Source organism: Streptomyces sp. NPDC001902 (genome assembly GCF_042891295.1).
GTDB lineage: Bacteria > Actinomycetota > Actinomycetes > Streptomycetales > Streptomycetaceae > Actinacidiphila.
Map to the genome: position 1 here is coordinate 63,378 of NZ_JBIATA010000034.1, position 43,351 is coordinate 106,728.

The 43,351-nt window shown below is 72.8% G+C and carries 36 protein-coding genes and 1 pseudogene (1 of these 37 running past the window's edge); 26 read left to right on the forward strand and 11 right to left on the reverse strand.

Annotation, left to right across the window (positions count from 1 at the left end):
- The 5 genes from ACFYYN_RS37630 to ACFYYN_RS37650 form a co-directional block, all read right to left on the reverse strand.
- A protein-coding gene (locus tag ACFYYN_RS37630; RefSeq protein ID WP_500365778.1) for an FAD-dependent monooxygenase crosses the window boundary here: on the reverse strand, positions 1 to 459 show its start. It extends 1,197 nt beyond the left edge of the window; 459 of the gene's 1,656 nt are visible here — the first part of the coding sequence; the start codon lies at positions 457 to 459; its stop codon lies beyond the left edge, outside the window.
- A gap of 105 nt (positions 460 to 564) precedes the next feature.
- Positions 565 to 1,413, reverse strand: coding sequence for an amino acid ABC transporter permease (locus ACFYYN_RS37635; RefSeq protein ID WP_500549328.1), 849 nt, complete (start codon positions 1,411 to 1,413; stop codon positions 565 to 567).
- Complete coding sequence (locus ACFYYN_RS37640; protein WP_500549329.1) at positions 1,410 to 2,057, reverse strand: amino acid ABC transporter permease; 648 nt, start codon at positions 2,055 to 2,057, stop codon at positions 1,410 to 1,412. The genes ACFYYN_RS37635 and ACFYYN_RS37640 overlap by 4 nt, the downstream gene beginning before the upstream one ends.
- Before the next feature lie 110 nt (positions 2,058 to 2,167).
- Positions 2,168 to 3,088 (reverse strand): glutamate ABC transporter substrate-binding protein, encoded by a 921-nt coding sequence (locus ACFYYN_RS37645; protein WP_500549330.1) that lies wholly within the window; start codon positions 3,086 to 3,088, stop codon positions 2,168 to 2,170.
- A gap of 39 nt (positions 3,089 to 3,127) precedes the next feature.
- The gene (locus ACFYYN_RS37650; RefSeq protein WP_500549331.1) at positions 3,128 to 3,904 is read right to left on the reverse strand and encodes an amino acid ABC transporter ATP-binding protein; all 777 of its coding nucleotides are present in this window, start codon (positions 3,902 to 3,904) and stop codon (positions 3,128 to 3,130) included.
- A 291-nt stretch (positions 3,905 to 4,195) separates the two neighbouring features.
- Here ACFYYN_RS37650 and ACFYYN_RS37655 point away from each other — a divergent pair, with 291 nt between their 5' ends.
- Both ACFYYN_RS37655 and ACFYYN_RS37660 read left to right on the forward strand, forming a co-directional pair.
- The gene (locus tag ACFYYN_RS37655; protein ID WP_500539130.1) at positions 4,196 to 4,906 is read left to right on the forward strand and encodes a response regulator transcription factor; all 711 of its coding nucleotides are present in this window, start codon (positions 4,196 to 4,198) and stop codon (positions 4,904 to 4,906) included.
- A 14-nt stretch (positions 4,907 to 4,920) separates the two neighbouring features.
- Positions 4,921 to 6,309 (forward strand): sensor histidine kinase, encoded by a 1,389-nt coding sequence (locus ACFYYN_RS37660; RefSeq protein ID WP_500549332.1) that lies wholly within the window; start codon positions 4,921 to 4,923, stop codon positions 6,307 to 6,309.
- Here the strand turns inward: ACFYYN_RS37660 and ACFYYN_RS37665 are convergent.
- Complete coding sequence (locus ACFYYN_RS37665) at positions 6,284 to 7,051, reverse strand: GntR family transcriptional regulator (protein WP_499514398.1); 768 nt, start codon at positions 7,049 to 7,051, stop codon at positions 6,284 to 6,286. The two genes, ACFYYN_RS37660 and ACFYYN_RS37665, sit on opposite strands and share 26 nt — an antisense overlap.
- A 278-nt stretch (positions 7,052 to 7,329) precedes the next feature.
- Between ACFYYN_RS37665 and ACFYYN_RS37670 the strand changes: the two genes are divergently transcribed.
- The 5 genes from ACFYYN_RS37670 to ACFYYN_RS37690 are packed head-to-tail and all read left to right on the forward strand — an operon-like array spanning position 7,330 to position 13,149.
- Positions 7,330 to 8,490, forward strand: coding sequence for an ABC transporter substrate-binding protein (locus ACFYYN_RS37670; protein WP_500329050.1), 1,161 nt, complete (start codon positions 7,330 to 7,332; stop codon positions 8,488 to 8,490).
- Positions 8,487 to 9,395 (forward strand): ABC transporter permease, encoded by a 909-nt coding sequence (locus ACFYYN_RS37675; RefSeq protein WP_500549333.1) that lies wholly within the window; start codon positions 8,487 to 8,489, stop codon positions 9,393 to 9,395. The genes ACFYYN_RS37670 and ACFYYN_RS37675 overlap by 4 nt, the downstream gene beginning before the upstream one ends.
- On the forward strand, positions 9,383 to 10,219 hold the full coding sequence (locus ACFYYN_RS37680) for an ABC transporter permease (protein ID WP_500549334.1): 837 nt from the start codon (positions 9,383 to 9,385) through the stop codon (positions 10,217 to 10,219). Before ACFYYN_RS37675 ends, ACFYYN_RS37680 begins: the two co-directional genes overlap by 13 nt.
- Positions 10,220 to 10,226: 7 nt before the next feature.
- Complete coding sequence (locus ACFYYN_RS37685) at positions 10,227 to 11,318, forward strand: ABC transporter ATP-binding protein (RefSeq protein ID WP_500549335.1); 1,092 nt, start codon at positions 10,227 to 10,229, stop codon at positions 11,316 to 11,318.
- A 49-nt stretch (positions 11,319 to 11,367) separates the two neighbouring features.
- Complete coding sequence (locus ACFYYN_RS37690; RefSeq protein WP_500549336.1) at positions 11,368 to 13,149, forward strand: HAD-IA family hydrolase; 1,782 nt, start codon at positions 11,368 to 11,370, stop codon at positions 13,147 to 13,149.
- A 36-nt stretch (positions 13,150 to 13,185) separates the two neighbouring features.
- On the opposite strand, the gene ACFYYN_RS37695 is transcribed toward ACFYYN_RS37690, so the two are convergent.
- Together ACFYYN_RS37695 and ACFYYN_RS37700 are read right to left on the reverse strand one after the other, a co-directional pair.
- Complete coding sequence (locus tag ACFYYN_RS37695) at positions 13,186 to 15,024, reverse strand: bifunctional serine/threonine-protein kinase/glutamate ABC transporter substrate-binding protein (protein WP_500549337.1); 1,839 nt, start codon at positions 15,022 to 15,024, stop codon at positions 13,186 to 13,188.
- A gap of 125 nt (positions 15,025 to 15,149) precedes the next feature.
- Entirely contained in the window at positions 15,150 to 16,133 is a 984-nt protein-coding gene (locus tag ACFYYN_RS37700) for a TAXI family TRAP transporter solute-binding subunit (RefSeq protein WP_500549338.1), read from the reverse strand.
- A gap of 131 nt (positions 16,134 to 16,264) precedes the next feature.
- On the opposite strand from ACFYYN_RS37700, the gene ACFYYN_RS37705 reads away from it, so the two are divergent.
- The 4 genes from ACFYYN_RS37705 to ACFYYN_RS37720 all read left to right on the forward strand — a co-directional run bounded on the left by ACFYYN_RS37705 (position 16,265) and on the right by ACFYYN_RS37720 (position 19,850).
- Positions 16,265 to 17,152, forward strand: coding sequence for an MBL fold metallo-hydrolase (locus ACFYYN_RS37705; protein ID WP_500549339.1), 888 nt, complete (start codon positions 16,265 to 16,267; stop codon positions 17,150 to 17,152).
- Between the two features lie 112 nt (positions 17,153 to 17,264).
- Positions 17,265 to 18,755, forward strand: coding sequence for a tRNA (N6-isopentenyl adenosine(37)-C2)-methylthiotransferase MiaB (miaB, locus tag ACFYYN_RS37710; protein WP_500549350.1), 1,491 nt, complete (start codon positions 17,265 to 17,267; stop codon positions 18,753 to 18,755).
- Between the two features lie 44 nt (positions 18,756 to 18,799).
- The gene (locus ACFYYN_RS37715) at positions 18,800 to 19,129 is read left to right on the forward strand and encodes a hypothetical protein (protein WP_499514407.1); all 330 of its coding nucleotides are present in this window, start codon (positions 18,800 to 18,802) and stop codon (positions 19,127 to 19,129) included.
- Positions 19,130 to 19,154: 25 nt separating this feature from the next.
- On the forward strand, positions 19,155 to 19,850 hold the full coding sequence (locus tag ACFYYN_RS37720) for a class III extradiol ring-cleavage dioxygenase family protein (protein WP_500549340.1): 696 nt from the start codon (positions 19,155 to 19,157) through the stop codon (positions 19,848 to 19,850).
- A gap of 32 nt (positions 19,851 to 19,882) precedes the next feature.
- On the opposite strand, the gene ACFYYN_RS37725 is transcribed toward ACFYYN_RS37720, so the two are convergent.
- On the reverse strand, positions 19,883 to 20,122 hold the full coding sequence (locus ACFYYN_RS37725; protein WP_499514409.1) for an antitoxin: 240 nt from the start codon (positions 20,120 to 20,122) through the stop codon (positions 19,883 to 19,885).
- Between the two features lie 108 nt (positions 20,123 to 20,230).
- On the opposite strand from ACFYYN_RS37725, the gene miaA reads away from it, so the two are divergent.
- The 6 genes from miaA (at position 20,231) to hflX (ending at position 28,130) form a co-directional block, all read left to right on the forward strand.
- Complete coding sequence (gene miaA, locus ACFYYN_RS37730) at positions 20,231 to 21,172, forward strand: tRNA (adenosine(37)-N6)-dimethylallyltransferase MiaA (protein WP_500549341.1); 942 nt, start codon at positions 20,231 to 20,233, stop codon at positions 21,170 to 21,172.
- A 99-nt stretch (positions 21,173 to 21,271) separates the two neighbouring features.
- The gene (locus tag ACFYYN_RS37735) at positions 21,272 to 21,748 is read left to right on the forward strand and encodes a hypothetical protein (RefSeq protein WP_499516967.1); all 477 of its coding nucleotides are present in this window, start codon (positions 21,272 to 21,274) and stop codon (positions 21,746 to 21,748) included.
- Between the two features lie 16 nt (positions 21,749 to 21,764).
- Positions 21,765 to 22,643: a diaminopimelate epimerase gene (dapF, locus tag ACFYYN_RS37740; RefSeq protein ID WP_500549342.1), complete on the forward strand. Its 879-nt coding sequence runs from the start codon at positions 21,765 to 21,767 to the stop codon at positions 22,641 to 22,643.
- A 152-nt stretch (positions 22,644 to 22,795) separates the two neighbouring features.
- On the forward strand, positions 22,796 to 24,928 hold the full coding sequence (locus ACFYYN_RS37745) for a RelA/SpoT family protein (protein WP_500329040.1): 2,133 nt from the start codon (positions 22,796 to 22,798) through the stop codon (positions 24,926 to 24,928).
- A gap of 72 nt (positions 24,929 to 25,000) precedes the next feature.
- Positions 25,001 to 26,485, forward strand: coding sequence for a M1 family metallopeptidase (locus tag ACFYYN_RS37750; protein ID WP_500549343.1), 1,485 nt, complete (start codon positions 25,001 to 25,003; stop codon positions 26,483 to 26,485).
- A 145-nt stretch (positions 26,486 to 26,630) separates the two neighbouring features.
- A complete protein-coding gene (hflX, locus tag ACFYYN_RS37755; protein ID WP_500329038.1) occupies positions 26,631 to 28,130 on the forward strand; it encodes a GTPase HflX in 1,500 nt (499 codons plus the stop codon).
- Between the two features lie 69 nt (positions 28,131 to 28,199).
- On the opposite strand, the gene ACFYYN_RS37760 is transcribed toward hflX, so the two are convergent.
- Positions 28,200 to 29,375, reverse strand: coding sequence for a trypsin-like serine peptidase (locus ACFYYN_RS37760; protein WP_500549344.1), 1,176 nt, complete (start codon positions 29,373 to 29,375; stop codon positions 28,200 to 28,202).
- 203 nt (positions 29,376 to 29,578) lie between these two features.
- On the opposite strand from ACFYYN_RS37760, the gene ACFYYN_RS37765 reads away from it, so the two are divergent.
- From ACFYYN_RS37765 to ACFYYN_RS37780, 4 genes are all read left to right on the forward strand, one after another.
- Positions 29,579 to 30,961, forward strand: coding sequence for a diaminobutyrate--2-oxoglutarate transaminase family protein (locus tag ACFYYN_RS37765; RefSeq protein ID WP_500549351.1), 1,383 nt, complete (start codon positions 29,579 to 29,581; stop codon positions 30,959 to 30,961).
- 67 nt (positions 30,962 to 31,028) lie between these two features.
- Positions 31,029 to 32,894: an IucA/IucC family protein gene (locus ACFYYN_RS37770; RefSeq protein WP_500549345.1), complete on the forward strand. Its 1,866-nt coding sequence runs from the start codon at positions 31,029 to 31,031 to the stop codon at positions 32,892 to 32,894.
- A gap of 21 nt (positions 32,895 to 32,915) precedes the next feature.
- Complete coding sequence (locus tag ACFYYN_RS37775; protein WP_500549346.1) at positions 32,916 to 33,665, forward strand: GNAT family N-acetyltransferase; 750 nt, start codon at positions 32,916 to 32,918, stop codon at positions 33,663 to 33,665.
- Positions 33,666 to 33,744: 79 nt separating this feature from the next.
- The gene (locus ACFYYN_RS37780; protein WP_499514418.1) at positions 33,745 to 35,733 is read left to right on the forward strand and encodes an ATP-dependent DNA helicase; all 1,989 of its coding nucleotides are present in this window, start codon (positions 33,745 to 33,747) and stop codon (positions 35,731 to 35,733) included.
- Between the two features lie 105 nt (positions 35,734 to 35,838).
- Here ACFYYN_RS37780 and lexA read toward each other — a convergent pair whose 3' ends face one another.
- Positions 35,839 to 36,609, reverse strand: a complete 771-nt coding sequence (gene lexA / locus ACFYYN_RS37785) for a LexA family protein (RefSeq protein ID WP_499514419.1) — start codon at positions 36,607 to 36,609, stop codon at positions 35,839 to 35,841.
- A gap of 535 nt (positions 36,610 to 37,144) precedes the next feature.
- On the opposite strand from lexA, the gene nrdR reads away from it, so the two are divergent.
- The 5 genes and pseudogenes from nrdR to ACFYYN_RS37810 all read left to right on the forward strand — a co-directional run.
- A complete protein-coding gene (gene nrdR / locus ACFYYN_RS37790; RefSeq protein ID WP_499514420.1) occupies positions 37,145 to 37,657 on the forward strand; it encodes a transcriptional regulator NrdR in 513 nt (170 codons plus the stop codon).
- Between the two features lie 126 nt (positions 37,658 to 37,783).
- Positions 37,784 to 40,693, forward strand: a complete 2,910-nt coding sequence (locus ACFYYN_RS37795; RefSeq protein ID WP_500549347.1) for a vitamin B12-dependent ribonucleotide reductase — start codon at positions 37,784 to 37,786, stop codon at positions 40,691 to 40,693.
- A gap of 409 nt (positions 40,694 to 41,102) precedes the next feature.
- Entirely contained in the window at positions 41,103 to 42,470 is a 1,368-nt protein-coding gene (locus ACFYYN_RS37800) for a dipeptidase (protein ID WP_500549348.1), read from the forward strand.
- A gap of 174 nt (positions 42,471 to 42,644) precedes the next feature.
- The gene (locus ACFYYN_RS37805) at positions 42,645 to 43,127 is read left to right on the forward strand and encodes a hypothetical protein (protein WP_500549349.1); all 483 of its coding nucleotides are present in this window, start codon (positions 42,645 to 42,647) and stop codon (positions 43,125 to 43,127) included.
- A gap of 51 nt (positions 43,128 to 43,178) precedes the next feature.
- Positions 43,179 to 43,351, forward strand: a pseudogene (locus ACFYYN_RS37810) (serine/threonine protein kinase); the annotation flags it as partial.

Below are 43,351 nucleotides of genomic sequence, written 5' to 3' on the forward strand. Positions count from 1 at the left end.
TCCGCGCCACCAGGTGGCGTTGGCACCCTTGGTGCGGACGCTGACACCGCGGTCGTCCTGCTCGACGGAGTCGACGCGCGCCCCCGGGACGATCCGCACCAGCGCCTGCTCGGCGAGGGCCCCGCGCAACCCGTGCTCCAGGCGCTCCTGCCCGATGTGCAGCGGGGAGGGCCCCTGCCCGCCGGACGCGCGGTCGCCGAACTCCACCCGGACGGTCTCCTGCCGTCGGCGCAGCGTCCGCCACGCCTCCCAGGTGGCGCCGGACTCGTAGAGCCGGCGGTGGCCGAGCCGCACCAGCAGCCCGGCGGTCTCGGGACTGAGGACGGCCGTGCGTTCCGCGGGGAGCGAGGGCGCGTGGTCGTGCTCGTCCAGCACGATGCTCGGCACGTCGTGCCGGGCCAGGCAGAGCGCGAGGGCGAGCCCGACCGGACCCGCCCCCGCGATGATCACCGGGTCCACTGCGTGGTCCCCGGAAGTTGTGCAGTCACATTGCGTATGCAACCTACTGCGCGTGCGTGCGTCAAGTGACCACACCTGCCGCGCGGTGGTGCGCCTGGCGCACCGTCACTCCGCGGCGGCCTCCACCGCCTTGATGTCGCCCGCCTTCGGCGGCGCGCCCTTGCGGCTGCGGCGGCCGCGACGCTCGATCCAGTTGGCCAGCGCGCTGAGCGCCATGCACATCAGGATGTAGATCGGCGCCACGATGATGATCATCGGGATGAAGGGGAAGCCCGCGCTGTTCTTCGCGATGAGGTTGCCGGTGTACAGCAGCTCCTCGTACGTGATGATGTAGCCGAGCGAGGTGTCCTTCAAGGTGACCACCAGCTGGCTGATGATCGAGGGCAGCATCGCCCGGACCGCCTGCGGGATCAGCACGAAGACCATGACCTGCGTCTTGCGCAGGCCGATCGCGTACGCGGCCTCGCGCTGGCCCTTGGGTACGGCGTTGATGCCGGCCCGGAAGATCTCGGCCTGCACCGAGCCGTTGTAGAGGGTCAGGCCGATCACCAGCGCCCACAGCGGGGCCGAGGTGAAGACGCCCACGTACAGCGCGAAGATCATGATCAGCAGCGGCATCGCGCGGAAGAACTCCACGACGACCGTCGCCACCCACCGCACCGGGGCGTGGTCCGACAGCCGACCCGCCGCCAGCGCCGCGCCCAGCACCAGCGAGAAGACGGCGGCCAGCGCGAAGGCCTTCAGCGTGGCGAGCAGACCGTCCACGATGCGCTGCTGGATGTCGGTGTACTGGAAGGGCTCCCAGAGGTACGAGACGAACTGCCCCGACTCGTCGAGCCGCCGGTAGACGAACCACAGCAGTGCGAGGATCGCCAGGGCGGCGGCCGCGCCGACGACCCGGTTGCGGATCCTGGCCCGGGGGCCGGGCGCGTCGAAGAGGACGTTCGCGCTCATCGGGCCACCGCCAGCCGGTTCTCGAGCAGTCGGAAGACCGCGCTGATGAGGAGGGTGAGGACCAGGTAGGCGATCGCCACCCAGACGAAGGTCGCGAAGACGCTGTAGCCCTTCTCACCGAGCGCCTTCTGCACGCTGAACAGCTCGGTGACGCTGAACCCACCGGCGATCGCGGAGTTCTTGGTGAGCGCGATCAGCAGGCTGCCGATGGGCGGCAGCACGGTCCGGGTGGCCTGCGGCAGGATGATCAGCCGCAGCGTCTGGGTGAAGGTCATCCCCAGGCTCCGGGCGGCCTCGGCCTGCCCGAGCGGGACGGTGTTGATGCCCGAGCGCACGGCCTCGCAGATGAACGTCGAGGTGTAGCAGCTCAGGGCGAGCACGGCGAGCCGGAAGAAGCTCCAGGTGTTCAACCCCAGCCGGGGCAGCACCAGCACCGCGATGAAGAACAGCAGGGTCAGCGGGGTGTTGCGCAGCAGCGTCACCCAGGCCGTGCCGAAGGCGCGCAGCGGCGGCACCGGGGACACCCGGAAGGCGGCCATGACCACCCCGAGCACCAGGGCGATGGCCCCGCTGAGCGCGGTCAGCTCCACCGTGCCGAGGAACCCCTCGCGGAAGAGCGCGAAGTTGTCCAGCAGTACGTTCATCGATTCTCCGAAAGGGGTGCGCCGACGGCCGCTCCTGGCCGCCGGCGCATCAGGCTCGGGCTGTGCCGGGGAGGGGGACGGGACCCGGGTCAGGCCGGGTCCCGCCCGCTTCAGGACTGGAGCTGCGGGATCTCGGCGCTGACGCCGGACTTGCCGAGCGTGGCGTCGTAGGCCTTCTTCCAGTCGCCGTTGTCCTCGTGGTTCTTCAGCGCGTTGGTGATCGCCTCCTGCAGGACCTTGTCGTCCTTGAGCAGGCCCACGCCGTAGGGCTCCTCGGAGAACGGCTTGCCGACGACCTCGAGGTTGGCCGGGTCCTGGGCCGCGTAGCCCTTGAGGATGGCGTCGTCGGTGGTCACCGCGTCGACCTGGCCGGAGGCGAGGTTCTGCACGCACAGCGAGTAGGAGTCGTACTCGACGGGCTCGGCGCCGTAGTTGCCATCCTTGATGCGCTGGATGGAGGTCGAACCGGTCGCGGAGCAGACCTTCTTGCCCTTGAGGTCGTCCGTGCTCTTGATGCCGCTGCCCTTCTTGACCAGGAGGTCCTGACCCGCGACGAAGTACGGGCCGGCGAAGGAGACGGACTTCTTGCGCTCGTCGTTGATGGTGTACGTGCCGACGTAGTAGTCGACCTGGCCGCCGGAGAGGGCGGTCTCGCGGTTGGCCGACTGGATCGTCTTGTACTCGATTTTGCTCTCGTCGAAGCCGAGGTCGGCGGCGATCATCTTGGCGATCTCGATGTCGAAGCCCGAGTACTTCTTGCTGCCGGGGTCCTGGTAGCCCAGGTTCGGCTGGTCGGCCTTGACGCCGATGACGAGCTTGCCGTTCTTCTTGATCCGGTCCCAGGTCTTGGAGCCGGCCAGGTCCACACCGGTCTTGACGGTGTAGGTGGGCAGTTCGGCGGCGGCCGCGCTGCTGGAGCCCTTGTCAGGGGTGCTGGAGGAGGAGGGCGAGCCCTCCTTGCCGCACGCGGTCGCGGTGGCGGTCAGCGCCAGGACGGCCAGAGCGGCGGCGGCAGTGGTACGGAAGCTCATCGTGATCATCCTTAGGTCGGCGAACCGTCGGTGTCGCTCTCAGTGGTGAAGGATCTTCGAAAGGAAGTCCTTGGCCCGGTCGCTCCGGGGATTGCTGAAGAACTGGTCGGGCGTCGCCTGCTCGACGATCCGCCCGTCCGCCATGAAGACCACGCGGTTGGCGGCGGACCGGGCGAAGCCCATCTCATGGGTGACGACTACCATCGTCATCCCGTCGCGTGCGAGCTGCTGCATGACCTCCAGCACCTCGTTGATCATCTCCGGGTCGAGCGCCGAGGTCGGCTCGTCGAAGAGCATGACCTTCGGCTCCATCGCCAGCGCCCGGGCGATCGCCACGCGCTGCTGCTGGCCCCCGGACAGCTGCGCCGGGTACTTGTCCGCCTGGCTGCCCACGCCCACCCGGTCCAGCAGGGCGCGGGCCCGCTCCTCGGCGGCCTTCTTGCCGGTCCTGCGCACCTTGACCTGGCCGAGCGTGACGTTCTCCAGGACCGTCTTGTGCGCGAAGAGGTTGAACGACTGGAAGACCATGCCGACGTCGGCGCGCAGCCGGGCCAGCTCCCTGCCCTCCTGGGGCAGCGGCTTCCCGTCGATCGTGATCGCGCCCGAATCGATCGTCTCCAGGCGGTTGACGGCCCGGCACAGCGTCGACTTGCCCGACCCCGAGGGGCCGATGACGACCACGACCTCGCCGCGGCCGATGCTGAGGTTGATGTCCTGGAGCACGTGCAGCGCGCCGAAGTGCTTGTTCACGTCCTTCAGTACGACCAGGTCGTCGGGCGCCGGAACGGCGTCCTCGGTCACCGGCACTTCGGTCATCGGCGTGTGCTCCATCCTCGTCGGTTGACCAGACCTTGGCGATCACCCTATTGACGCTTGGCGAACCGAGTCAGCACATCTGAGGGGAACTTGAGCATCACGATCCGGTCACTGGCTGGCACAAATCCGGCACTGTGGGTGAGCTCGGCCGGTTGTGCAGCGTACCGGCTCCGTAACAGTCGCCCCGCAGGACCGGGCTGCGCTTGACGCGCACGTGGCCCATCGGCGTGTATTCGGTGGTGGAGCATGATTGCGGGGGGCGCGAAGGGCCGGACCGCGGGAGGTGAACGGATGAGACTGCTGCTCGTGGAGGACGACCACCGGGTCGCCGCCGCGCTGTCGGCCGTGCTGGCCAAGCACGGGCTGCAGGTCACCCACGCCCGCAGCGGCGAGGAGGCGCTGCACGCGCTGCTGCCCGACCACGGGCCCGGCTTCGACGTGGTCCTGCTCGACCTCGGCCTGCCCGACCAGGACGGCTTCGAGGTGTGCAGCCGCATCCGGCTGCGCACCGCCATCCCCGTGATCATGGTGACCGCGCGAGCCGACGTGCGGTCCCGCATCCACGGCCTCAACCTCGGAGCCGACGACTACGTGGTGAAGCCGTACGACACCGGTGAGCTGCTCGCCCGCATCCACGCCGTCTGCCGCCGCAAGGCGCAGGAGGCGCCGGCCGGCCCCGAGACGGAGGGCGCGGAGGCCGCGGGCGGCGTCATCGGGCTCGGCCCGGTCCGTGTGGAGCTGGAGACCCGCAAGGTCACCGTCGGCGACGAGCCGGTCGCGCTCACCCGCAAGGAGTTCGACCTGCTCGCGATGCTCGCGCAGCGGCCCGGTGTGGTCTTCCGCCGTGAACAGATCATCAGCGAGGTGTGGCGGACGAGCTGGGAGGGGACCGGGCGCACCCTTGAGGTGCATGTGGCGTCCCTGCGGTCCAAGCTCCGCCTGCCCTCCCTGATCGAGACCGTGCGCGGGGTCGGCTACCGCCTCGTCGTGCCCTCCGGCTAGGAGGCCGTTCCACCGTGCGCACCCGGCTGCTGCCGCTGCTCATCGTGCTGATGGCCGGTGTGCTGCTGGCCCTCGGCTTCCCGCTCGCCGCCAGCCTGGCCGCCGCCCAGCAGCAGCGCGTCGTCGTCGACCGCATCGACGACACCGCGCGCTTCGCCGCGCTCGCCCAGTACGTCAGCACCGACGGCAGCGGCGAACGGGTGGAGACGCTGCGGGCGGAGCTGTTGCAGTACCACTACGTGTACGGGATCCGGGCCGGCGTCTTCGACCGCGACGGCGAGCCGATCGCCTCGGCCCCGAAGGGCTGGACGCTGCCCACCGGTGGTGAGGCCTTCACCGCGTACAGCGAGGCCCTGGCCGGGCGGCGCAGCCACGACCCCAAGCAGATCTGGCCCTGGCAGCACCGCTCCCTGTCGGTCGCCTCCCCGGTCGTCCGGGACGGCGACGTCGTCGCGGTCGTGCTCACCGACTCGCCGACCGGCGCGATGCGCTCGCGCATCCTGCGCGGCTGGCTGCTGCTCGCGGCCGGTGAGCTGGCCGCCATGATCGTGGCCGTCATGGCCGCCTTCCGGCTCACCGGCTGGGTGCTGCGCCCGGTCCGGGTGCTGGACCGGGTCACCCACGACATCGCCACCGGCCGGATGAAGTCCCGCGTGGCGGTGTCCGGTGGGCCGCCGGAACTGCGGCGCCTGGCACGCTCGTTCAACGAGATGGCCGACAACGTCGAGGAGGTCCTCGACCAGCAGCGGGCCTTCGTCGCCGACGCCTCCCACCAGTTGCGCAACCCGCTGTCCGCGCTGCTGCTGCGGATCGAGCTGCTGGGCCTGGAACTGCCCGACGGGCACGAGGAGATCGCCTCGGTCCGGGAGGAGGGCAAGCGCCTCGCCTCGGTCCTGGACGACCTGCTGGGCCTGGCCACCGCCGAGCACGCGGAGGCCAACCTCGCCCTCACCGACATCGCCGCCCTCGCCGCGGAACGCGTGGAGGCGTGGCGGCCGGTCGCCGAGCGCGACGGCGTGGAGCTCTCCTACGGGGGCGCCGCCGCCGTGACCGGCTGGGCCGACCCGGTGGCGCTGTCCAGCGCCCTCGACGCCGTGATCGACAACGCCGTGAAGTTCACCCCGGACGGTGAACGCGTGCGGGTCACCACCGAACTGCGCGGCCGCCCCGGCGCGATCGACGTGACCGTCGCCGACGGCGGCCCGGGCCTCACCGAGGACGAACTCGCCCGCATCGGCGACCGTTTCTGGCGCAGCCCGCGTCACCAGAACGTCGACGGCTCGGGCCTCGGCCTGTCCATCGCACGGGTGCTGCTGGCGCAGGGCGGCGGCAGCATCTCGTACGCGCCGAACGAGCCGCACGGACTGGTGGTGACCCTCACGGTGCCGCGTACGGCTCCCTGAGCCCGGGGCCGGCCTGGCGGGCCAGCGGGTTGGAGCCGATCGAGTTGTGGATGCTGAAGTTGACGGCGTCCGAGCGGTAGCGGTCGTCCGACCACTCCACCGGGCGGCCCTTCTGCGTGGTGGTGACCCGGCGCACCCGCAGCAGCGGGCTGCCGCGCCGCACGCCCAGCAGTTCGCTGTCCCGGGTGCCGGCCGCGACCGCGTCGATCAGGTGCTCCCCGTAGGCGAAGACCAGGCCCGTGTCGTCGTACAGCCGCTGGGTGACCGACTCGCAGTCCGGCTCTATGCGCAGCACCGCGGGGGCGATCCAGTCGGCGTAGACCGTGCGCTCCACCAGCACGTGCTCACCGTCCAGTCCGCGCACCCGCAGCACGTACAGCACGTCCGCGCCCGTGCGCAGGTGCAGGCGCGTGGCGTCCTCCGCGGTGGCCGGACGGGTCTCGGTGCGGACCACGGTGCCCGAGGCGGCGCGCCCCATGGCCCGCGCCCACTGGGCGAAACTGCGCAGCTCCGCGAAGCTCTGGCTGCGCCGGCTGGCCAGCACGACGCGGCGGGCGCCCTGACGGGAGCCGATCAGCCCCTCCGCGGTCAGCGCGGCCACGGCCTGGCGCACCGTGCCGCGGGAGACGCCGTACCGGGCGGCCAGTTCGGTCTCCGGGGGGAGCAGGGCACCGACGGTGTACTCCTCGTCGTCGATGGCCCGCCGGAGCTCCTCGGCGATCTCCTCGTGCCGCGCCGCCACCGCGCCCCCTTCCGTTCATTCACCGTCTGCGCACAACATCGCTCAGCGTAGACGAGCCGCGCGCCGATCGCGCGCAGGGGTTCCCGGCGTCCGGGGCCGCTCCCGGGGTCCTTGGCTGAAACGGGACGACTGCCCTCTGCAGGCTTGCCGAGGTTTTCCCGCCGTTTACGGAAAGGCCATTGACGCACGGCCTACTGAAGGCCAACTTGTTCGGACAAGTTGAACCCGCCCCGACCTCCCTGGCCCTCAGGACCCGACTTCCCCTCCAGGAGACTTCCGTGCCCGCGTCCCTTCCGAAGGCGGCCGTACTCGCCGCCGGCCTCGCCGTGACCGCGCTGGCGCTCAGCGCCTGCGGCTCGGCCCCCACCACCCAGACCGCCGCCGACGGCAAGAACGGCAAGAGCGCGGCCACCGCGACCTCCGCCGAGGAGTTCGGCGGCATGGACGCCCTGGTCGCCGCCGCCAAGAAGGAGGGCACGCTCAACGCGATCGCCCTGCCCCGCGACTGGGCGAACTACGGCGCGCTGATCGACGGCTTCACCAAGAAGTACGGCATCAAGATCCAGAACGAGACCCCGGACGCCGCCAGCCAGGACGAGATCAACGCCGTCACTTCCCGCAAGGGCCAGGACCGCGCCCCCGACGTCCTCGACCTCGGCGCGTCCTTCGCGATCAGCGGCGCCCAGCAGGGCCTGTTCGCCCCCTACAAGGTCGCCTCCTACGACGACATCCCGGCCGCCCAGAAGGACGCCCAGGCCCGCTGGTACAACGACTACGGCGGCTACGTCTCCATCGGCTGCGACGCCAAGCGCGTCAAGAACTGCCCGACCACCTTCGCCGACCTGCTCAAGCCCGAGTACAAGGGCCAGGTCGCCCTCAACGGCAACCCGACCAAGTCCGGCTCGGCCTTCGGCGGCGTCTACGCGGCGGCGCTGGCCAACGGCGGCTCCTTCGACGACATCCAGCCCGGCATCGACTTCTTCGGCAAGCTGAAGAAGAACGGCAACTACAACCCCGTCGAGTCCACCCCGGCCACCGTCGAGAAGGGTGAGACCCCGATCAGCATCGACTGGGACTACCTCAACGCCGGCTACGCCGAGGAGTTCGCCAGCAAGGGCGTGGACTGGAAGGTCTCCGTCCCGAGCGACGGCGAGTACGCCCAGTACTACGCGCAGGCGATCAACAAGGACGCCCCGCACCCGGCGGCCGCCCGCCTGTGGCAGGAGTACCTGTACAGCGCCGAGGGCCAGAACCTGTGGCTCGCCGGCTTCGCCCGCCCCGTCCTGATGCCCGCCATGGACACGGCCGGCACCCTCGACAAGACCGCCGCCGGCAAGCTCCCCGCGGTCAGCGGCACCCCGTCCTTCCCGACCGACGCCCAGCAGAACAAGGCCAAGGAAGTGCTGGCCCAGGGCTGGGGCAAGGCCGTCTCCGGATGACCGACCCGATGACCGCCACCGCGGCGCCCGTCGCCGCCGCTGCCGGGGCCACCGCCCCGGCGCGGCGGCGTTCGGCCGGCTGGCTCGCGGTGGTCCCGCTGCTCGTCTTCGTGGCGATCAGTTTCGGGGCCCCCGCGGTCGCCATGCTCAACGGCGCCTTCACCGTCAAGGACCCCGCGACCGGGGCCACCTCGTACACCACGGCCAACCTGACCACCTCCCTGCAGGGCGCCTACCTGACCGCCCTCTGGGGCAGCGTGAAGCTGTGCGGGCTCTCCGCCGCCATCGGCGCGGTGTTCGGGCTGCTGCTCGCCCAGGCCGTGGTGACCTCGCGCTTCCGCGCGCTGCGTGAGGCCGTGCTGACCGCCTCCGGCGTGCTCGCCAACTTCGGCGGGGTGCCGCTGGCCTTCGCCTTCGTGGCGACCCTGGGCAACGCCGGCGTCCTCACCCGCCACCTGGGTCTCGCCGACCACGGCTGGAGCCTCTACAGCTTCTGGGGCCTGGTCATCGTCTACCTCTACTTCCTCATCCCGCTCATGGTGCTCACCGTGACCCCGGCGCTGGAGGGGCTGCGCGTCCAGTGGCGCGAGGCGGCCCAGAACAACGGCGCCACCAACGGGCAGTACTGGCGGCACGTCGCCCTGCCCGTGCTGGCCCCCTCGCTCCTCGGCGGCCTGGTCCTGCTCTTCGGAAGCGCCTTCGCCGCCTACGCCACCGCCGCGGCGATGGTCGGCAGCTCCGTGCCGCTGATCACCCTGCAGATCGCCGACGCCATCTCCGGCAACGTCCTGGTCGGGCAGGAGAACGTCGCCCTCGCCCTCAGCCTGGACATGGTCGTCGTCGCCGGCCTGGTCATGGCGGTCTACCTGCCCCTGCAACGACGGAGCGCGCGATGGCTGGTCTGACGAGCACCCGGATCCGGCCCTGGCGCGGCATCGTCCTCGCCGGTGCCGGCCTCTACTTCCTGGTGCCGCTGGCCGCCTCGGTGATCTTCACCGTGGACGTCCCCGGCCAGGGCATCACCTTCGACGCGTACGGGCAGATCCTGGGCGCCGAGGGCTTCACCTCCAGCCTGCTGCTCTCCCTGGAGCTCGCGGCCGCCACCATCGCCGTCGTCCTGCTGCTGATGGTGCCGGCCATGGTCGCGCTGCGGCTGTCCGCGCCCCGGCTGCGCCCGGTGGTCGAGGTCATCTGCTCGCTGCCGCTGGTCGTGCCGCCGATCGCGCTGGTCGCCGGGGTGAGCAACGTGCTGCGCTGGGGCCCCGAGCACCTGGCCACCACGCCGCTCTTCCAGACCTTCGTGGCCATCCAGAACCCGTCCTTCCCGGTCGTCCTGGTGCTCACGTACGTCGTGATGGCGCTGCCCTTCGTGTACCGGGCCCTGGACGCCGGACTGCGGGCGGTGGACGTCCGCACCCTGGTCGAGGCCGCCCGCTCCTGCGGCGCCGACTGGCCGCGCGCGCTGGTCCGGGTCGTGCTGCCCAACCTGCGCGGGGCGCTGCTCAACGCATCCTTCCTCACCCTCGCCCTGGTGCTCGGCGAGTTCACCGTCGCCCAGCTGCTGGGCTTCCAGCCCTTCGCGGTGTGGATCGTCACGGTCAGCGGCTCGCAGGCCCAGCTGTCCGTGGCCGTCTCGGTGCTCAGCCTGCTGGTCACCTGGGTGCTGCTGCTCGTCCTGGCCGCCGTCGGCGGACGCCGCCCGACCTCACGTACCGCCTCCCGGAAGTGACCGAGACATGACCGACACCGTCCCCGCCCCGGCCGACGCCGCGCCGACCGTGCCCGGCGGCGCCACCGTCGAGTTCCGGGCGCTGCGCCGCGCCTTCGGGCCCACCGTCGCCCTCGACGGACTGGACCTGACCGTCCGGCCCGGAGAACTCCTCGCCCTGCTCGGCCCCTCCGGCTGCGGGAAGACCACCGCGCTGCGGATGCTCGCCGGCTTCGAGCACCCCGACTCCGGTCAGGTGCTGGTCGACGGCAAGGACATCACCAAGATCCCCGCGCACCGCCGCGACGCGGGCATGGTCTTCCAGTCCTACAGCCTCTTCCCGCACCTGAGCGCCGCCGACAACGTCGCCTTCGGGCTGCGCATGCGCAAGGTCGGCGCCGCCGAACGGCGCGCCCGCGCCGCGGAACTGCTGGAACTCGTCGGCCTGCCGGACCACGGGGACCGCTACCCCCACCAGCTCTCCGGCGGCCAGCAGCAGCGCGTGGCCCTCGCCCGCGCCCTGGCGCTGCGGCCGCGCGTCCTGCTCCTGGACGAGCCGCTGAGCGCGCTGGACGCCAAGGTGCGCACCAACCTGCGCGAGGAGATCCGCCGCCTCCAGCTCGAACTCGGCATCACCACGCTGTTCGTGACGCACGACCAGGAGGAGGCGCTGTCCATGGCGGACCGCGTCGCCGTCATGAACGCCGGGCGGATGGAGCAGTGCGCCGCCCCCGCCGAGCTGTACGACCGCCCCGCCACCGCCTTCGTCGCCGAGTTCGTGGGCACCAACAGCCGCCTGCCGGGCCGGCTGACCGACGGCGGCACCGTCGAGGTCCTCGGCCGGCGGCTCCCCGCCCAGGGCGAGGTGCCCGCGGGCACCGAAGTGGACGTCCTCGTCCGTCCCGAGGCGGTGCACCTGACCGCCGACCCCACCGGCGATGCGCGCGTCATGGCGACCGCCTTCCTCGGCGCCGTCACCCGGGTGACCGTGCAACTGGCCGACGGCGCCTTCGTCAAGGCCGACGTGGCCGGCTCCGACGCCGCCGCCCTCCCGCCGGGGGTGACCGTCACCGTCTCCCTGCCCGACCGGCCCGTCCTGGTCACCGCGCGCACCGCCTGACCCCGATCGCACCTCCCATCCCCCCACACCCCCGAGGAAAGAGAGCCCCGTGACCCACCCACCGCACCACCCGCTCCAGGCCGTCCTGTTCGACATGGACGGCACGCTCGTCGACACCGAGGAGCTGTGGTGGGAGGCGGTCGCCGAGGTGGCCGCCGGGCTGGGGCACGTGCTCGGCGACGCGGACGTGGCCGAGGTCCTCGGCCGCGCCGTCGAGCACACCGCCGCCCACCTGGCGACCACGAGCGGGACGGCGGCCGGCGCCGACGAACTGGCCGCCCTCCTGCACCGGGAGTTCGCCGAGCGGGTCCGTGCCCGCACCGTGCCCCGCCCCGGCGCGCTGGAGCTGCTGGACGAACTGGCCCGGCACGAGATCCCCATCGCCCTGGTCTCGGCGTCCCCGCGCGAGGTCGTGGACATCGTGCTGGCGGTGCTGGGCCGCGAGCGCTTCGCGGTCTCCCTGACCGCCGACGACACCCCCCGCACCAAGCCCGCCCCCGACCCCTACCTCGCCGCCGCCCACGCCCTCGGCGTGGACCCCGGCGCGTGCGTGGCCGTGGAGGACACCCCGACCGGTGTGGCCTCCGCCGAGGCCGCCGGCTGCCGCGTCCTGGCCGTGCCCTCCCTGGCGCCCATCGCCCCCGGCGCCGGACGCGCGGTGCTCGGCAGCCTGGAACGGGCCGACGTCTCCGTGCTGCGGGCCCTGGTCGCGCGGCCCCCGTCCTTCCTCGTGCCCGCCTTCACCAGCCGGCGCGCCCGCGTCGGCGAGCCGTTCCGCGCCACGGTCGCCGGGCTCCTGCGCGGCGCCCCCGTCACGTACGCCGGGACCGCGGGCCCCGACTGGGCGCGGGTCTCCGCCGACGGCACCGTCACCGGCACCCCCGACGCACCCGGCGACGCGGAGGTCGCCGTCACCGCCACGGACGCCGACGGCCGCTCCGTCACCGTCACCGTCCGTGTGCCGGTCGTCGCGGCGGGTGAAACCGTCGTGCGCGAGCTGCGCGTCATGAGCTGGAACCTGTGGCTCGGCGGCACCCGCGTCGACGACCACCGGGACAAGCAGCTGCGCGTGCTGCTGGAAGCCGACGTGGACGTCGTCGGCCTGCAGGAGACGCGGACGCACTCCGCCAAGGAACTGGCCGAGGCGCTGGGCTGGGACCACCACCAGGCGGGCGACAACCTCGGCGTCATCAGCCGCTACCCGATCGTCTCCCGCCACGGCCTGCCCGCGAGCCCGTTCTACGGTGGCCTCGGTGCCACCGTCCGGCTCGACGAGGGCCACGACGTCACCCTGTGGAGCGCGCACCTGAACTACACCCCGTACGGCCCCTACGACGCCCTCCACGACCGGCAGCCGGTCGAGGTGCTCGTCGAGCACGAGGCGGCCTCGGGACGCGTGGACCAGATCCGGGACATCCTGCACGACATGGCCGGCGACCTCGCCGCCCGCGACACCACCCCGGTCGTCCTCGTCGGCGACTTCAACGTCCCCTCCCACCTGGACTGGACCGCCGAGGCGGCGCCCCTGCACGGCGGGTACGGACCCGTGCCCTGGCCGGTCACCCTCGCCGCCGAGGCCGCGGGACTGCGCGACTCCTACCGCGAGGCCCACCCGGACCCCGTGCGCGAGCCCGGCACCACCTGGTCTCCCGTCACCCCCGAGCCCGAGCCGCAGGACCGGATCGACTACGTCCTGTACGCCGGGCGGGGCCTGCGGGTGCTGGACTCCACCACCCTGGTCACCGGGGAGCCCCGCCCCGAACCGGACGTGGCGGGCAACGCCTGGCCCTCCGACCACGCCGCCGTGGTCACCACGTTCGCCCTGTCCTGAACGGGCGGGCCCGCGCGACCGGCCGGTCGCGCGGGCTCAGTCGCACTCGCTCATCTCGTCCAGCCGCGGCCGCTGGTCCGCCACCTCCTGGGAGGCCAGCGGCTTGAGGTGCTTGACGTACGAGGTGCGCCACGCCCCGGAGGAGATCTCGTCCTTGATGGCGTCGCATATGGCGTGCTTCAGTTCGGGCTCGTTCTGGGCCAGCCCCACGCCGTACTCCTCGGTCCCGAAGGGGACGCCCAGCAGCCGCAGTTGCCCGGTGTGCTGCGCGCGGTAGCCGGCCAGGATGATGTCGTCGGTGGAGACGGCGTCGACCTTCCCCGCCAGCAGCTGGCCGACGCACAGCCCGTACGAGGTCTGCTGCTCGGTCCGTATCTGCGGGTACTCCTTGCGGAGCCGCTCGGCCGGCGTCGAGTCGGTGACGGTGCAGACGTGACGGCCGAAGAGGTCCTGCACGCTGTGGACGGGGGCGTCCTCGCGGACGAGGAAGTCCTGGCCGGCCTGGTAGTAGGGGCCCGCGAAGTCGACGGACTTCTTGCGTTCCTCCGTGATGGAGTAGCTCGCCACTATGAAGTCGACGTACCCGGCGCGCAGGAAGTACTCGCGCGACTGGGTGTCCACGACCGTGAACTGCACCTTGTCGAAGCCCAGATGCCTGGCGATGGCCCTCGCGAGGTCGATGTCGAACCCCTCGTAGCCGTCCTTGGCGGTGCTGGAGGCCTCGCTGAGGCCCGGCTGGTCCTTCTTGACGCCGACCACGAGGTAGCCGCGGTCGCGCGCCGTCCGGTAGGTCGGCGAGGAGGAGAGGTCGGGGCCGTCGTCCCCCAGCCGGTCGACGGCGAACCACCCGGCCGCGGCCAGGATCGCGAGCGCGACCCCGCCCGCCGCCAGCGAGTACCAGCGTCGCCGGGAGGGGCGCGGTCGCGGGGGCTGCGGATCCTGCGGCGGGGTCACGGAGTCGGGAACCTGCTGTGCGGTGCCGCCGGACCCGTCCGTCCGCGTGGCGTCCGGGTCGTAGTCCGGGTAGACGCCGACCGGGAACTGCGGGGTCTCCTGCGCCACGTGCTGCAGCAACTGCTCGGTGCGCTCCGCCGACAGCCGCGCCCCCGGCTCCTTGACCAGCAGCCCGTCGATCAGCGGGCGCAGCGGTCCCGCGTGCGCCGTCGGCGGCACCTCGGCCGTGCGGACGGCCTCCAGCACCTCGTACGGCGTCGGGCCGCGGAAGGGGGCCCGGCCCTCGACCATCTCGTAGAGCGTGACGCCCAGCGACCACAGGTCGGCGGCGGGCGTGGGCGGCAGCCGGTTGGCCAGTTCCGGTGCCAGGTACTGCGGGGTGCCGACGGTCTCGTGCACCCGCGTCACCTGGGCCGCGCCCTCGAAGGTCGCGATCCCGAAGTCCATGAGCACCGCCCGCCCGTCCCGGCGGAACAGGATGTTGTGCGGCTTCACGTCGCGGTGCAGCACCCCGGCCGCGTGCACCGCGCGCAGCCCGCGCAGCACCTCCAGGCCGATCCGCGCCGCCTGCAGCGCCGGGATCCGGCCCTGCTCGCGCAACTGGTCCGCCAGGGAGTGCGGGTTGACCTGCTCCATGACGATCCAGACCTGGCCGTCGGCCTCGATCACGTCATGCACGGCGACCACGTGCTCGTGCCCGATCCGGGCGATGGCCTGCGCCTCCCGGCGTGCCCGCTCCACCCACTGCGCCTGCGTCTCCGGGTCCAGCGCGCCCCGGAACAGCAGCTCCTTGACGGCGACCTGACGGCCGAGCCGGTTGTCGTAGGCCTCCCACACCACGCCCATGCCACCGCGCCCCAACTGCCGGCGCAGCTCGTAGCGGCCGTCGACGAGGGTGTGCGGCATCCCCCCAGAACTCATGCGTGTGCCCCCATCGGTACGTGGTCCGCTACAGGTTAGGGGGCTCTGACGGGGATGAACATCGTCCCCGGGGCGGGGAACGATCACATGTCGGGCGGAACGGTCCGTACCGGTCCTGGGATCCCCTAGGGCTTGACGGACCGGTAGTAGCGCTCGGCGCCGGCGTGCAGCCGCAACGGGTCGGTGAAGACCGCCGTCCGCAGGTCCATCAGCTGGGCGGCGTGCACCTCCTGACCGATCCGGTCACGGCTGTCGATCACCGTGCGGGTGAGACGGTCCACCAGCCCGGTGTCCGTCCGGTCCGTGGTGATCAGCAGGTTGGCCACGGCGATGGTCTGCACCGCGCGGCCGCCCTGGACCATGGGGTACGCGTCCGCCGGCATGACCGCCTGCCGGTAGTACGTCGACTCGTCGCCCTCGGCGTGCAGCCTGGCCACCAGGTCGCCGAGCTGCACCAGCTTCACGTCGGTGGTCTCCGCCAGGTTCGCGATGGTCTTGGTCGGCAGTCCGCCCGACCAGAAGAACGCGTCCAGCTCCCCCTGGCGCAGCATCTCCGGCGCCCGGTCGATGCCGACCGTCCGGCGCTGCACGTCGCCCGGCTCCCCGAGGCCGGCCGCCTCGAGCAGCCGCTGCGCTATCAGGTTCACCCCGGAGCTGGGCTGGCCGATCCCCACCCGCAGCCCGCGCAGGTCCTTCGCCGACCTCACGGGCGAGTCGGCGGGCACCACGAGCTGCATGTAGTCGTCGTACAGCCGGGCGCAGGCACGCAGCCGCCGCGCGCCCGGGCCGTCGTAGTCGGCGACGGCGTCGGCCGCGGCGATCGCGAAATCGGCCTTGCCGGTCGCGACCCGCCGGACGTTGTCCACGGACCCCTCGGACCGCACCAGGCGCACCGGCACCCCGGGCAGGTCGGTGTGCAGGTAGGGCTGGAGCCGCTTCCCGTACGTGTCGTACACGCCGTTGCGCACACCGGTGGCGAAGTCGACCCGGTCCTTCGGGTACGACGGCCCGTCGGAGGGCAGCACCCACCACAGCAGCAGCGCGACCGCCGCCGCCACCGCCAGCACGGCCTGCACGGCCCTGCGTCTGCCGATACGGGGGAACTCCATCCCCGCGATAGTGCCAGGCCCGGCGGCGCGGCGGCCAGCGCCGTCCTGCCGCGTCCGGATCCCGGACGTGACGGCCCGCCCCACGGGGAACACTCGTCCCAGGGCGCACCCCGTACGAAGGGAGGCCCGGCATGGGACGCACGGTGAGCTGGAACGTGGGCGACCTCGTCGTGCACCGCGTCGACGAGACCACGCTGCCCGCGGCGACCGGACGGCGGCTGCTGCCCGCCGCGACTCCGCAGGTGGTGGCGGCGGCGCCGTGGCTGCGGCCGGACTTCGCCGCCCCCGACGGCACGCTCCGGCTGGCCACCCACACCTTCGCCGTGGTGGCCGGCGGCCTGCGCGTCCTGGTGGACACCGGGATCGGCAACGGCAAGACCCGGTCCGACCCCGCGTGGCACCGGCTCGCCACCGACTACCCGCGGCGGCTGGCGGAGGCGGGCTTCCCGCCGCACGCCGTGGACCTGGTGATCCTCACCCACCTGCACACCGACCACGTCGGCTGGAACACCCGTGACGACGGCGGCACCTGGGTGCCCGCCTTCCCCCGCGCCCGTTACCTGGTCTCCCGTGCCGAATGGGACCACTGGGCGGGCACGGACCTGGACGACGACCACCGGCAGGTCTTCCGCGACTCGGTGCTGCCGGTCCGCGACGCCGGACTGCTCGACCTGGCCGACGTCACCGACGCCCCCGTGGAGGCCGCCCCCGGCATCCGTCTCCTGGCGGTGCCCGGGCACACCCCGGGGCAGGTCGCGGTGGAGCTGCACGGTGCCGGGCGGTCCGCGCTGGTCACCGGCGACAGCTTCCACCACCCCGTGCAGATCGCCGACCCCGCGATCACCAGCACCGCCGACTCCGACGCGGCCCTGGCCGTGCGCACCCGCCGCGCGCTGCTCGCCGCGTACGCGGGTACGGACACCCTGCTGCTCGGCACCCACTTCCCGCCGCCCACCGCGGGAACCGTCGTCCCGGGGGCGGGCGGCCACCGCCTCCTCGCCGAGCCACCCGGCACCTGATGCGGCGGGTGCCGCCCGGTGCCGCCCGGCGCCGTCCGCGCGGGGGCGGGCGCGGGCACGAGCGCGCGCGGCGCGCCCTTACCCTGGATGGGTGCAGCGTGAAGAGCAGGATGTGAAGAGCTACGAGATCCGCACCTACGGGTGCCAGATGAACGTCCACGACTCCGAGCGGCTGGCAGGCCTCCTGGAGGCGGCCGGCTACGTCCGCGCGCCCAAGGACGAGGACGGCACGGTGTCCGCAGATGTCGTCGTCTTCAACACCTGCGCGGTCCGGGAGAACGCCGACAACCGCCTGTACGGCAACCTCGGCCGCCTGGCGCCGCAGAAGGCCGCCCGGCCGGGCATGCAGATCGCCGTCGGCGGCTGCCTGGCGCAGAAGGACCGGGACACGATCGTCAAGAAGGCCCCCTGGGTCGACGTCGTCTTCGGCACCCACAACATCGGCAGCCTCCCCGTGCTGCTGGAGCGCGCCAGGATCGCCGAAGAGGCGCAGGTCGAGATCGCCGAGTCGCTGGAGACCTTCCCGTCCACGCTCCCGACGCGGCGCGAGTCGGCCTACGCGGCGTGGGTGTCGATCTCGGTCGGCTGCAACAACACCTGCACCTTCTGCATCGTCCCCGCGCTGCGCGGCAAGGAGAAGGACCGCCGCCCCGGCGACATCCTCGCCGAGGTCGAGGCGCTGGTCGCCGAGGGCGTCACCGAGGTCACCCTGCTCGGCCAGAACGTCAACGCCTACGGCTCCGACATCGGCGACCGCGAGGCATTCAGCAAGCTGCTGCGCGCCTGCGGGAAGATCGACGGCCTGGAGCGGGTCCGCTTCACCTCGCCCCACCCGCGCGACTTCACCGACGACGTGATCGCGGCCATGGCCGAGACCCCGAACGTGATGCACCAGCTGCACATGCCGCTGCAGTCCGGCTCCGACGCCGTGCTGCGCGCGATGCGCCGCTCGTACCGGCAGGACCGCTACCTCGGCATCATCGAGAAGGTGCGCGCGGCCATGCCGGACGCCGCCATCTCCACCGACATCATCGTGGGCTTCCCCGGCGAAACCGAGGAGGACTTCGAGCAGACGCTGCACGTGGTCCGCGAGGCGCGCTTCGCGCAGGCCTTCACCTTCCAGTACTCCAAGCGCCCGGGCACGCCCGCCGCCGAGATGGAGGGGCAGGTGCCGAAGGCGGTCGTCCAGGAGCGCTACGAGCGGCTGGTCGCGCTGCAGGAGGAGATCTCCTGGGCCGAGAACAAGAAGCAGGTCGGCCGCGTCCTGGAGGTGCTGGTCGCCGAGGGCGAGGGCCGCAAGGACGACGCCACGCACCGCCTGTCCGGCCGCGCCCCCGACAACCGCCTGGTGCACTTCGCGCCGCCCGCCGAGCCGGTCCGCCCCGGGGACATGGTCATGGCGGAGATCACCTACGCCGCGCCGCACCACCTCCTCGCCGAGAGCCCGGCCTTCGGCGTCCGCCGCACTGCGGCGGGCGACGCCTGGGAGCGGCGTACCTCGGCCGCGGCGGCCAAGCCCGCGGGTGTCATGCTGGGCCTGCCGACGATCGGCGCGCCCGTTCCCGCAGCGGCGGCGGCCGCGCCGGGCTGCGGCTGCGACTGACGGAGCGGGGTCCGCGAGGACCGCGGAGACGAGGGGGGACACGGATGGCTCGTTGGGGGCTCTTCGCCGAGGAGACCGTGGGCAGCGGCGACGCCAGGCGCTGGGAGTTCGAGCTCCTCGGCCACGCCGAGGGCACGCGCGAGGAGGCGCTGGGCAAGCTGGAGGAGGCGGCGCTGGCCTACCGGCCCAGCAAGCCGTTCAGCGTGCGGCGCAGCTGGCTGTACCGCTCGGGGGAGGGGTTCGTCCAGGTCAACGAGGGTGTGACCACGACCTACATCTGCCGTTTCACGGTCGCCGAGCTGGTCCGCGACAGCAAGGACCCGAAGGTCGCCGCCACGGCCGAGCCCTGGGACCGCGTGCCCGAGGGCTTCTGAGACGGCGGACGGTAGGGTTCCGATCATGCTGGTCGCCGCCGCCGTCTGCCCCTGTCCGCCGCTGCTCGTGCCCGACGTCGCGTCGGGCGCGGCGCCGGAACTGGACCCGCTGCGCGCCGCCTGCGCCGACGCGTTGGCCGTGCTGGCCGCCGCGCGTGCCGATCTGCTGGTCGTGGTGGGTGCCGCGGACTCCGCGCACGTCTGGGAGGGCGGCGGTACGGGCTCGCTGCGCCCGTACGGCGTCAACCTGACGGTGCGGCTAGGCGACGGCAGCGACCCCGAGCCCCTGGCTCCGTCGCTGACGCTCGCGGCCTGGCTCCTGACGCAGGCGGGCTCCGTGGCGCCCCTGCACGCCTGCGCCGTGCCCGCGCACGCGCCGGCGGCCAGGATGCTGGAGCTGGGACAGGGACTGGCGGGGCTGGCCGACCGGGTGACGCTGCTGGTCATGGGCGACGGCACCACGTCCCGCACGCTCAAGGCTCCCGGCTACCTCGACGAGCGGGCCGAGCCCTTCGACGCGTCCGTGGCGCGCGCCCTCGGTGCCGCCGACACCGGGGCGCTGGCGGCCCTGGACGCACGGCTCGCCACCGACCTGGGGGCGGCAGGCCGCGCCCCCTGGCAGGTCCTGGCCGGCGCCGCGGACGGCGCCGGGCTGGGTGGCCAACTGCTGTACGACCAGGCGCCCTACGGCGTCGGCTACTTCGTGGCGGCCTGGTCGTAGACCGGCCGGTCCCCCGGGGTCCGGGACCGTCCTCAGGGCGTGCCCTTGGAGCCGCCCTCCTTGAGGTGCTCCATGGCGTCCTTCGTCTTGTCCACGCCCTTGTGGATCTTCCCGCTGTACTTGTGCTTGGTCTTCTCGTCGACCGTGCGCGCGACCTTGTCCAGGCGGGAGCCGATCGACTCGCCGTGGTGCTCCATGAAGTCGCCGGCCTTCGCGCCGGCCCTGGCCTTGGCGTGCTCGGCCTTGGCCTTCAGCGTGTCCTTGAAGCTCATGCGTCACCGTCTCCCGTGGATGCCTTTGCCGGAAATGACCCCTTTCCCGTAAAGATCTTACTCGTCCACCGGTGAATCCGCGCCGCCGGAATTTGCGAAACTGTGCACGTGAGAATCGACGTCCCCCACGTGATCGCCGTCGTCGGCCCCACCGCGGCCGGCAAGTCCGACCTCGGAGTCGCCCTTGCGCAGGCCCTCGACGGCGAGGTGGTCAACGCGGATTCCATGCAGCTCTACCGCGGCATGGACATCGGCACCGCCAAGCTCACCGAGGACGAGCGGCAGGGCGTGCCGCACCACCTGCTCGACATCTGGGACGTCACCCAGGCCGCCAGCGTCGCCGAGTACCAGCGCCTCGCCCGCGCCGAGATCGACCGGCTGCTGGCCGCCGGTCGCACCCCCGTGCTCGTCGGCGGCTCGGGGCTCTACGTGCGCGCCGCCATCGACGCCCTGGAGTTCCCCGGCACCGACCCGCAGGTGCGCGCCCGGCTGGAGGCCGAGCTTGACACGCTCGGCTCCGGCCCGCTGCACGCCCGCCTGGCCGCCGTGGACCCGGAGGCGGCCCGCGCGATCCTGCCCGGCAACGGCCGGCGGATCGTCCGCGCGCTGGAGGTCGTGGAGATCACCGGCCGCCCCTTCACCGCGAACCTGCCCGGGCACGACTCCGTGTACGACACCGTCCAGATCGGCGTCGACGTCCCCCGCCCGGAGCTCGACGAACGCATCACGCTGCGGGTCGACCGCATGTGGGAGGCCGGACTGGTCGGCGAGGTGGCCGCCCTGGAGACGGCCGGCCTGCGCGAGGGGCGCACCGCCTCCCGGGCGCTCGGCTACCAGCAGGTGCTGGCCGCGCTGGCCGGGGAGTGCACGGACGCGGAGGCGCGCGCCGAGACCGTCCGCGCCACCAAACGCTTCGCGCGCCGGCAGGACTCGTGGTTCCGCCGGGACGGCCGGGTGCACTGGCTGGCGGGCCGTGGACAGGAACTGGTCGGCCAGGCGCTCGCCCTGCTCGGCCCCGCCCGGTCGGGCGGTCACAGCCTGATCACGTGATGGCATCGGGACGCCCCAGCGGCACTTGACGCCTCTTCGAGCGTGCCATCATCGAGCATCGGAGCTACGGTGTCGGACTTCTTGGGAGGGCGCGTGGCGATGGAAGCCGGCCCTCGCAACGGACCGCAGCCGGAACACACCGAGCGCACCTCTGGCGAGGAGCTCGAGCCGCGCGACCGGCTCGTGGTGGACGGCCCCCTGGAGGACCCGCTGGACGGGCAGACCCTCGCGGAGGAGGAGCAGTCCTTCCGCGAGCTGCGTCCCGAGCGGCGCCTGCGCGCGTGGCAGCTCGCCCCGATCGTCGCCCTCGGCGTGCTCGGCTCGCTCATGTTCGCCTTCCCGCTGGCCTTCGAGACCGGCGACGGCGGTGCCGTCGTCGCGATGCTCGGCCTCCTGCTGGGCTGCTGCTCCGCGGGCTGGGGGATCATGGCCGCACGGCGGGTCGGCTACACCTGGCCGGGGCTGCCGGCCCGCGGCTCCGGCCGCCGCCCGGACTGGCGCTTCGTGGCGCTGTACGCGGCGATCACGGTGGTGCTGACGCTGCTCGCCTTCTGGCGGGTCGCCCGTCTGCGCTGACCCGTAGACTCGGCGCATGACCAGCGCAGCACCGCAGGGCCTGCCCTTCCTCAAGGGGCACGGCACGGAGAACGACTTCGTGATCATCCCCGACCCCGACGGGGCCCTCGACCTGACCGCGGGGACCGTCGCACGCCTGTGCGACCGCCGCGCCGGGATCGGCGGCGACGGGGTGCTGCGGGTCGTGCGGTCGGCGAAGCACCCGGAGGCCGCGGCCATGGCCGCCGAGGCCGAGTGGTTCATGGACTACCGCAACAGCGACGGCAGCATCGCGGAGATGTGCGGCAACGGCGTGCGGGTCTTCGCCCACTACCTCCGGCGCGCCGGTCTCACCGGAGCCGGGGACGTCGCCGTGGCGACCCGCGCCGGCGTGCGCCGGGTGCACATCGACAAGGACGGCGACATCACCGTCGACATGGGCCGCGCCGCGCTCCCCGCCGGCGAGGTCGAGGTGGCGGTCGGCGGGCGCAGCTGGCCCGCCCGCAACGTGAACATGGGCAACCCGCACGCCGTCGCCTTCGTCGACGACCTCGCCGACGCCGGCAAGCTGCTGGACCCCCCGGCCCACACGCCTGCCGCGGCCTACCCGGACGGTGTGAACGTGGAGTTCGTCGTCGACCGGGGGGAGCGCCACGTCGCCATGCGGGTCCACGAGCGCGGCTCCGGCGAGACCCGTTCCTGCGGCACCGGGGCCTGCGCCGTCATGGTCGCCGCGGCCCGGCGCGACGGCCGCGACCCGGCCGTCACCGGCCGTCCCGAGACGTACCGCGTCGACCTGCCGGGCGGCACCCTGGTGATCACCGAACGTCCCGACGGCACCGTCGAGATGACCGGTCCCGCCGTGATCGTCGCCGAGGGCGTCATCGATCCGGCCTGGCTCGGCGACGGCGGCTGAGAATACCCGCTCCGAGGGCCCGGTATTCGCTCGAACGGGTGATGCCGATCACGCTGGGCGAGAGCGTGGCAGCGGCACGTGATGGGCTCGGTAGCATCAAGCACCGGCACGGAAGCCATCCCGCCGGTGGGTGACGCTGCCGGAGGTGCCGCATGAGACCGGACAACGCAGTGGAGACCGCCCCGGGCGCCGCAGGACGCAGGCGCATCCCCCGGGCCGCGGACCTGCGCCGGCTGGGACGCGCCGCCCTGCTGGGCCCCGGCGGCCGCGCCGGCCGGCTGCCGGAGTCCATCGAGCACATCGCCAAGGTGCACCGCGCCCGACATCCCGGCGCGGACCTCGCCATCCTGCACACGGCGTACGTGCTCGCCGAGTCCTCGCACCGCGGCCAGATGCGCAAGAGCGGGGAGCCGTACATCACGCACCCGCTCGCCGTGACCCTGATCCTCGCCGAACTCGGGGCGGAGACCACGACGTTGACCGCGTCGCTGCTCCACGACACCGTCGAGGACACCGATGTGACGCTCGATCAGGTACGGGAGGAGTTCGGCGAGGAGGTCCGCTTCCTCGTCGACGGCGTCACCAAGCTGGAGAAGGTGGACTACGGCGCCGCCGCCGAGCCCGAGACCTTCCGCAAGATGCTCGTCGCCACCGGCAACGACGTCCGCGTCATGTCCATCAAGCTCGCCGACCGGCTGCACAACATGCGCACCCTCGGCGTCATGCGCCCCGAGAAACAGGCCCGCATCGCGAAGGTCACCCGGGACGTGCTGATCCCGCTCGCCGAACGCCTCGGCGTCCAGGCGCTGAAGACCGAACTGGAGGACCTGGTCTTCGCCATCCTCCACCCCGAGGACTACCTCCGCACCACCGAACTCATCCTGGAGCACGCCGCCCTGCCCGATCCGCTGGGCGCCGTCGCCGAGGACGTCCGCAAGGTGCTCCGCGAGGCCGGCATCAGCTCCGAGGTCGAGGTGCGGCCCCGGCACGTGGTGTCCGTGCACCGGGTGCGGCTCAAGCGCGGCGGCGCGCAGCCCGGCGGCAGCGACTTCGGGCGGGTGCTGATCCAGGTCGCCGAGGACGCCGACTGCTACGCCGTCCTCGGTGAACTGCACACCTGCTTCACCCCCGTCATCGCGGAGTTCAAGGACTTCATCGCGGCGCCCAAGTTCAACCTGTACCAGTCGCTGCACACCGCCATCCGCGACGGCGAGGGCCGCATCGCCGAAGTCCTCATCCGCACACGGCAGATGCACCACACCGCCGAGGCCGGGGTCATCGCGCTCGGCAACCCGTACGCCACCGCCGAGGCGGCGGACTCCGACGAGGGCGAGCGCGTCGACCCCACGCGCCCCGGCTGGCTGGCCCGGTTGCTGGAGTGGCAGCGCGAGGCGCCCGACCCGGACTTCTTCTGGAGCACCCTGCGCGACGAGCTCGCCCAGGACCGCGAGATCACCGTCTTCTCCGCCGACGGCGGCACCGTGGGCCTGCCCGACGGCGCCACCTGTACCGACGCCGCGTACGCACTGCACGGTGAGGGCGCCCACTCCTGCGTCGGGGTGCGCGTCAACGGGCGGCTCGCGCCGCTCGGCACGGTCCTGCGGGACGGCGACACCGTCCAGCTCCTGATGGCCGAGGCCACCGACGGGGACGGGGACGGGTACGGGCCGTCGCCCGAGTGGCTGGAGCATGCCCGCACCCCGGCCGCCCGGATCGCCATCGCCCGCTGGCTGGAGGCCCACCCGGCGGCCACCGCCGAGGAGGAGCCTGCCGCCCCCGCCGTCCGCGCCGCCGCGACGGCCGCCCGCAGGGCCGCCGAACCGCTCGCGGACACCGACCCTCCCGGGACCGCCGTCCGCATGGCCCGCTGCTGCACGCCCGTGCCGCCCGACGGGATCACCGGCTTCCCCATCCGCGGCGGCACCGTCGCCGTGCACCGCAGCGAGTGTCCCGTCGCCGCGCGCATGGCCGCCTCGGGCCGCGCCAGGGTCGCCGTCCACTGGCGCTCCGACGCCCCCGTCACCGGCCACCGGGCCACCCTCTACGCCGAGGCGCTCGGCCGGCCCCGGCTGCTCGCCGACCTCACCGAGGTGATCGCCACCCAGGGCGTCGCCATCGTCTACGCGGCCGTGGAGCCGCCGCAGGAGCACCGCGTACGCCACACCTACACCGTCGAACTGCCCGACCCGGAAGCGCTGCCCGCCCTCATGCGCGCCATGCGCGCCGTCCCCGGTGTGTACGACGTGTACCGCGCCCAGGAGGCCGTGGCCGCCGCGCAGCCGTAGGGGAGTACCCGATCGGGTGGGGTGCTGACGTGCCGCCGTCGGGCGGGCACGGTGCGCTGATACCGGTATCCCATGATCGGATCCTTTGCGCGCCGTGCCACCGTCACCGCGGCGGCCGTGGTGGCGCTCACCGCGGCCGGACTGCCCGGCGACGCGACGCCCGCGGGGCTCGGTGACCGGCTCTACCCCGAACTCGGCAACCCCGGGTACGACGTCTACGACTACGACATCTCGTTCACCTACCGCGGCAACGACCGGCCCCTGGACACGGTGACCCGGGTCGACGCGCTCGCCACGGACACCCTCGACCGCTTCCACCTCGACTTCCGCGGCGACGTCCGTTCCGTGCAGGTCAACGGCCGCCGGGCGGCGTTCAGCACCTGGCGCGAGGAACTGGTCGTCACCCCCGCCGTCCCGGTACCGCGCGGCGACCGCCTGCGGGTGACCGTCGTCCACACCAGCGACCCCGCGGTCAAGGGCGACACCGGCTGGATCCGCACCAAGGACGGCCTGGCCATGGCCAACCAGGCAGCCGCCGCCCACACCGTCTTCCCCTGCAACGACCACCCCTCGGACAAGGCCCGCTTCGCCTTCCACGTCACCGCGCCGAACGACCTCACCGTCGTCGCCAACGGCCTGCCCGAGACGGCCGTCCGCAAGGGCCCCGTGACGACCTGGAACTACCGCACCGTCCACGTGATGGCCACCGAGCTCGCCCAGGTCTCCATCGGCCGCTCCGCGGTGCTGCGCCGCACCGGCCCCGGCGGCCTCCCGCTGCGCGACGTCGTCGGCTCCGCCGACCCCGACCGGGCCAAGCTGGAGAAGCGCCTGGCGATGACCGCCGGGCAGATCGCGTGGATGGAGCAGCAGGTCGGCCCGTACCCCTTCGAGACGTACGGCATCCTCAGCGCCGACACCGTCACCGGCTTCGAGCTGGAGACCCAGACCCTTTCGCTCTTCGAGCGGCGGGTGCTGCTGGCCCGGGAGGCCGACGCGGCGCCGGTGATGGTGCACGAACTGGCCCACCAGTGGTTCGGCGACAGCGTCTCGCCCGCGACCTGGTCCGACCTGTGGCTCAACGAGGGGCACGCCACCTGGTACCAGTGGCGCTACGCCGCCGAGCACTACCACGAGCTCACCCTGGAGCAGCTCGCCAAGGCCGCCTACGGCGCCGACGCGCGTCTGCGCCGCGACGGCGGCCCGGCCGCCGCCCCCAAGCCGCCCGGCGCCGACGGCAAGCTCGGCATCTTCCGCGGCAACGTCTACTACGGCGGAGCGCTCGTGCTGTACGCGCTGCGCCAGGAGATGGGCGCCGACGCCTTCCAGCGGCTGGAGCGGGCCTGGGTCGCCCGCCACCGCGACGGGGTCGCCTCCACCCGGGACTTCATCGCCCTCGCCTCCGAGGTCGCCGGCCGCGACCTGGGCGGTTTTCTGGGCGCCTGGCTCTACGGCCCGACCACGCCCCCGATGCCGGGCCACCCCGACTGGAGGCGCTCCGTGCCCGCCAAACCGGTGCACGGTCCCGCGCACCGGCGCAAGGCGGGGAAAGTCGCGTGACCCGGCGGCGACGACCGTGCGACCATCTAGGTGCGGCGACGGCGGCGTGCCCGGGCCGGGGGAATCCTCCGGGTCCGTGCGGCGTTGTCTCCGTACGAGGGGCGAGAGCCCCCCCGTCCCGCCGATCTTCCGAGCAAAGGATCCAATGACCTCCTCTTCCTCCTCTTCTTCTGCCCGCAGCCGCCAGCGCCTCCCCGAGAGCCTTCGGGCCGACGCCCTGATGGAAGAGGACGTCGCCTGGAGTCACGAGATCGACGGAGAGCGTGACGGCGACCAGTTCGACCGCTCCGAGCGGGCGTCGCTGCGCCGCGTCGCGGGCCTCTCCACCGAGCTCGAGGACATCACCGAGGTCGAGTACCGCCAGCTCCGCCTGGAGCGGGTCGTGCTCGTCGGGGTCTGGACGGACGGCACGGTGCAGGACGCCGAGAACTCCCTCGCGGAACTCGCCGCCCTCGCCGAGACCGCCGGCGCCCTCGTCCTGGACGGTGTCATCCAGCGCCGTGACAAGCCGGACCCGGCCACCTACATCGGTTCCGGCAAGGCCCAGGAGCTGCGCGACATCGTCATGGAGAGCGGTGCGGACACCGTGGTCTGCGACGGTGAGCTCAGCCCCGGCCAGCTCATCCACCTCGAGGACGTCGTCAAGGTCAAGGTCGTCGACCGCACCGCACTGATCCTCGACATCTTCGCCCAGCACGCCAAGAGCCGTGAGGGCAAGGCCCAGGTCTCGCTCGCGCAGATGCAGTACATGCTGCCGCGGCTGCGAGGCTGGGGCCAGTCGCTGTCCCGGCAGATGGGTGGCGGTGGCGCCGGCTCCTCGGGCGGCGGCATGGCGACCCGTGGTCCCGGTGAGACCAAGATCGAGACCGACCGGCGGCGCATCCGCGAGAAGATGGCCAAGATGCGCCGGGAGATCGCGGAGATGAAGACCAGCCGCGACCTCAAGCGCCAGGAGCGCAAGCGCCACAAGGTGCCCTCGGTGGCGATCGCCGGCTACACCAACGCCGGCAAGTCCTCGCTGCTCAACCGGCTCACCGGCGCGGGCGTCCTGGTGGAGAACGCGCTGTTCGCCACCCTGGACCCGACCGTGCGCCGGGCGGAGACCCCGAGCGGCCGGCTCTACACCCTGGCCGACACCGTCGGTTTTGTGCGGCACCTGCCGCACCACCTGGTCGAGGCGTTCCGCTCCACCATGGAGGAGGTCGCCGAGGCCGACCTCATCCTGCACGTGGTGGACGGCTCGCACCCCAACCCGGACGAGCAGCTCGCCGCCGTGCGCGAGGTCTTCCGCGACGTCGGCGCGCTGGACGTGCCGGAGATCGTGGTGATCAACAAGGCGGACGCCGCCGACCCGGTGCTGCTGCAGTCCCTGCTGCGCCGTGAGAAGCACGCGATCGCCGTATCCGCCCGCACCGGGCGGGGCATCGCGGAGCTGCTCGCCATGGTGGACGACGAGCTGCCGCGGCCCGCCGTCGAGATCGAGGCCCTGGTGCCGTACACGCGCGGTGCGCTCGTCGCCCGCGTGCACGCGGACGGCGAGGTGCTCTCCGAGGAGCACACCGGCGAGGGCACCCTGCTCAAGGCGCGGGTGCACGACGAGCTCGCGGCGGAGCTCGAACCGTTCGCGCTGGTCGCGCGCCGCTAGGCGGCACGCACGTACGAGGAGGGCCCGCCCCCGGCCGGGGGCGGGCCCTCCTCGTGTCCGGCGGCGGTGTCAGCCGCGGATCGCGTCGAAGACCTCCTCGGCCTCGGAGCCCAGGTGCGGTCCGGCCAGCCAGCGAGGACTGTCCTGCGGACCGATGGAGGTGTTGCTGACCAGGGCCGGCTTCCCGCCGGGCCCCCGGGCGAACCAGCCGCCGCCGGAGGAGCCCGCCGTCATGGTGCAGCCGAGCCAGTGCATGGTCGGTGCCCCCGGGTCCAGGGCGAGGCGGACCGGGTCGCCCGAGCAGTGGTACTGCTGGTAGCCGAAGCCGTCGAAGGGGGCCGCGGCGGGGTAGCCGCGGATGTCCATGGAGTCGATGCCGGCCGAGGTGGGCGCGTCGAACCAGACCGGCACCGACGCCCCGACGGTCTCCTCCAGCGACGTGCCGGAGTCCGGGTTGGTCACCTTCAGCACCGCGAAGTCGTAGGGGTAGGCGGAACTCGTCTCCGAGGACTCCCCGCCCCCGTCGATCCACTGCTGGGAGGTCCCCGCCTCCGTCGCCCACCACGTGCCGTAGGGGGCGAGCTGCTCCTTGGTGGCGCTCCGCAGCGCGGCGCCGCTCAGGCCCGTGTCGTTGAAGGACGGCACGAAGACGATGTTGCGGTACCAGCCGCCCTGGGCGCCCGCGTGCACGCAGTGCCCCGCCGTCCACACCAGGTTGCTGCGGCCCGGGTTGGCCGGGTCGCCGACCACGGTCGCCGAGCAGACCGCCTGGCCGTCGGGCATGTCGAAGAGCAGCTTGCCCGTCGCCGGGGAGGCCTCGTGGTACGGGGTCGAAAGGCGCTGCGCCCGGATCGCGGCGGGCTCGCGGTCGGTGGTGCCGTCGTCCACCCGCCCCAGGTCGGGCCGTTGCTCGTCGTCCGGGGTCCCGTCGGCGTTGCGGAGCCGGTCGGCGTCCCAGAGGTCCTTGATGACGGGATTGATGAAGTCGGCCGCGTCGCGCAGCCACTTGTCCTTGTCCCAGTCCTTCCAGCCGCCGTTCTTCAGCGCGTCGGCCCACTGGTCCAGGTCGTCGAGGCTGGTCGGGAGGGCCGTCGGCAGCTGGAGGCCGCCGTCACCGGCCGTGGCGCTGGGTGTCGGGCTCGGCTTGGCGTCGGCGTTGTCGTCGGACGGGCCGCAGGCGGTCGCGGTCACGGCGAGCAGCGCCGCGGCGACGGCGGCCACGGCCAACCGGCTTATCGGTGCCATGGGTTGTGGTCCCCCTGTTGTGAGCATGTCGTCTGCCCGCTCAAGGGCAACGCCTCACCGTGCCCTCGAAGGGAGGACGGCGGGCGCCGCACCCGCGGTTCCTCGCCAGGATCTCGGCCCGAGACAGTTGCCGGTAAGCGCGCGCGTCGTTGGTAGCTCCGGGGACGGAGCAGACGACACCGAGGAGTGAGCACGTGGCCGCCATGCCGAGCGCCAGGAGCCGACCGGCGGTGCACGAGGTCGAGTTCGACGACACCGAGGGCATCCTGCGGCGTCAGTCGGCGCGCGAGTCCGCCGCCCGCACCTACGCCCGCTCGCTGCCCGTCGTCCCCGTGCGCGCCCGCGGCATGACCGTCGAGGGAGCCGACGGCCGCCGCTACCTCGACTGCCTCTCCGGCGCCGGCACCCTCGCCCTCGGCCACAACCACCCCGTCGTCCTCGAGGCCATCCGCGCCGTCCTCGACTCCGGTGCCCCGCTCCACGTGCTGGACCTCGCCACCCCCGTCAAGGACGCCTTCACCACCGCGCTCTTCGAGACCCTGCCGCGCGAACTCGCCGACCACGGACGCATCCAGTTCTGCGGCCCGGCCGGCACCGACGCGGTCGAGGCCGCCCTCAAACTCGTCCGCACCGCCACCGGCCGCAGCGGACTGCTCGCCTTCTCCGGCGGCTACCACGGCATGACCGCCGCCGCCCTCGCCGCCACCGGGGACATCGCCGTCCGGGGTGCGGCCGGCGCCGCCGACGCCCGGATCACCCGGCTCCCCTACCCGTACGGCTACCGCTGCCCGTTCGGCGTCGGCGGGGAACACGGCGCCGAACTCTCCGCCCGCCTGACGGAGAACCTGCTCGACGACCCCAAGGGCGGCATCCAGCCCCCCGCGGGCATGCTCCTCGAACCCGTCCAGGGCGAGGGCGGTGTCATCCCCGCCCCCGACACCTGGCTGCGGCGGATGCGCGACCTCACCGCGGCCCGCGGCATCCCGCTCATCGCCGACGAGGTGCAGACCGGCGTGGGGCGCACCGGGACCTTCTGGGCCGTCGAGCACAGCGGCGTCGTCCCGGACGTGATGGTGCTGTCCAAGGCGATCGGCGGCAGCCTCCCGCTCGCCGTCATCGTCTACCGCGAGGAACTCGACTCCTGGCAGCCCGGTGCCCACGCGGGCACCTTCCGCGGTAACCAGCTCGCCATGGCCGCGGGCACGGCCACCCTTGCCTACGTGCGGCGCAACGGCCTCGCCGAGCGCGCCGCCGAGCTCGGTGCCCGGATGCTCGCCCGGCTGCGGGCGCTGGCCGAGGAGCACCCCTGCGTCGGCGACGTCCGCGGCCGCGGCCTCATGCTGGGCGTCGAACTCGTCGACCCGGACGCCGCCCCCGGCCCCCGGGGCGTCCCCCCGACCGCGCCCCGCCTCGCGGCGGCCGTCCGGCGGGCCGCCCTCGACCGCGGCCTCATCGTCGAACTCGGCGGCCGCGACGCCGCCGTGATCCGGCTGCTGCCCCCGCTGACGATCACCGAAGAACAGTCAGAAGCCGTCCTCGACCGCCTCGCCGACGCCCTCGTCGCGGCGACGGCGGTCCGGGCGTGACCTCGTGCCCACCGGCCCCGCCCCGGGGCGGACCGCACCGGGCGCCGACCCCTCACGGAGCGAAGCGATGACCGTACGTCCCGGCGACGAAGCCGCCGTGGCAGCCGTCCCCCAGCAGCGCGCCGCCGCGGCCGAAATGCCGGGCCGGGCCGAACCGCCGGCCCACGCCGGGCTGCCCGGACCGTCCGCCCCGTCGCCCGGCGACGACCCCCTGGAGCAGGCGGATCCGTGGGCCGCCGCCGACGCCGCCGGCACGGAGGCCCTGCTGCGCTGCTGGGTCCGCGAGACGGGGCTGCCACCGGAGCCGGACGGCCGCACCCTGCGCGTGCCGCTGCCCGCCGGCGGCGCGGAACTCCTCGTCCCGGTCCTGCACTGGTCGGCCGTCGGCCACCACCGCCTCGGCGCCCCGCGCCCCGCCGCCGGGGGCGCCGCACTGGACGCCGTCACCCTCGCCGCGCTGCTCGCACGGGAGGCCGCCGCGGCCGGCCCGGACGGTCCCGGCCTCGTCGCGCGGGTCGCCGACTCCGTACGCCAGACCGCCGCCTTCCTCTCCGCGCGCCGCGCCCGCCCCGCCGCCCCCCGGGGGACCCACCCCTTCCTCGACTCCGAGCAGGCCCTCGTCCTGGGCCACCCGCTCCACCCCGCGCCCAAGGGCCGGGAAGGACTCACCGAGACCGAGGCCGTGGTCTACGCCCCGGAAACGCGCGGGGCCTTCGCCCTGCACTGGCTGTCCGTGCACCGCTCGCTGCTGGCCACCGACTCCGCCTGGACCGAACGCGGCCGCCCGGTCCCCGCCGAGCACCTGCTGGCGGCCCTCGCCGGACCGGAACTCGCCCGGCGGCTGCCCGCCGGCACCGTGGCCCTGCCGCTCCACCCCTGGCAGGCCCGCGAGGTCGCCCACCGCCCGGCGGTGCGCGCACTGCTGGAGGCCGGGCTCCTCCACGACCTCGGCGCCGCGGGTGACCCCTGGCACCCCACGTCCTCGCTGCGCACGGTGTTCCGTCCGGGCGCCCCCGCGATGCTCAAGCTCTCGCTGGCGCTGCGGATCACCAACTCACGCCGCGAGAACCTCCGCAAGGAACTCCACCGGGGCGTCGAGGTGCACCGGCTGCTGCGGGCCGGCCTCGCCGCGCGCTGGCACGCCGCGCACCCCGGGTTCGACATCGTCCGCGACCCCGCCTGGCTGGCCGTCGGCACCGCCTCCGGCGCCCCCGTACCCGGCCTCGACGTCGTCCTGCGGCACAACCCCTTCGGCCCCGGCGACGAGGTGCGCTGCCTCGCCGGGATCACGGCCCTGCGCCCCGCGCCGGACGGGGGCGCCCTGCGGTCCCGGCTCGGCGAACTGCTGGCCCGGCTCGCGTCCCGTACCGGACGACCGGTGGCGGCCGTCGCCACCGAGTGGTTCCTGCGCTACCTGGATGCCGTGGTCCGGCCGGTGCTGTGGCTGGACGGCGAGGCGGGCATCGCCCTGGAGGCCCACCAGCAGAACACCCTGGTCGTCCTCGACGCCCACGGCTGGCCGGCCGGCGGCCGCTACCGCGACAACCAGGGCTACTACTTCCGCGAGTCCGCGCGCGCCGGGCTCACCGCCCTGCTGCCCGGGGCCGGCGGGAGCAGCGACACCTTCGTGGCCGACGCCGTGGCGGACGAGCGCTTCGCCTACTACCTCGGCGTCAACAACGTCCTCGGCCTGGTCGGCGCCCTGGGCTCCCAGCGCCTCGCCGACGAACGGGTGCTCCTCGCCGCCCTGCGCCGCTTCCTGGAGCAGGCCGCCCGCACCGGCCGCTCCGGCCTGCCCGCACGGCTGCTGGCGGAACCCGGGCTGCGCTGCAAGGCCAACCTCCTCACCCGGCTGCACGGGATGGACGAGCTGGCCGGCCCCGTCGACACCCAGTCCGTCTACGTCACCGTCCCCAACCCCCTCACCGCCTGACGAGAGGAGGCCGCGACCACCGTGGCGACCGCCGACCCCACCCCCGCCCCCGTGTGCCCGCCCACGACCGCCGACCCCCGGGACGCCGGTGCCGGGAACGCCGACGACACCCTCGACCTGGAACTGCCGCCCGAGCTCCGCGCCCTCCTCGACGAGGACGTCACCGCCGACGACCGCGCCGGCGGCCCGGCCCCGCTCGACGACCTCCTCGACGGCGTCGCCGACTGGGGCCCGGTCGGCACCCCCGCGGGCACCTTCCAGCTCGTCCCCGTACGCCCCGAGCGCGACCTCCCGGTCATCACCCACTGGATGAACGACCCCGCCGTCGCGGAGTTCTGGGACCTCGCGGGCCGGCCCGAGGTCGCCGAGCGGCACCTGCGCGCCCAGCTCGACGGCGACGGGCGCAGCATGCCCTGCGTCGGGGTCCTCGACGGGGTGCCCATGAGCTACTGGGAGGTGTACCGCGCCGACCTCGACGCGGTGGCCCGCTACTACCCGGCCCGCCCCCACGACACCGGGCTCCACCTGCTCATCGGTCCCGTCGCCGACCGGGCCCGCGGCCTCGGCGGCACCCTGCTGCGGGCCGTCGCCGACCACGCCCTGCGGCAGCGCCCCCGGTGCACCCGGGTGATCGCCGAGCCCGACCTGCGCAACACCCCGTCGGTGGCCGCCTTCCTCGCCGCGGGCTTCCGCTTCTCCGCCGAGGTCGAGCTGCCCGGCAAGCGGGCCGCGCTGCTGGTCCGCGACCGCGCGCTGCGTCACGTCCTGTGACCGGCCGCGCCCGCGGGCGGGCGCCGGTACGTGCGGTGGCGACCGCGGTGTCAGTGCCGCCCCGTAGGCTGGATGCCCTATGACACAGCCCGCGAAGCCCGCCCTCACCGACCTCCTCCACGCCGCCGTCACCGCGGTCGGCGGAGTGGAGCGCCCCGGCCAGGTCACCATGGCCGAAGCCGTCGCCGAAGCCGTCGACAGCGGCTCCCACCTGCTGGTCCAGGCCGGCACCGGAACCGGCAAGTCGCTGGGCTACCTGGTGCCCGCGCTGGCGCAGGGCGAACGCGTCGTGGTGGCCACCGCGACCCTGGCCCTGCAGCGCCAGCTCGTCGAGCGCGACCTGCCGCGCACCGTCACCGCGCTGCAGCCGCTGCTGCGCCGCGAGCCGCAGTTCGCGATGCTCAAGGGCCGCTCCAACTACCTGTGCCTGCACCGGCTCCACGAGGGCGTGCCGCAGGACGAGGGCGACGGGCTCTTCGACCAGTTCGAGGCCGCGGCGCCGACCAGCAAGCTCGGCCAGGACCTGCTCCGGCTGCGCGACTGGTCGGACGAGACGGAGAGCGGCGACCGCGACGACCTCACCCCCGGCGTCTCGGACCGCGCCTGGCAGCAGGTCTCGGTGACCTCCCGCGAGTGCCTGGGCGCCTCGCGCTGCGCCTACGGCGCCGAGTGCTTCGCGGAGGCGGCGCGCGAGCGCGCCAAGCTCGCCGACGTCGTGGTCACCAACCACGCGCTGCTGGCCATCGACGCCCTGGAGGGCGCGCCCGTCCTGCCCAGCCACGAGGTGCTGGTCGTCGACGAGGCCCATGAACTGGTCTCGCGCGTCACCGGGGTCGCCACGGGCGAGCTCACCCCCGGCAGGGTCAACCGGACGGTGAAGCTCGCGGCCAAGCTGGTCAACGAGAAGGCCGCGGACGCCCTGATGAGCGCGTCGGAGGGCTTCGAGCGGCTCATGGAGCTGGCCCTCCCCGGGCGTCTGGAGGAGCTGCCCGAGGATCTCCGCTACGCCCTGATGGCGCTGCGCGACGCCTGCCGTCAGGTCATCACCTCGCTCGGCGAGACCCGTGACCGCTCCGTGCAGGACGAGGACGCCGTGCGGAAGATGGCCCTCGCCGCCACGGAGAACGTCCACGAGGTCGCCGAGCGCATCGTGGAGGGCTCCGAGTACGACGTCGTCTGGTACGAGCGCCACGACCGCTTCGGCGCCTCGCTGCGGGTCGCGCCGCTCAGCGTCTCCGGACTGCTGCGGGAGAAGCTGTTCACCGAGCGCTCCGTCGTCCTGACCTCGGCCACGCTGCGGCTCGGCGGCGACTTCAACGGGGTCGCGGCCTCGCTGGGGCTGGCCCCGGAGGGCACCGTGGCGGCAGAGGGCGAGGAGGAGCCGCCGGTGTGGAAGGGCGTCGACGTCGGTTCGCCCTTCGACTACCCCCGGCAGGGCATCCTCTACGTCGCCCGTCATCTGTCGCAGCCCGGCCGGGACAGCGGCCGCGAGGACATGCTGGACGAGCTCGCGGAGCTGATCGAGGCCGCGGGCGGCCGTACGCTCGGGCTGTTCTCGTCCATGCGTGCGGCCCAGGGCGCCGCCGAGGCGCTGCGCGGCCGCATCGACCACCCGGTCCTGCTGCAGGGCGAGGAGACCCTGGGCGAGCTGATCCGCCGCTTCGCCTCCGACGCCCGCACCTGCCTGTTCGGCACCCTCTCGCTCTGGCAGGGCGTGGACGTGCCCGGGCCGAACTGCCAGTTGGTCGTCATGGACCGGATCCCGTTCCCCCGCCCCGACGACCCGCTGATGAGCGCGCGCCAGAAGGCGGTGGAGGACAGGGGCGGCAACGGTTTCATGGCGGTCGCGGCCACGCACGCGGCCCTGCTCATGGCGCAGGGCGCCGGCCGGCTGGTGCGGGCCTCCGGGGACCGCGGGGTCGTCGCCGTCCTCGACCCCCGGCTGGTGACGGCCCGCTACGGCGGCTTCATCAAGGCCTCGATGCCGGACTTCTGGCAGACGACCGACCGCAACCAGGTCCGCCGTTCGCTGGCCGCCATCGACGCCGCCGCCTCGGCGGCCGAGTGACGCCACCGGGCACCCGCGGCAGAGCACGACAGCAGCGCCGGCACACAACGGGGCCCCGGAACCGGCGCAGAGGTTCCGGGGCCCGGTCACGGGCGGGTCCTTGGCTCAGACCCGGCGCAGCACCGCCACGACCTTGCCGAGGATGGTCGCCTCGTCACCGGCGATGGGCTGGTACGCGGCATTGTGCGGCATCAGCCACACATGCCCGTCCTCGCGCTTGAAGCGCTTGACCGTGGCCTCTCCCTCGATCATCGCGGCGACGATGTCGCCGTTCTCCGCGACCGGCTGACGGCGCACGGTCACCCAGTCGCCGTCGCAGATGGCCGCCTCGATCATCGAGTCGCCGACGACCTTCAGGACGAACAGCTCGCCGTCGCCCACCAGCTGGCGGGGGAGCGGGAACACGTCCTCCACGGACTCCTCGGCGAGGATCGGGCCACCGGCGGCGATCCGGCCCACCAGGGGGACGTACGATGCGGACGGCTTGCCCGCGGTGTCCGTGGGCTGCGCCTGCGCGGAGTCGGAGGCGCGTACCTCGTAAGCGCGGGGCCGGTGCGGGTCACGCCGGAGGAAGCCCTTGCGCTCCAGCGCCATGAGCTGATGGGCGACCGACGAGGTGCTCGACAGCCCGACGGCCTGGCCGATCTCGCGCATGGACGGCGGGTATCCGCGCCGCTGGACGGAATCCCGGATCACCTCGATGACGCGCCTTTGGCGGTCGGTGAGCCCGGAACTGTCCGCCCGGATTCCTGGAGGTCGTCCGGGTAGCGCTCGCGCGGGCTTTGGCGTCTCGTCGTTCATCGCTTCCATCGGGCGTAGCCGGTCCTGGGGGCGGTCATGGGCGGTCAATGTGGCGCTGTCGGCGGTGGTGGTCACGGCGGCCCCTCTCGAGATGTTCTCCCTAGTAGGACAACGGTAGTTGCTTTCGAAAGGTTGCGCCAAACACACGTTCGAGTGAATTTGCACGGATCCAGTGACGCGATCAAGGTGTAGATGGTATTGATCGAATATGATTTCGAATTCAGCCCGCATTCGGGATCCGAACGCCGTTTCCCCGGGCCGGTATTGCGGTGTCGCCCCCGTCCGCCCGCCCGGTTCCATGATGCGCGAGCCGTGACGATCCGTACACCCAGTGTGTCATCCGCGCCCCGGCTCTCCCGGGAGGCCGCGCGTCGCGTAGGCTCCCGTCCCGTCGGCGGGCCGCGACACGCGGTCCGCGCGATGGGTGCATATGGCCGCCACGCCACCAGATCTAGTGGTTGGATGGGGTCCAGCCCCCACAAGTAGTGGTCCCCGGGTCATCAAGCCCTCCCGGATCGCCTATGCTTGTGGCTGCTTCGCGGGGCCGTGACCGGCCCCTCGGGCTCAGAAGTCGTGCGCTCACCGTGGGTGAGGGAGGGAGAGGGAAACGATGCACTGCCCCTTCTGCCGACACCCCGACAGCCGCGTCGTCGACAGCCGGACCACCGACGACGGCACCTCGATCCGTCGTCGCCGGCAGTGCCCCGACTGCGGCCGCCGCTTCACCACCGTGGAGACGGCCTCGCTGATGGTGATCAAGCGCAGCGGGGTCACCGAACCCTTCAGTCGTAACAAGGTCATCGCCGGAGTCCGCAAGGCCTGCCAGGGCCGGCCCGTCACCGAGGACGCCCTCGCCCAGCTCGGGCAGCGCGTCGAGGAGGCGGTGCGCGCCACGGGCAGCGCCGAGCTGTCGACCCACGACGTCGGACTGGCCATACTCGGCCCGCTGAAGGACCTGGACCTGGTCGCCTACCTCCGCTTCGCCTCCGTCTACCGGGCCTTCGACTCGCTCGAGGACTTCGAGACGGCGATCGCCGAGCTGCGTGACCAGGGACCACCGGACGACACCGGTGGGCGGGACCGGGACGGAGCCGTCCCGACCGCCGCCGTCGCCGCAGAGTAGCGGCGGCACACCGGTACGAGACTTGCCGGGCACCCGGGGGTGTACCGGCCGTGAGAGACACAGACGCGGGAAGACCGCGGCGCTTCAGGGCGTTTTACCTGTAATGCCTGTAATGGGAGGCGGCACATGACAGAGACGACGAGCGGCCCGGCACGGAGTTCCCGAGCCAAGGCCGGCAAGGCGGCCGCGGCGGCTCCGGCCGCCAAGGGCCTGCGCATCGAGCGCATCCACACCACCCCGGGGACGCACCCCTACGACGAGGTGGTCTGGGAACGCCGTGACGTCGTCATGACCAACTGGCGCGACGGCTCGATCAACTTCGAGCAGCGCGGCGTGGAGTTCCCCGACTTCTGGTCGGTGAACGCGGTCAACATCGTCACCAGCAAGTACTTCCGCGGTGCCGTCGGTTCCCCGCAGCGCGAGAGCAGCCTCCGCCAGCTGATCGACCGCGTGGTCACGACGTACCGCAAGGCCGGCGAGGACCACGGCTACTTCGCGTCGCCCGCCGATGCGGAGATCTTCGAGCACGAGCTCACCTGGGCCCTGCTCCACCAGGTCTTCAGCTTCAACTCCCCGGTCTGGTTCAACGTCGGCACCGCCCAGCCGCAGCAGGTCTCGGCGTGCTTCATCCTCTCGGTCGACGACTCCATGGAGTCCATCCTCGACTGGTACAAGGAAGAGGGGATGATCTTCAAGGGCGGTTCCGGCGCGGGCCTGAACCTCTCCCGCATCCGCTCCTCCAAGGAGCTGCTCTCCTCCGGCGGCAACGCCTCCGGCCCGGTCTCCTTCATGCGCGGCGCGGACGCCTCCGCCGGCACCATCAAGTCCGGCGGCGCCACCCGCCGCGCGGCCAAGATGGTCGTCCTGGACGTCGACCACCCCGACGTCGAGGCCTTCATCGAGACCAAGGTGAAGGAGGAGGAGAAGATCCGCGCCCTGCGCGACGCGGGCTTCGACATGGACCTGGGCGGCGACGACATCGCGTCCGTCCAGTACCAGAACGCCAACAACTCCGTCCGCGTGAACGAAGAGTTCATGAAGGCGTACGAGAACGGCGAGAAGTTCGGCCTGCGCGCCCGGATGACCGGCGAGGTCATCGAGGAGATCGACGCCAAGGCGCTGTTCCGCAAGCTGGCCGAGGCCGCCTGGGCCTGCGCCGACCCCGGCATCCAGTACGACGACGTCATCAACCACTGGCACACCACGCCGGAGACCGGCCGCATCACCGCGTCCAACCCCTGCAGCGAGTACATGCACCTGGACAACTCGTCCTGCAACCTCGCCTCGCTCAACCTGATGAAGTTCCTCGACGACGACGGGAAGGGCAACCAGCGCTTCGACGCCGTGCGCTTCGCCAAGGTCGTCGAGCTCGTCATCACCGCGATGGACATCTCCATCTCCTTCGCGGACTTCCCGACGCAGAAGATCGGCGAGACCACCCGGGCCTTCCGCCAGCTGGGCGTCGGCTACGCCAACCTCGGCGCGCTGCTCATGGCGACCGGCCACGCCTACGACTCCGAGGGCGGCCGCGCGCTGGCCGGTGCCATCACCTCCCTGATGACCGGCATCTCGTACAAGCGCTCCGCGGAGCTCGCCGAGGTCGTCGGCCCGTACGACGGCTACGCCCGCAACGCCACCGCCCACAAGCGCGTCATGAAGCAGCACTCCGACGCCAACGCGGTCGCCACGCGGATGGACGACCTGGACTCCCCGGTCTGGGCCGCGGCCACCGAGGCCTGGCAGGACGTCCTGCGCCTCGGCGAGAAGAACGGATTCCGCAACGCGCAGGCCTCCCTGCTGGCCCCGACCGGCACCATCGGCCTGATGATGGACTGCGACACCACCGGGATCGAGCCGGACCTCGCCCTGGTCAAGTTCAAGAAGCTGGTCGGCGGCGGCTCCATGCAGATCGTGAACAACACGGTCCCGCAGGCCCTGCACCGCCTGGGCTACCAGCAGGAGCAGATCGAGGCGATCGTCGCCCACATCTCCGAGCACGGCAGCGTCATCGACGCGCCCGGCCTGAAGTCCGAGCACTACGAGGTCTTCGACTGCGCCATGGGCGAGCGCTCCATCGCGCCGATGGGCCACGTCCGGATGATGGCCGCGACCCAGCCGTTCCTGTCCGGCGCCATCTCCAAGACGGTCAACATGCCGGAGTCGGCGACCGTCGAGGAGATCGAGGAGATCTACTACGAGGGCTGGAAGCTCGGCCTGAAGGCGCTCGCGATCTACCGCGACAACTGCAAGGTCGGCCAGCCGCTCTCCGCCAAGAAGAAGGCGGACGAGAAGAAGGCCGAGACGGCGGAGGCCCCCGCCCCCGCCGCGGTCGAGAAGGTCGTCGAGTACCGCCCGGTCCGCCGCCGGCTCCCCAAGGGCCGTCCGGGGATCACCACCTCCTTCACGGTGGGTGGCGCCGAGGGCTACATGACCGCCAACTCCTACCCGGACGACGGTCTGGGCGAGGTCTTCCTGAAGATGTCCAAGCAGGGCTCGACCCTCGCGGGCATGATGGACGCCTTCTCCATCGCGGTCTCCGTCGGCCTGCAGTACGGCGTGCCGCTGGAGACCTACGTCTCGAAGTTCACCAACATGCGCTTCGAGCCGGCCGGTCTCACGGACGACCCGGACGTGCGGATGGCGCAGTCGATCGTCGACTACATCTTCCGCCGCCTGGCGCTGGACTTCCTGCCCTTCGAGACCCGCTCCGCCCTCGGCATCCACTCCGCCGAGGAGCGCCAGCGCCACCTCGACACGGGTTCGTACGAGCCCGCCGCCGAGGAGGTCGACGTCGAGGGCCTGGCGCAGTCCGCCCCGCGCCAGACCGAGGCGCCCAAGCCGGCCGCCACGGCCAAGCCCGAGGTCGTCGCGGTGACCCCGGCGCCGAAGACCGCGCACAACTCCACGGAGCTGCTGGAGATCCAGCTCGGCCTCAACGCCGACGCCCCGCTCTGCTTCTCCTGCGGCACGAAGATGCGCCGCGCGGGCAGCTGCTACCTCTGCGAAGGCTGCGGCTCCACCAGCGGCTGCAGCTGATCCCGGGGGGTCGTCACCCGAAGGTGCCCGCGAGGGGGATCCGGATTCGTCCCGGATCCCCCTCGCGGGTTTTCCCGTCGGCACCGCCCGGGGCTCGCCGGCACCTGAAGTGAGGCCGGGCCGTGAGGCCGGCAGCGGACGGTAGGCGGTGCCGGCCAGGACGCCGCTCGTCGAGGACGGGCCCCGGCCCTCCTCTATGAGCGGGGCTCGGCCGGCCAGCGCCTCCGTGGACCTCCGGCCGGATTGCCTTTCCTCCGGTATTCGTGCCGCCGAGAATGGCACTCACCTTCTATTCCCCTCCGTCGCGACGCGATTAGGGTCGAGGGGGTTGTCGAATTCCCGTGACGGTGAGGCGTTTTCCCTCCTCCGGCGATCGGCGCTCCCTTCCCCGCACGCCAAGGAGTTCCCGTTGTCCACCGATCCCCTCGCCGACACCGTCGCCTCGCTGATCCCGGCAGCGCGGGACGAGCTCGCGGAATTCGTCGCGTTCAGGTCGGTCGCGGACCCGGCCGTGTCACCCCCCGAGGAATGCCACAAGGCTGCCGCCTGGGTGGCCGGCGCCCTGCGGGACGAAGGATTCGACGACGTACACGTCCTCGACATGCCCGACGGCCACCAGTCCGTCCACGGTCACCTCGCGGGGCCGGCGGGGGCTCCCACGATCCTGTTGTACGCGCACTACGACGTGCAGCCGGCCCCGGACGAACAGGCCTGGCGCACCCCGCCGTTCGAGCTGACCGAGCGCGACGGACGGTGGTACGGACGCGGCACCGCGGACTGCAAGGGCGCCGTGGTCATGCACCTCCTGGCCCTGCGCGCGCTCAAGGCGCACGGCGGCGTGCCGCTGAACGTCAAGGTGATCGTGGAGGGCTCCGAGGAGCAGGCGACGGGCGGCCTGGAACGGTACGCGCGGGCCCACCCCGAACTGCTCGAAGCCGACGTGATCCTCATCGGTGACGCCGGGAACTTCCGCCTCGGGATGCCGACCGTCACCGCGTCGCTGCGCGGCATCACGATGCTCCGGATCGGCGTCGAGACCCTGCGCGGCAACCTGCACTCCGGCCAGTTCGGCGGGGCCGCGCCCGATGCGCTCACCGCGCTCGTGAAGATCCTCGGCTCGCTGGTGGACGACGACGGATCGTCCCGGGTCGAAGGCCTGGAGACCGACGGCGCATGGCGTGGACTGGCCTACCCCGAGGCCGATTTCCGCGTGGACGGCGGGGTACTGGACGGGGTGGACCTCGTCGGCACCGGCTCCGTGGCGGACCGGCTCTGGGCACGGCCGTCCCTCAGCGTGATGGGCATCGACTGTCCCCCGGTCGTGGGTGCCACCCCTTCCGTCCACGCGAGCGCGCGGGCGGCGATCAGCCTGCGCATCCCTCCGGGCGTCGACGCCGCGCAGGCCACGGAGCTGCTGACCGCCCACATCGAGAAGCACACCCCGTGGGGGGCGCGGGTGTCCGTGGAGCAGGTCGCCCAGGGCGAGCCGTTCCTCGCCGACACCTCGAGCCCCGCCTACACCGCCATGGCCGAGGCCATGCGCACGGCCTACAGCGGTCGCGACCTGAACATCGCGGGGCTCGGCGGCGGCATCCCCCTGTGCAACACCCTCGCCTCCCTCTACCCACGGGCGGAGATCCTCCTGATCGGGTTGTGCGAACCGGAGGCACAGATCCACGCCGTGGACGAGAGCGTGTCCGTCGACGAACTGCGGCGGCTCGCCGTCGCCGAAGCCCATTTCATGCGCCACTACGCCGGAACGGGAATCCGCGGATAGCGGGCGGATCCCATGAATCCGGTGCCATTACCGAGGGGAAGCGCCGTCGTCCACACCGCGGCCCCCGATCCGCGATCCGTCACTGATCCCGCAGCACCCGCGGCGACCCGCTGCCCGGAGGCATCCGCCGTCCGGCGGCGCGCGCCGCGGCTCGCCCGCCTCCTGGAGCACCCGGTGCGGAAAGCACTCGTACCCGCCGTACTCGCCACCGCCGTACTCGCCACCGCCGTACTCGGTGTGTTCGCCGTCGTGCAGCCACGCGGTTCCGACGCGCACGGGGCGGCGGTCGAGGCCGCCCCACCGGCCGGTCTGCGGGTCGGCGCCGTCTGCTCGTCGGACATCGACTACGCCACCGAGGTCTCCTGCGGGCTGGGGAACTTCGGCGACGTCCGCTTCCGGTGCGGGTCCGCGGGCACCGCGGCCGCTCCGTGCCCGCGGACCCGCACCGTCACCCTCGAGAACACCGGCCGTACCGCCCTGCGGCTCGTCACGGTCAGCGGCTCGGCGCCGGGCGAGCGGCACGAGACCGTCTCCCGCCTGCTGCGCCCCGGGACCCGGACGGCCCTGGGGCCCCGGGCCGGCGACACCTACCTCTACGACATCGTCCTGCGTTTCGACGCGGGCCCGGCGCAGGCACGGGTCGTCGCCCTGTCCTGAGCCCGGCCGGTCGAGGGGACCCGTCAACGGATGACCAAGGAGAATCGCGCGATGTCCGAGCTCGGACGCCTGGTGGCCGGGAGATACCGGCTGGTCGAGCGGATAGGCCGTGGCGGCATGGGCACGGTGTGGCGGGCCGAGGACGAGCTGCTGGGCCGTGCGGTGGCGGTCAAGCGCCTCCACCAGCCCCAGCCGCACCTGCAGGACGACGAGCTGGAGACGTT

Bases quoted from the DNA above. Each gene is read 5' to 3' on its own strand.
- ACFYYN_RS37695 (WP_500549337.1), bottom strand. From the start codon at position 15,024: ATGAGTTCTGGGGGGATGCCGCACACCCTCGTCGACGGCCGCTACGAG.
- ACFYYN_RS37685 (WP_500549335.1), top strand. From the start codon at position 10,227: ATGACCGACACCGTCCCCGCCCCGGCCGACGCCGCGCCGACCGTGCCC.
- ACFYYN_RS37700 (WP_500549338.1), bottom strand. From the start codon at position 16,133: ATGGAGTTCCCCCGTATCGGCAGACGCAGGGCCGTGCAGGCCGTGCTG.
- ACFYYN_RS37640 (WP_500549329.1), bottom strand. From the start codon at position 2,057: ATGAACGTACTGCTGGACAACTTCGCGCTCTTCCGCGAGGGGTTCCTC.
- ACFYYN_RS37735 (WP_499516967.1), top strand. From the start codon at position 21,272: ATGGAAGCCGGCCCTCGCAACGGACCGCAGCCGGAACACACCGAGCGC.
- ACFYYN_RS37760 (WP_500549344.1), bottom strand. From the start codon at position 29,375: ATGGCACCGATAAGCCGGTTGGCCGTGGCCGCCGTCGCCGCGGCGCTG.
- ACFYYN_RS37750 (WP_500549343.1), top strand. From the start codon at position 25,001: ATGATCGGATCCTTTGCGCGCCGTGCCACCGTCACCGCGGCGGCCGTG.
- ACFYYN_RS37780 (WP_499514418.1), top strand. From the start codon at position 33,745: ATGACACAGCCCGCGAAGCCCGCCCTCACCGACCTCCTCCACGCCGCC.
- ACFYYN_RS37715 (WP_499514407.1), top strand. From the start codon at position 18,800: ATGGCTCGTTGGGGGCTCTTCGCCGAGGAGACCGTGGGCAGCGGCGAC.
- nrdR (WP_499514420.1), top strand. From the start codon at position 37,145: ATGCACTGCCCCTTCTGCCGACACCCCGACAGCCGCGTCGTCGACAGC.
- ACFYYN_RS37680 (WP_500549334.1), top strand. From the start codon at position 9,383: ATGGCTGGTCTGACGAGCACCCGGATCCGGCCCTGGCGCGGCATCGTC.
- hflX (WP_500329038.1), top strand. From the start codon at position 26,631: ATGACCTCCTCTTCCTCCTCTTCTTCTGCCCGCAGCCGCCAGCGCCTC.
- dapF (WP_500549342.1), top strand. From the start codon at position 21,765: ATGACCAGCGCAGCACCGCAGGGCCTGCCCTTCCTCAAGGGGCACGGC.
- ACFYYN_RS37720 (WP_500549340.1), top strand. From the start codon at position 19,155: ATGCTGGTCGCCGCCGCCGTCTGCCCCTGTCCGCCGCTGCTCGTGCCC.
- ACFYYN_RS37635 (WP_500549328.1), bottom strand. From the start codon at position 1,413: ATGAGCGCGAACGTCCTCTTCGACGCGCCCGGCCCCCGGGCCAGGATC.
- ACFYYN_RS37705 (WP_500549339.1), top strand. From the start codon at position 16,265: ATGGGACGCACGGTGAGCTGGAACGTGGGCGACCTCGTCGTGCACCGC.
- ACFYYN_RS37675 (WP_500549333.1), top strand. From the start codon at position 8,487: ATGACCGACCCGATGACCGCCACCGCGGCGCCCGTCGCCGCCGCTGCC.
- ACFYYN_RS37655 (WP_500539130.1), top strand. From the start codon at position 4,196: ATGAGACTGCTGCTCGTGGAGGACGACCACCGGGTCGCCGCCGCGCTG.
- ACFYYN_RS37795 (WP_500549347.1), top strand. From the start codon at position 37,784: ATGACAGAGACGACGAGCGGCCCGGCACGGAGTTCCCGAGCCAAGGCC.
- ACFYYN_RS37725 (WP_499514409.1), bottom strand. From the start codon at position 20,122: ATGAGCTTCAAGGACACGCTGAAGGCCAAGGCCGAGCACGCCAAGGCC.
- ACFYYN_RS37745 (WP_500329040.1), top strand. From the start codon at position 22,796: ATGAGACCGGACAACGCAGTGGAGACCGCCCCGGGCGCCGCAGGACGC.
- ACFYYN_RS37770 (WP_500549345.1), top strand. From the start codon at position 31,029: ATGACCGTACGTCCCGGCGACGAAGCCGCCGTGGCAGCCGTCCCCCAG.
- ACFYYN_RS37645 (WP_500549330.1), bottom strand. From the start codon at position 3,088: ATGAGCTTCCGTACCACTGCCGCCGCCGCTCTGGCCGTCCTGGCGCTG.
- ACFYYN_RS37765 (WP_500549351.1), top strand. From the start codon at position 29,579: ATGCCGAGCGCCAGGAGCCGACCGGCGGTGCACGAGGTCGAGTTCGAC.
- ACFYYN_RS37650 (WP_500549331.1), bottom strand. From the start codon at position 3,904: ATGACCGAAGTGCCGGTGACCGAGGACGCCGTTCCGGCGCCCGACGAC.